We start from the raw sequence: 57671 nt of genomic DNA, 5'->3' as shown, positions 1-57671 counted from the left end.
GTTCGCCAATGGCGCGGATCATCTCCCGGTTCCAGGCAACATAGTCCTGAAATTGCTGATTGAACATCTGCACAAATGGTGCGGAGGCCTGTGCCAACAGCGCTTCATTTGGCATCACTCGCACGATGGTAAACCATTGAAACTCAAGGTTGGCTTTAAGTTTTCTGCAGTGATGGATCAGGAAGCAAAGTAAAGGGTCTGCAATTTCAGCCCGGTCGACGTCGCAGGCTTTAAGCCATTTGCCATAGGTATCGGCAGCCACAGCCACCACCAGATCTGCCTCTGATGGAAAATGATTATAGACAGTACCTCTGGATATCTGACTGGCAGCCACAAGGTGGGAGCGACATAAATCAAACACTTTATGTCCCTGTAGATATCGCTGAGCAACATCGATTAAATAACGTTCTCTTTGTTCCCAACTACTCATATGTGATCAAGCTCAAGTCGAATTAATTTTCGCTCAGGCTCTATCTCTTTCACTGTCCATGCATTTAGGCGATAATTATATCACGTCTAAATTCACTGTTAACTTATGGACAAGATCGCTCTTCTGAGATTTTTTAAAACTGTCACAGATTTAAAGAATATTGATAAGGCTGTAGAGTTATTATCAATATCGAAACATGATGTGGTCGACAGTTTAAAAAAACTGGAATCAAACCTGGGCCACAAGTTATTCGACAATTGTGAAAACAACGAACTGACTTTAACGGCGAAAGGTAATACCCTGCGCAACCTGGCAATCGCTTTGCTGGATTCAGCGCCGTTATCAGACACAAATCGCCGCACCACCATTCGTCTGGGCATGCCAACGGACTATGTCAGTCGTTACCTCGACTCGCTGCTGATGGAGTTTATCCGGGAGTTCACCCAGATAAATCTGAGTATAGATACAGACGTAAGTGGTAACCTGCTTAAGCGCCTGCATCAGGGTGCGTTTGATATGGTGATCGCGACTCACTGGCAAGAGCCTGCCGAGGCTTGCAAACTGTTTGACCGCCGCTTCCTCTGGGTCGCTTCTGCATCAGGCCGCGCACACTTGAACTCGTCGTTGCCTATTGCCCTGTATCCGGAAAACTGCCCTATTCGCGCTCAGGTATTTGCCAATCATAAGCTCGATAAGCCGCCGTTAAACATTGTACTGACAACACCGTCACCACAGGCTTTGTGTGAAGCGGTTGAGAATGATATCGCTGTCGCTCCAATCGCAGAGTTTCGTATCAATGACAAAATGCAGGTGCTGCCAGCTGCAGAGTTTGGCTTGCCGGAACTGCCCCTGTTTAATGAGTCAATTTACCTGTCAGACAACAATGACTCGGAGCAGCTGCAGCAGTTGAAAAAGATCATCAAAGCCAGCACCGAAGGCTTTGGCGGCAAGTAACCCGAAAACAAAAAGCTGGCCACTCAGTGCCAGCTTTTTAGCGGTAAAACCCATTACATCAAACCGGCTTCATTACCATTTCTGCTTGGTTAAATCACAACGAATAGTCTGTCCGCGAATGGCTGGCGTATTCGGATTTTCAGCCGACTCGCACAGGCGGGTGTTGCCATAGTCATTGTGTTCCCTGTTGGCATTACTGCGCGCCCACACTGTCACTATCGCTTTCTCATGAGGCCGGGCCTCACAATCACCATCGATTTCAAATGCATGAATGGTGTTGGCATGAAAATAGGTCAACGGGTCCGTCAGTGGCTCAGATGAGGCCCATGCCGACTGCTCATTGTGATAGTTGGTATCCAGTTCCACTTCCCGAATATCTGTAGTTTCAGACACTGTCTTCACTAAAGAGTTACCTTCCTGCACCGCAAAGGTTTTGAATTGATTGGCACAGGCTGGCTGACGAATAGTGTAGTAAATCTCTGAAATCGCATGATTATGATATGGGTAGAAGGTATCGACCTGCTGCATCACCATGCCCACTTCAGCCCCAACTGGCTCGCCGTTGATGGCATTAATACGCAGCAATCCCCAATGCCCCAGAATCTCAGCGTAAGCATAGCCGCCACGGATATTGTCGAAGTTGCGCTGATTACGCTCACTGTCTGCTGCATACATGGGTACCCAACCCACAGAAGCCCATAGGTTTGGCAACGCATTGGCTGATATATCCCGGGCGAACGTTTTTGGCATCACGATATCGTCTCCGGTCGCCATTTCGGAAAAGTGACGGGCAAATACCTGGCCGTGGATACGGGCATTCTCGCTGGTTTCCACCGAGTCCATATACTCACTGATAGTCGGTCTGTCGATCCACTGAGCCACAGGAGATTGTGCCAACACGCCAGCGTCAGGCATAGTCAGCCAGGACTCGCCTTTGCGGGGAGCGAAACACCTCTTCGCCGCATCCGGATTATTTACGATTTGGTAGATGTGCTTAACCATCTTCTTCATATCCTCATTCTCCATAATGCACATTCTGGAGAATCCGGGAGTCGTAGTTTCATACACTGCGATGTCAGAGTTTAAGCAGTCCGCAGTTGTACTTGTGGTCAGCGCATCAGCATAGGTCTTTAGATAGATCAGGGCTTCATTCCAAAGGGTATCCACCAATTTCTGCTCCTCGGCAGAATATTGGGCGTGGACCTGATCCCGGCACTCAAATACCGGAGATTGCATATCTCCCTGATAGATATTTCCGGCTTCAACGGCCAGGCCGGAAAAAGAAGGTATTGCCATTGCGGCACACAGAATCGTTTTTTTAAGCATAAGTGTCCCCAGGCTGAATGAATCAGCCATACGGAATAGGTCAGAGGTAAAAAGTAAGGCCGCTGTGGGAAGCGGCCTTTGAGGCATTAATCAGCCTTTGAACTTTTCATATTTGAAGGTGTGGCAGTCGAGACACAGAGGTTGATAGGTCTCAGGCTTCTGGTGTTCAGAGTGACACTCGATACAGGGTAACTCTTTACCATAGTGCAGGTTGTTATGTGGGTTCTGCCACTCTTCATCACCACCGCGCTTGGTAGCGTCAGCCAGGTCATCTACATCATGACACTGCAGACAGGATTGATCAGAAGGGAAAGATTTCAGGCCCTGATCGTGACAATCCTTACACTTGAATCCATCGTGCCAGGGTTTGATATCTTTGGCATATGCCCCTGTGCTGGCGCTGAGAACGATTGCCGCCAATGCGAAATATTTAACCAGTTTCATTTGCTTATCCTTTCATCACGTTACGGCCAGCGGTCATACCCATCACCATACATTCAGGGATGGAACAGGAACCCAAACGGGACACACCATGGACACCTCCGGTTACTTCACCGGCAGCATACAAGCCCTTGATGTGCTCACCTGACATGCTGTCCAGCACCTCAGCATTCACGTTGACCTGTACGCCGCCCTGACAGTAGTGAGCTTTGGGCCACAGGCGCACAACCGTGTATGGCGCCTTGATGTACTTGTCTTTGGCCATATCCATGATCTTGCCGAACTGAGGATCTTTGCCCGCCTTCACATAACCGTTGTACTCGGTAATCTGCTCTTCCAGCGCCGTCAGCGGCACATTGAAACGCTCGGCAATCTGTTCCAGAGAGTCGAACTTCCAGCCCACGTTGTACTTGAGAACTTTCTTACAGTTAGGGTGCTGACTGGCGTGCTCATAGCTGGTGATCATGATTGGAGGCAGTGGATTGCCATCCTGGTCACGACATCCCAGTTCAGCGTCCGCACGAGTCTTGCGGTCAGCAATCTCGTTCATAAAACGCTTGCCCGTGGCACAGTGAATGGCCACTGAGTGAGGGAAGTTATAGATGGAGTAGTTGGACACGTAACCGAAACCACCTTCATCAGGTGACGCCCACGGGCCGGATTGGATATGAGCCAGGTGTACCGGGACAGCACCCAGTTTGAACATGGCCAGCATGCCTTCACCGGTTGAACCTTCCACGTTGGTACAGCCCACTTCGTGGTTCAGGGTCGGGTCCTGAGCCATACGCAGCTTGATATTCTGAGCAAAGCCGCCGGTTGCCATAATGACGCCCCGATTAGCCTTAACATTTATCACCTTGCCTGAGTCTTCCCGACCGAAGTAATAGCCTTCACGGATCTTCACACCGACAACTTGGTTGTTGGCATTCAGGATAAAACCTTCAAACTTGGCACGGTTTTGAGTTACCGCGCCCTCTTTACGGGCCATTTTCAACAATGGCTGAGTGATACCGGCACCACAACTCACACTGGTTTGATAGGTGCGCGCAACAGAGTGACCACCCAGTTGTTGCAGGTATGGATGATATTCGGCACCGGCTTCAATGGTCAGCTGCAGCGCTTCGGCAGCATTGGTGGCAACATGGCGCAGCAGAGCTTCATCAGCAATACCACGGCCAGCAGTCAATTGATCCTGAACCATGGTTTCAATGGAATCGTTAACTCCTTCTCTGGCCTGCATAGGAGTATTTGGCGCAGCGAACAGACCACCGTTAATGGCAGAGTTACCCCCAAACATAGACAGTTTTTCAAAGATAACGACATCTTTGGCACCATTGCGTTTGGCTTCAATGGCCGCTGATAATCCAGCAAAACCAGAGCCGATAATCACCACATCGTAGCTCTTATCAAAAGCCACATCTTTGTCGCATACTGTGGCTGAAAACGCAGCGGGTGCAGTTCCCATGGTAATGGCGCCAATACCTGCCATTTTCAGAAAATTACGTCTTTCCATATCATACCTTCATCAATTGAAGCCTCTGGACAGCCATCATTCATACTGCATATTCAGCCTGATGAATTGTTGCTGCCACCGATGCCATCTCAGGTTATTCACCTGAGCCCCATCCATTTATGCTGAAGCAACTCAGCTTATATTTGTCGACACAGTTGAAGCAGGGGGATACGTCAGTCAGACTTTCAATATTCCCCGGGCAATGCGCTATTTGATGACGAAGTGAATAGCGCCTGGCCACTGACAATATGGAGGTCGTTAATTATCAGGCTTTAATCTTGTGTCTGAGAGGATAGTAATCTTGGAATGGCTTCCAATCTGAGAATAAAGCGTAAATACAAAGTAATGAGATTTAATTATTCAAAAATATAAGAACAACATCATGAATCATTAAAACTTGTCTATCGGGCAGGAAAATGGAATGGATTCCAATTTGTCATGATTGGCACTAGAAATTAAAGAAGTGACTTATAAATTAGCGAGGCATAAATAAGCCCGTACTAACCATGAATATAAAAAAAGCGGGCCATAGCCCGCTCTTTCAACATATTCCAAAATTACAGCTTAACCAGTACCCGCCCGGTTACCTGACCACGGATAATCTTGTTGGCGTACTCTTCCACCTGCTCAAGGCTGATGGCATTGCAGGCGTGGGCAAAGAAGCTTTCAGGCAGGATTTCAAGAATGCGCTCCCAGGCTGCCTGACGCTTGGCAAATGGGCAATAAACTGAATCGATACCCTGCAAGCGCACACCGCGCAGAATAAATGGCATCACAGTTGTTGGCAGAGCAAAGCCACCGGCCAGACCGCAAATCGCGGCAACTGAGTCATACTTCATTTGCGACAGCGCAGTTCCCAGGACCTTATTACCCACGGTATCGACCAAACCAGCCCACAGCTGTCTCTCCAATGGACGGGCATCACGATCCAGCTCACTGCGATCCAGCACACTTGAGGCACCCAGTGCTTTAAGCAGCTCACTGTTCTCTTCCACACGACCAGAGCTGGCAACCACTTCATATCCCAGCTTGGCCAACAGAGTCACGGCAACACTGCCTACACCACCACTGGCACCGGTAACCAATACAGGGCCGGACTCTGGCTTCACGCCACCATCCACCAACGCCTGTACACACAGCATGGCCGTCAAACCAGCAGTACCAATCTGCATCGCTTTGGTTTCATCACAGTTGGCAGGCATAGGGACCAGCCAGTCAGCTTTGAAGCGGGCCTTTTCAGCCATACCACCCCAGTGGCCTTCGCCTACACCCCACCCGGTCAGAATCACTTTGTCGCCCGCCTGATATCTCTCGTCAGTGGACTCAATAACAGTACCAGCACAATCAATACCGGGAACCATAGGGAATTGAGTTACTACCGGTGCCTTACCTGTTACCGCCAAACCATCTTTGTAGTTAATGGAAGAGCAGGCAACATCAACCAGCACCTCACCTTGAGGCAGGTCGTCGATTGAAATCTCGGTCAGCTGGGCAATGGTTTTCTTGTCTTCTTGGTTGAGCAGGAGGGCTTTAACCATAATCTGAGTCTCTCGGGTTGGGCGCTTGAGCGCACTGAAAGAAGTCTGATACTCGGCAATGGCTGCTTGAGTATTAGCGATAGCTACAATAAAGCAAAGATACTACAGTCGGAATCAGTTCCAAGCTGTGACAGGCACATAATTTTACGGCCTGGAACCACCCGGCGCAGGGCTGGTGATATAATCTCCCCAACTTACAGCTGTTTAAACGTTCAGACTATGTTTCACATCGCATTATACGAACCAGAAATCGCCCCGAATACCGGCAACATTATGAGACTGTGCGCCAACAACGGTTGTCAGCTTCACCTGATTGAACCCATGGGCTTTGATCTTGAGGAGAAAAAACTGCGACGGGCCGGACTGGATTACCGGGATATGGCCAATGTCACCCGACACGCAAACTTCGAAGCCTTTCTGACCGCTATGATTGGCAAGCGCATTATGGCCTGCACCACCAAGGGCAGCAGACCCCATTCAGAACTGACTTATCAGGAAGGTGATGTCTTGCTGTTTGGCCCTGAGTCCCGTGGGTTACCCATGAATATCATCAACAGTATCCCAGCAGATCAGAGATTGCGGATCCCTATGCTGCCTGACAGCCGCAGCCTGAATCTGTCCAATGCCGTGGCAATTATCAGCTATGAAGCGCTGCGCCAACTCAACTATCCGGGCGCGTTATAAGACGGGTTGTAACTCAATCCCCCGCAGGACCTGGTAATCGGCATAGTCATCATCCAGAAACTGTACCTGTTGCAACCAGCGCCACCCCGAATCCTGAGCATCAAAGACCAGTCTGACCATGGCTGGTCTTTCTGTTACCTGCCCCTGCCCCAACAAGGAAAAGCCCTTGCCCTGACGGTACAGACTGAACTCGCGAACGACAGGCTCTCCCACGCCATTATCCATAATCAGTCGGATATGTGAGCCAACATCACTGAACCACCAGGATTCACTCTTGTCCCCCGCGACAGTGACGGATAAAAACAGCTGCCTGTTATCCTCACTGCATACTCCCTGCATTTGCACCTGTCCGGGCGCCTGGCCGGCATCAGCGGAATAGCCCTGCCAGTGACCTGACAGGGCTTTACACATAGAAAACAGTGGGATTTTTTCTGCAGTGGCTGGCATAGCAACCACAGCCAAAAGAAGAAGTGCCTTAGAAGAGTTCGATATCATCGTCTTGTTCCAGATGCTCATCCCGGTAAAGCGCCAGGGCTTCACTCAGGGGGGTTCCCTGGATAACAAGATCAAACATTTTCTTTTCACATTCAAGAGAGTAATTCATCTTTATCTCTTTCTGGATCGCCTTCCAGGACTGTGGCTTGATACGACGCACTTCGTCGCTCAGAATATCCTCTGCCAGTTCCAGTCCAGTTACAACGTGTTCGAGACGCTGAGACAAACGATCGTAAAATTGGAAGGCGATAACCCCTTCGTTGATTTTTGACTCGAGCACATTACCATGCTGCATAATCTCCTCCGGTGTATCCGGAGTATCCCTCAGGTGTTTATTTACCTCACGCAGATGTCCTGCCATCTCAGTAAAGAGAAGCCCCAGGCCTGTGACATTGTGGTCTCCATCCGTTAATGTCAGCTCTATCTGCGCCATCGACAGCAGCAACAACTTCACTGTCTCGTGTATATGGATCCAATCCACTGTATGAGGGTCAGCACCTTCGATGTGCCCTGCAGTATCCAGGTTACCCTGTCCTAAATCCAAATCTGCCATTATCCGTTCCCTGTCTGCACTTAAATCCTGACTTCAACCAGAGTTCCATCAGGATCATCGGAATTCGATACACATTAAGTGTAGAACACTTGCGACAATGTCACGGATAAGTAGAAAAAAACCTTGTAAAAAGTCGGCATAAGCAAAAATAAAGGGAGCCCGCGGCTCCCTTTATAAACTAACGTATCAGCTATCGGGCAAAGCCGGGCGCAGTCATCTCAACCTGTCTGACGTCACCATGCCTGGCCGCAACAGGAGCGATCTCCGCCGCATTACCAATCAGGACAAACTGCAGATTCTCTCTTGGGAAGTGCTTCTCAATCAGTCGCTTGGCATCATCCAAAGTTAAGCCATTCACGCTGGCTTCAAAGTCATTGATAAAACCTTGATCAAACCCATACAAATACATATCTGCCATCAAGCCCGCCAGCTGACCGCTGGTTTCATACCTGGGCGGAAACTGACCTTTTACATAGGCTTTGGCAGAATCCAGCGTGGCCTGATCTATGCCTTGCTGCCAAAGTTTGTCGTATGTTTTCAATGCCAAATCTATGGTTTCTGCGGTCGTGCCAGTCTGGGTGAAAGTGCTGATAAAGAACAGACCATCATCACGGTATGGCGTAAACCGGGAACCCGCACCATAGGTCAGGCCGGAATTAACCCTTAGCTCATCATTGAGCCAGGAGGTAAAACGCCCTCCCAGAATAGTATTGATAACCTGCAGACCGACAAAATCAGGATCATCACGGCTAATCCCTTTTCCACCAATCACAAATGTGGTTTCTATGGCATCGGGCTTATCCACCAGCAGTACTTTAGCTTTAGTCGGCGCGGGCGCAGGATTCAGCTCCACCTGAGTCGCCATGGAAGTGGTATCCCAATCACCAAACAGTTTTTGCAGATAGGCTTTCATGGACGCCAGCTCAAAGTCTCCGGCAACCGTAATGGCGGTATTTGCCGGCTGATAAAAGTTCTGATGAAAAGCTTTAACCTGTTGATTGGAAATCCCGGCAAGCGATTGACTGTCGCCGGACGTCGGATTGCCATAGGGGTGTTCGCCAAAAAGCTGGGCAGCAAAATAGTTGCCAATAACAGCTCTTGGGCTCTCTTTTACGCGGGTCAGCGAAGCCACTTCCCGCTGCAACAGTTTGTCGAACTCGGCAGAGTCAAAACTGGGCTCGAGCAATACAGCTTTGATCAGTGGCAACATCACCTTGGCATCCCGGGCCATAAAGTCTGCACTGATATAACTTCCCTCTTTGCCTGCATTGGCATTCAGGCTGGCACCCAGGCTGTCCACCAGCAGCTCGGTATCTGCCTTTGACTTGAGACTGTTACCCAACAGCAGACTTTTAGCGGTCAGCGATGCCAAACCAGAGCTTGTGTCCTGAACACTGCCTGCACGCACCACTGCATTGACGGTAATCAAAGGGACTTCATGCTGCGGCATCAACATCAGTGTCAGGCCATTTTTCAACTGAAGCTGCTCATAGGCAGGCATTTGGAAGCCGGACTGGGATGGCTCTGGCTGAGCCTTTGTTGATTGAGTCGCACTGCAGGCGGTTAAGGACAGCGCCAGGGCAACCGATGCCGACATTACGGCTTGTTTCATCATCCTCATTGATCTTGCTCCTCCTCAGCAGCCAGAACACCGACTGTACGGTTGGCACGGGTAAAGTAGCTTTGCGCCACTCGCTGAATATCCTCCGGGGTCACTTTGGCATAGGCATCCGGTGCATTAAACAGCTTGTCATAGCTACCGAAATACAGCTCATAGGTGCCTATGGTATTAGCTTTACCGTTAATGGTTTCCATGGTGCGGTAAAAGTCCATCAACCTCAGATTCTTCACCTTATCCAGTTCTTCCTGGGTCACACCATCCTTTGCCACTGCAGCAACCTGCGCCAACATCGCCTGCTCCAACTTATCGGCACTCACTCCCGGCGCAGCAACACCGAGGAAGTAAAACAGGTTGGGATCAAACGTCTTGGGCATATAGGTATCCGCGCCAAGTGCCAACTGTTCGTTCACCAGCCCCTGGTACAGACGTGAGCTTTTACCCTCGCCCAAAATGGCAGCCAATAGATCCAGCGCATAGTAATCAGGATCTGAAGTCGCTGGCACATGGTAAGCCAGCATCACATTTGGGGTACTGACAGACGCCTTTTTGACAAACACCCGACGCTCACCCTTCTGCCCGGGCTCGACCGTCTTCACTTCTCTGGGGGGCTGCTGAGCGGGAATTGGGGCAAAATACTCGTTCGCCAGCAGTTTGACTTCATCCAGCTTCACGTCACCTGCAATAACCACCACAGCATTATTGGGCGCATAGTAAGTCTTGTGATACTGCTGCAGATCTTCCAGCGTCCAGGCGGCGATATCGGACTCATGACCAATAACAGACCAGGAGTATGGGTGAGCACGGAAGGCGGCACCTTTCACCTCTTCCTGAATCACTCGCCAGTTGGAGTTTTCCAATCCGGTCAGGCGTTCTGAGACCACTACGCCACGTTCGCTTTCCACCATCTCTGCATTAATATCCAGATCGGCAATTCTGTCTGCCTCAAGATCAAAAATGGTTTCCAGAGCTCCCGCCGGAAACCAATTGGTATAAACAGTGATATTTTCCGTGGTGTAGGCGTTGTTGGCACCACCTGCGGCTTCCATGGTGCGGTCAAACATCTTGGGACCATACTTTTCGGCCCCATTAAACATCATATGTTCGAAGAAATGAGAAATACCGGTAATGCCGGGGACTTCGTTTCTGGAGCCCACTTTCCAGAACAGGTACATATTGGCATTGGGGATAGAATCATCCTCCAACACCATAATTTTCATCCCATTATCCAGGGTAAAGCTGGCGATATCCTCAGCAGTGGTCGCCCTGGACTCCCCCATGCCGATGGCCGCAGCCAGAGACAGGCCAATCCATAAAGGTTTCATCGTCGATCCTTGTATATTTGCCATAAGGCATCAATTCCAATGCACCATAAAAAGCCAAGGCGCATTGTTAATCAAGGATAAAATTTAGCCGACTGCTGATTTTTTGTAATCAATGGTGACAGCGGACAGCGCCACCCTAAGTGGCACAAGTAGACAGCAAGGCCCGAGTATCAGGGTTTGTGCAGCAATACCACGTCGGCTCCGATCAGGTCACAGTGCCAACCCTGTCGTTTTGCCAGCCAATGGAATGTTTCGTCGGAATAGAAACAGATATGGGTAACGTCATTTTTGTAATGCCAGCGACTGAAGGCATCAGCATCCAGTACCCGTTTAGTCATTACCGCCAGCGTGCCACCCGGCTTAAGCAGGGTATCCAGCTTATCGATGATGGCTGCCGCATCAGCGATATGCTCTATCACCTCTGTCATGGTGATAAAGTCATACCTGCCCTCAAGCACTTGAGTATCCGGATGATAATAGAGATCGTAATTGGCCATCACAGCGCCATCATCGGCAGCCAGCTGGCTCAGCACCGCGCCCTCACCACAGCCAAAGTCCAGCCCCTGTAAAGCGGACAGGTCCGGACCATAACCTTGCTGCAAACAACTTTTCAGAGGGGTCCAGGTGCGCCGCAAGAATGTCTTGTAACCCTCATCAGCCACTGAGTTGTCGTGCTTGTCGTATTGTGCTTTTTCCGCTTCCGCGTTCAAATGCTGGCTAGGGGGGACACTCACCAAAGCGCACACATTGCAGCGGAAATAGTGACGGCGCTTGTCCTGACAAAAAAGAAAGAGCTGTTCACTGTGACACAGCGGACAGCAATAGGAGGTAGAAGACACAGGGTTCACTGATTATTGATCTGACTTGTCTTCTATTTTACGGTCTTTCGCCGCGGCATCGCGAGCCTGTTGAAGATATTTCTGCTCCCGGGAAGCTCTGGCATCAGCAGCCTGTTGAGCCTTTTCTTTTTGAGCCTGTTCCCAGTCACCTGACTGCTGGCGCTTAAGTACTTTCTGTTCTCTGTCACGGGTATCAGCGGCTGCCTTGCGCGCTTTTTCCAACTGCTGAGCTTCCCACTCAAGGGGACGCTCAGTCTCAGGTGACATTTTCAATTTTGGTTTACGGTCTGCGGCCCACCCTGAGCTCACTGTCATCAGGCTCAAAAAAACTATCATCAATCCCTTGTGCATCTCTTTCCCTCCCATGGATACCATCAAAAATCCGGCAGCTGTCACCACTGCACCTTTGCTGCCAGAATGACACAAAGTCTCTCGCCGACAAAGGCCCCGAGAACAGATATCCCTGCTGAAAACGTACGCCTTTCTTTAGCAGTGCATCGGATTGCTCCTGAGTCTCCACCCCTTCGGCGATAATCTCCAAATCCAGTGCCTGCCCCATCTGCAGGTACGCATCCAACACCTGACTGCGGTTGCCGGGCAGCAACAGAGTATCGACAAATAACTTATCTATTTTCATGATGTCGATATGCAGTTCCTGCAAATAGGAAGCACCTCCATAACCTGTTCCTGCATCATCCAGCTCAATGCAAATGCCGAGCTTACGCAGCCTGTCGATGGATGCCTGCGCCCGTTTAAGCTGAGTCAAAGGCAGTCGCTCAGTGATCTCCAGCGCTATTTGGCTGCAGGGATAGCCCTCTTTGGCCCAGCGCTCCATATCGTCTGCCAACACATCTGTTTCCAGGTGCTTTGGCACCAGATTCACGCTGCAGCGAAAGTTTCTTGCCTGTGACAGAATAGACGTTAAATCCCGCGGGATCTGCTGCAGCATGCTGCGGGTCACCTGGGTAATCAACTCGCTTTGTTCCAGCTCATTGATAAAGCGGCCGGGCTGCTCAACAGTCCCATCATCTTTTACCCAACGGATCAGGGCTTCGGCCCCGACAATTTCCATAGTGGAAACATCCACAACCGGCTGGTAAAACGCCACCAACTCCTGCTTGCGTACCGCCTGATAAAGGCGATACCCCATGCTCAAGCGCGCTTTGCCCACCAGACGAATTAAGTAACCACAAAGCCAGAACAGCAATACATAGATAGGCAAAAACAGCAGTGCCAACTCCAATGCCCTGTCGTAGACCCGCTTTCCGGCAATCGCCGAGGTCAGGTGTACCGGATACCTTTCACTCTCTGTCTTGATGTTTTCTATCGCCCGCCCCTTGTAATCCCCAATGGTCAGCACCGAGTCACCGTTGTTCAGCTTCACTTCGACCCGGCGGCAATTGCGCTTGTCATCTTCAAAGAAGGTGAACTTCTCCGGCTTGATCAGGCGTACCGAGCTGATCTTTTCATCACCCAGATATCCGACAAACAGGTTATATCGCTCTTCCCCTTCTCTCTGGTATTTTGCCATAGCAAGCAATACCCGCTCTTCGTTGTTTGCCAGCAGGGGCTTGATTCTCAGTCCAGCTTCGACATTGAACTCAACTGAGCCAAACATAGAACAGTAATGCCAGGCTTCACCTTCAAGCCTGCGAACCAGAAACAAACCGCTGTTGAGATGATCATAGAAAAAATCTCTCAGCAAAATCTGTCCGTCCATATCACACTTCTGATACGGCAGATGATCGAGCTCTTTCACGCTGCTGACAGCCTCATCCAGCCTGTGCTCTATGTACTGCATGGCAGATTTGGCATCTGCCTCTACTTCATTAAGGATTTGGTAGTAAGCGAATCCAAACAGAAACAGTAAAGACAGGGAAAATGCCAGAATCATGGCAAAAGTGGATTTAATGCGGGCGACAGACAAGTGAAGTACCAGAATAAAACAGAAACAACTGCGGGAGCGCCTTTATACAGCTGATAAACAAAAATCTCAAAGGTGCTGATTAAAACCGCGATCAAGATAGGCGAACAACCAAAAACACAGAACAATAAGTACGTCTTCAATCTAAAAAACAGGGGTTTTAGCAAGTCTTATCCGAAGCATGGTTTTGCAAGCAGTCCAAACCTGGGATAGATAACTTAACCTCTGAAAAAATAACAAAAAATCAGGAAGTAACATTGAGTCTGGCAGTAAAAGCGTTTACCTTTTACCCAGTTCTCAAGGAAGCTATCCAGAAATGCATCATTTTTGATGCAATAACATATTGATGGAAAAGTAATAAATGTCTCAATGGTCCCAACAACTGCACTCCCTTTGCGCCGAAAGTCTGGCCATTGAGCAACAGCTGGCGAGCATTCGCGCCGTTCCTGAGAAACAACCTTTTGCGCTGCTCGATGGCGACAGTTTTATCGGCGCCAACCAGGCTTGTCTGGATTTCTTCCAGCTCAGCTGGCATCAGCTGAGTCTTCACTCTCTGTCCACTCTTTCCCCCGGACGTCAGCACTCGGGGGTATCCAGTAAAGATGCCGCCCGGGATGCCATCTATCGCGCCATGGACGGTGATAAAGTGCATATGGAATGGCTGCTCCGAGATGGCGACCATGAAAAACCCACCCGATTGACGCTATGGCCCTGCATTCTAAAACAGCATCCTGTGATCCTGCTGGTAATCACCCCGATCGAGCGCAGACGTCAACAAAGAGATCCCATTGAGCATGGTTTCAAACAGCTGCCGCCGGATGTCCTGTCCAGCGTACTGGAGCACAGTGAGGAAGCCATCTACATCACAGGCGAAGACAATCGCATTCTGGCAGCCAATATGGCGATGTCCCGCACCTGTGGTTACAGCTGCGAGCAGCTGATTGGCCAACAGCCAGACTTCCTCAACGCCGACAGCTATACCTCAGATGTAGAACAGGAGTTTCAACAGGCGCTGGCCGCCCGGGGAAGTTGGCAGGGAGAGTTACAGAAAAAGCGTGCCGATGGCTCGATTTACCCGGTCCAACTATCAACCAGCCGGATAGATTCTCTGGATGGCCGAATTTATCTGATTACTCGCTTCAGCGATATCAGCGCCCGCAAACAGCAGCAACAAAGGCTAACTGAGCAGGCAATGTCCGATGCCCTGACCGGCCTACCCAACCGCTATCAGCTTACCAAACTGCTGAACCAGGCGCTGGAAAGACACAGGCAGGACCCTTCTAAGTTTGGCGCCTTGATGTTTATGGATCTCAATGGGTTCAAAAACATTAACGACAGTTTCGGCCATGGCGTCGGCGATCGGGTGCTGCAGCTTGTCGCTGCCCGCCTGGAAGCCCACTGTATTGGGGAAGCTGAGATAGCACGTCTTGGGGGCGATGAATTTACCCTGCTTTTGGAAGACTGCCGTGATCATAAGCAGGTGGAAACGGTGGCCCGTGAAGTACTGGGGCTGTTTGATGTCCCCTTTGAGTTGGAAGGACAAAAATTCTTCCTCGGCACCAGTATAGGCATTGCCCTGTTTCCGGAGCACAGCGACCAGGCAGCTCAGCTTATCTCGCTGGCCGATACCGCCATGTACAGTGCCAAGAAGCACAGATCTCATATTCAGTTCTACAGCGCCGACATGCAGCAGGAAGCGGAGCGTAAGATTAAATTTATCAACAACCTGCGCCATGCCATGGGCCTGCGCCAGTTCTCGCTCGCTTATCAGGGAATTGTGGATCTGGACACGGGCCATGTTATCGCGGCAGAAGCTCTGTTGCGCTGGCAAAAAGATGAACACACTTTACTGGATGCCCGGGATTTTCTTCCTCAATTGGAAGAGACGGGCATGATAGTCAAAGTGGGACAATGGGTACTGGAGCAAGCTTGCCGACAGGCTGCCAAATGGCGGGAAACATCAGGCAAGCCACTGAATATCTCAGTCAATATATCGCCACTGCAATTGGAGCACCCTGATTTTGTGGACATGGTCAGTCATGCTTTGGCAAAGGCGAATCTGCCAGCAGAATCACTGATTCTGGAGATCACTGAATCCACTCTGCTGCGACAGCCTTTACAGGCCAAAGGCGTACTGGTTCAACTGAGGGAGATGGGGGTTCATATCGCCATTGACGACTTTGGCACTGGATTATCATCGCTGAGCCGATTGGGCAGCTTGCCTATCGACAGCCTGAAAATAGATGCAGAGTTTGCCCAACAGCTGGGTGATCCCCAGGGGCAGAAACTGTTCGCTGCCGTGGTGCAGCTCGCCCGGGCGTTGGACATCATCTATATCGCCGAAGGGGTCGAAAGCCATGAGCAACAAAGCCTGCTGCAAACAATGGGTGGCGGCTATGGACAGGGTTATCTGTTTGGCGAACCTATGGATGCCGGGGCATTCAGCAGTCGCTTCCTTCACTCCTGATATTTTCAATCACGGTAACGTTGCCTGACCGCTTCAGGCATTGCAGCCAGCTGGCGCTCCACCAAGGCATCAAAAGCCCGGAATAAAGGCTGAACGTCCAGTCCGGGCTCAAGTTCCGCCAGGGCATAAGCCGTTGCCTCCAGCGTCGATAAACTATCAGGCCGCTTTGCCTTGCGAATACGGTAACGTCCCTGATAATTCTCCCCCAGATGCACAGCCTGCAACTCAGCTAACCAGGGGTTAAGCTTGTAGATCTTCAGCGCTTTGCGCCAGGTGCCATCAATCACTACCAGATTCACAGGGTTAACTGAACTGGCCTTACTGTCGGCCATAGCGGCGAGCTCAATACTGGCATAGGCCGGGTAAAGCACCAGAGTATTCTCCCTGTCCTGCAATAGCCGATCTCTGACCGCACTGAAGTCCTGCTCTGTCTCCCCCACGACCAACTCACAATCAGTCAAGACCCGACTCAACAACCTGACACTGTTCTTGGCATGGGCAACTTCGCTGGGATGCTGCAAAACTACCACCCGGGTGTCACTCTGCATTGGCAGTATGGCTTGGCACAGGCAGGCATTCAGCGGGTAATCACAGTGGGGACAATGGGGACGTTTTGACATATCTAAATAACTTGCCTGACTTTAACACTTAAGCATTATATCAATCATTTGGACTATTGCTGTCGCCCTTAACCAAGGTAGTCTGGCTGGCGCTGGAATATTTGGACTCCAGCTAAAGGAAAAACAACAAGAAAGGATGCAAAATGAAGTATTTATCTCCAATTGCCGTAAGCTTGGCATTGGCCATTATTGGCTGCTCTGCACAAGCTCAGGAATTTAAACACCAAGCGAGCATCGGGTTCGGATACACAGATCTGAATGGCAGCAGTTCAGACATGTTCAGTGTTAATTACAGCTACCATTTAGATAAAGTCAGTACTGACTCGCCATTCGCACTCAATACCTTTTTGGCCCAGTCATCCCAGCTTGATGTCGCTTATATGACCTCTGGTTCAAACTCAAATTCAGCCTTTATAGGCGGCACCTGGGTCAGCGACAGCAACTGGTTTGTAAGAGGCGGGTATAACGCCTCCCTGGATCACTTTGGCGATATGGGAACTGCCAATATGAGCCTAGGATATTACCTGAGCACGACTACAGAGATTGCTTTCAACTACAGTAGGTCTGACGTGGATAACGGTAGTTCTTGGAACGAATCCAACTATGAGGTCGTTAGATGGGGAGCTCACGCCAGAAGCTGGTTTGAGTTGCCCACCACCCAAGGCATAGACGCGGGTTTCGAATATGAGAGATTTGAGTACGACCACCAATATAATGGCAATCGCTCTTCAAGCGAGTATGACTCATTATCCACCTATGCAGACTGGTATCTGACAAAGTCCCTTTCTGTCGGTCTCAACGCCGCCTACCTCAATCCGGACCAAGGCAACTCAGATAGTGCTTATATTGCTTCTGTTGATTACTGGCTGCCGCTGGGCAACACCTTTTCTCTGCAATCAGGTGCGAATGTAAACCTGAACTCGGATAATGATGTTTGGAGTCTATATGTTGCTCTGACTTCGCGTTTCTAGAGCATTAACTCCTACAGAAAGGCCTGCAAATGCAGGCCTTTCTTTTACTTGTGGGTTTTACGGGGCAACCGGCTCTCTGTGCCAACGCGCAAATCGCTCAAGTCGCATTACGGTCAGCAATAAGGCACTCAGCAGAGTCATCATACCGCCCACAGCAACCGGAGCAGGCAAACCGGTTTGCTGCAGCAGCGCAGTCAGCAAAGCTGCACCACTCATCTGGAAAAAGCCCAACATGGCCGCGGCAGTACCCGCACGGTCGCCAAAAGGTGCCAGCGCCATGGACGTCGCCGGCCCCAGCAGCAGGGCAAAACCGATACACAGCAGAATCATCGGCAACATATAGGCTATGGCGCCCGCCATCCCTGCCACTACGCCCAGTCGGTAAAGTACCAACTCAGCCAATCCCGCCACCAGGATCAGGGCCAGCGCCAGAATCACTGTGGGTCGGTTGCCTAATCTACGGATCACAATTGGGGCACCAAAACAGGCAGCGATATTAAAAGCAGCATTAAGGGCAAACAGACCACTGAATGTCAGCTCATCAATACCCAACTCACCAATCAACCACATAGGTGAATAGGACACATAGCTGAGAATGGCACCCATGCCTGCCATGCAGGTAATGGCATAAAACATAAAGTGACTGTTACTGAGTACCGGCTTATAGCGTCCCCAGCGATACAAAGGCGAGCTTGTATCTGTGGACGCCGGACGGGTTTCAGCAAACTTGAATGACACAATAAACAGCATCAGCAAACCGTATCCGGCCATAAACAGGAAGTTGGACCGCCAGCCAAACTGCAGCGCCAGCAAGCCCCCCAGAGTAGGAGCCAGCGCAGGGATCACGCAAATCGCCCCGTTCAGGTAGCTGTAAATACGGGCACTTTCACTGGTGTTGTAGCAATCCCGTACCGCGCTGAAAACCACGATGGATGCACTGCAGGCGGCCAATCCCTGTAGTACCCGGGCCAGCTGCAGCAAAGAGAACTCCAGGGCGAACACAGCCAACAGACTGGATAAGATGTAGAAACACAAGCCACCCAGCACCACTGGGCGGCGGCCAAACTTATCCGCCATCGGTCCAATCACTATCTGGCCAATACCCATGGCCGCAAGAAACAGCACCAGAGTGGACTGCACATCACTGTCAGACACATTAAACTCCGCCGCCATTGCAGGCATGGAAGGCAGATAAATATCAATTGCCAGAGGGCTGAGCAGCACAATTGACATTAAAAGTGGTAACAATCCGGGTCTCATCGGGTTCTCGTAACGATTAGTTTATTGGAATAGGAGTATTTTAGTTGCGACAAGGTATGAACAGAAATGATATATATTCCTAAATAAAAATTCCTCAGAGGAATATCTGTGAAACTGGACAACCTTGCCAGAGTCGATCTCAACCTGTTGGTGGTACTCCAGGTTCTGCTGGAAGAGCAAAGCGTCACCCGGGCTGCCCGGCGTTTACACCTGACCCAATCCGCTCTGAGCAAAAATCTCACCCGCTTGCGTGAGATGCTTGGCGATCCCCTGTTTCAGCGTACAGCCCGTGGACTCAAGCCTACCGCCCACGCGTTACAGATTGCCGAACGCCTGCCCGGTACGCTGGAAAAGTTATACGAATTGACTCAGCCACCCGGATTTGTACCCGCCTCCAGCGAGCGTCAGTTCTCATTGGCCATGGTAGAGAGCACCTATGAGACATTGGTTCCTCAGTTTATTGGCCCCCTGCTGAAGGCCGCACCCAATATCCGCCTTAACAGCTATGTGTGGACTGAAAACTCCATGCAGGATCTGGTATTGGGACAACTGGACTTTGCCATTGCTGGGCGGGATCTGCACCCACACTCCCGCTTTAAAGTGGAGAATCTGGCGGAAGGGATAGAGCACGAAACCCTGTTTACCGACAAACAGGTGTGTCTGGTCAGAGAGGGGCACCCGGCACTGCAGGCACAGGCGGCAGGATACTGGGATCTGGATTATTATCTGAGCCAGTCACATGTGCAGGTAAGGTGCGAAGGTAATGAATGGTGGGCACTGGATTATCACCTGGCCAAGTCCAACCAGAGACGCCACCTGAGTGCCACAGTGCCGGATTTCTATGGCGCTGTAAGTATTTGTGCCCACAGCGATCTGGTGTTTACCCTGCCCTCCAGCTTTGCCCGCCATGCCTGCAAGCTATACCCGCTGGTACTGTTGCCCTTGCCCATAGACTTTATTCCACTGGCCTATGTACTGCTGTGGCATAGCCGAAATAACAGTGACCCAGGCCATCAATGGCTGAAACAAACCATCCTGGCCAAGGTAGATCAAGTGGTGAACAGCGATCTGGTCAGTTCAGATTTGCCTGAATCAGACTGATAACTCTATCCACCAGCCAGTCCAGGTTGGCATCCCGGACACCCTTTTGTCTTACCAGAAACAGGGTTGAACAGGGGAACTTATCCAGCATCCTGCGGGTTTCCCTGTGAGCCAACTGGCAGGAGTGCAGCAGAGGGATTTCTGAAAACTTGTCGTAAAGCGAACTGTAAGAGGTCAACGCCAGCGCATCACTGTTAATCAGATAATCAATCAGGGAGGCGACATTGCGTATGGTTATCTCAGTATGAAGAGGGATCCCCTCTCCCAGACAGAACCGCTGGAAGGCACTGGCTCTCTCTTCAGGCTTACCAAATTCAGTATAGACAAAAGGGTATTCGGCAATGCGTTCAAAGCTGATATCTGAGTCAAGAATGCTGTGCCCTTCCCGGGACAACACATACAGGTTTTCCATCGACTTGATGGGAATGACTTCCAGCTTATCGCTATAGGCCTGCAGCTGCTCCTGAGAATAGTGGCAGGAAACCGCAAAGCTAAGGTTGCCGTTCAGTACCTCATTGATGGAGTTACCGTTCCAAAGTTCCAGAGAGATGCCTATGGGGTGCTCTTTGTCATGCACCAAATTGATCAGGGAACGCATCATGGTACAGCTGATCGCATCAGGAATCGCGATAGGGTAATCCTGCCTGGACTTGATGATATTGGGATCCAGTCGATTGAAAGCCTTGGCAGTATCGATAATATTTCGGGCGATTGGATAAAGCTGATCGGCAAACTCATTCGGGTGCATACCATACCTTTGCCGAACAAACAGCTCATTACCAAAGGTATCTCTAAGCTGTTTTAAGCAACGACTAATTTTAGGCGCTGGAATTCTTAACGCTTTAGATGTCATGGTTGCCGACTTATTTTCATAAAGTAAAACTAAAATACTCAAACTGAGTAAATCAATTTTCTCAATATCGATTTCTTTACCAAGCATTTCTCTATTCCTTGAACCTCTCTCCCTTTTTATGAATTCTAATCAACAATCCAACCAAAGCAACAGATATCGAAAAATATTCAGCACCACAACAACTTACTAATAAAGCCTTTATCACTATACACTTAGCGCAAGTATTCTCGGTTCTGCAATTCTGGTTTCAGTCTTATATATTCCACAAATAACTCAATAGTATTCCGTAAATCTTAGGCCGTGCATTGTCATAAATAACAATATATTGGGGATCATGATTTTGAGATAAAGAATACTGATAATATTTAATTTCTGATATTTATATTTACGAGTGACTCGTACCAGGATGGAGGAAATTATTATGAGCACATCAGTAATAGCCAGCTATGCATTTATGTATTTCGTACTTTTTTTGATTGTGCCATTTGTCACTATATCATTTGTATTGACCTGCATTAAGTTCTTTAAAAAGGATATGAGTATCAATGATGGCCAAATCAATATAATAAATAAGCCTCAGTTCTGTAATAAACAGGTACTGAACTACATTCACGACCTGAACGGTGTATCCAGCGGCAAGTATGACGTGCTGTACGGTCTGAAGATGGATGACCTGGTAGAAGTGCAGGATAACGATGACCTAAAGTCAGTGCTGCATAACTGCACCATTGATTATGTAGTCATCGACCATGACTCATCTGAAATTAAGCTTGTGATTACCGATGAGCAGGATTTGGAAAGAAACTCATTCCTGCAGAATGTATTTACCAAGTTCAATATTAATCACATTCAGATACGCAAGGACTCTCCCTGTGATTTAACTGCAATTCGCACAGCTTTAGCTGCCTGACCGACTCCGCAGAGGGACTGAAGATGTCTAGATTACCTTTGTTAGTCGCCTTGGTCAGCCTGCTTTCCTGGCTGCCGGTTCAGGCAAAAGAGTCCAGCTCTGCGGCAATGTCAGAGATCCATAAAAGCCCCTGCATGAAGTGCCACAAACGCAACGGCACCATGCAGGGAATACATGGGAACTCAGACCTCACTGTCAGTTGCGTAGATTGTCATGGTGAAAAGCAGGGACACCCAAGAAAAGCGTCAGATCTTGTGGTGTTCAATGCTGCCACCCCCGCCGAAACTCAGGTTAAGCCCTGTATTGAGTGCCACGACCCACAAGCTCTTGGAACCCTGGAGTGGACCCACAATGTGCACTCCAACAAGGTCAGTTGCAGTCAGTGTCACCAATTGCACCCGACGGAAGATCCCATGGTGAGCGTAACTCAGGCAGACAGAGCCGCAATGTGTCAGCAGTGTCACCAAAGCAAACAGGATTGAGTCATGGACAAGAGCAAACGATTCTTTTTAAAAGGGGCGGGTGCATTGCTGGCAGGGATGAGTGCCTATCAGGCAACCAGAGCCAGTGAACACAGTAGCCCGGCGTCTCAGCGTAAATATGCCCTGTTGCACGATGAAAACAGATGTATAGGTTGCGACGCCTGTACCCAGGCATGTCGTGAAGTAAACCAGGTACCGGAAGGGGTCAGCAGGCTGGAGATCGTTCGTACCGGCCCCCACGGAGAATATCCCAACCAGACTTACCACTTCGAGCGCCAAAGCTGCCAGCACTGTGAAAACGCACCTTGCGTTAATGTGTGTCCAACCGGCGCCGCATACAAAGATCCACAAACAGGCATTATCAAGGTTGATGAGTGGAAATGTGTAGGCTGTCTGTACTGCATCGCCGCCTGCCCATACAAGGTGCGCTTTATTCACCCGGTGACCAGGGCCGCAGACAAGTGTGACTTCTGTGAGCAAACCCGATTGTCAAAAGGGGAACTGCCCGCCTGCGTCACCTCTTGCCCAACCCAGGCACTGGTGTTCGGTGACCTGCTGGATACCCAGTCGGGTGTTTACCAACTGGTTCGCACCCAGCCGGTATCAAGAGATAAAGAGTCACTGGGAACCTCTCCCAAACTCTTCAAGATACGTGCAGCCAAAGGGGAGGTAATCCTATGAACCCGTTCCACTTTGACGGACTGGTGTGGCACTGGCCCATTGCTATCTACCTGTTCCTTGCTGGCATGTCAGCCGGGGCTATCTTCTTCGCCATTCTGCTCAGATATTTTTGTCTGGGGCAGGATGCCTGGAAATCCAACTTTGTCAGAGCCGCCTGTTTAATCGCACCTCTGGCTATCTGGGCGGGCCTGGGCATTCTGGTGATAGACCTGACCAAACCCTTCGACTTCTGGAAAATCCTGGTGTTCTACAACCCGCTGTCAGTCATGTCTCTCGGGGTGATGGTACTCATGGTGTTCCAGGTCTTTATGTTTGCCTGGTTGGCACTGCTGTTTGCCCGTCCACTGACAAGGTTAACGGCATCCCGCATGCCTTTTATCGGCAAGTTTCTGGCCTGGTTAAAGCCTCATGAAGCCAGCATTACAGGTCTGACAATGATCCTGTCACTGTCTCTGGGTGCCTATACCGGCTTCCTGTTGTCGGCACTGCCGGGCTATCCGCTGCTCAATAATCCTGTGCTGCCTGTACTCTTCCTGATGTCAGGTCTCTCTTCAGGTGCCGCAGGTGCATTGCTGCTGGGAGTATTGATGAAAGGACGTCCTGACAGCAAAGAGGTGAAGTTTATTCACAAGATAGAGATCCCGCTGATCCTGATTGAACTACTGGTGATCTTTACCTTCTTCGCCGGTCTGGTGCTCAGTGGTGGTGCCAAGCTTGAAGCCGCTGGCAACGCACTGGGTCAGGGATTCTGGGGGTGGATATTCTGGGGTGGCATCATTGGTTTGGGTCTGTCACTGCCGCTGGCGATGAACCTGTTTATGACCGCCTCTGCTCAACGTCGATTCAGCTATGTGGCGTTTACCGCCAGTATGAGCCTGCTGGGCGTATTGCTGCTGCGTAACTTCATTCTTTACACAGGCCAGATGACCATGCTGTAAAACCGCACCTTTTAAGCCGCTGCCGATTTATGGGTAGCGGCTTTTTTCGTTTAAATGTTTCAGCCTGTACGTTTGGTTACAGAAATAAACTATTCTTCACTCGATCTGGGAAATCACCCGGTGCAAACTGACCCTGAATACAAGAAAGAGGTTAACTATGTACCGACTGCAAATGACTCAATTGACTGGTGTGCAACGACTGCTGGCCGTGTTGGTTGCCGGAGCGGCACTGTTTGTAGCCATTATCGCCCTGCCTGTCCTGCTGGCGATTGGCGCAATTGCCCTGCTGGCGCTGATGATTACAGGCCGACTGGCGATTTCAAGAATGAAACGCCGCTATGAGCAACAGGAGCATACTGCGCAGTGGGAAACCTCCCAGGACTATGTCCGTACCGGCTTTATGGACAAAGACAGTTTTAAGCCCAAGCCTCACGTAGGCCAGACCTATGATAATGGTCAGTACTGACCTCAACCGAATAAACGACAAAGGCCTGAGTCATCACTCAGGCCTTTGTTTTAACATCAGATAGAATCAAGCCAACAGCTCTCTGGCTCTTTGCAACGCTTTAATCTCTGCTTTATCTGAGGTCAATGGCAGCACCTTATCAATTTGCTGCTGCAGCGATGTCCGCAGCGGCGCAACAATCTCTGCCTCCTGCTCATTGGCCCTGTCTTTGGCCAGTGCCAGCAAGGCTGCCGCTCCTACCACATCAATTCTACCCAGTACGCCATCCGCCAGCGCCGTACTCAGCTCAAGCATGGCCGGTACACTGTGGCCATAGCGAATCACCTGGCGCAGATAATCCTCTGCTCTGGACAGGTCACTGCCAAAAGCACTGTCATCATTCAACATGTGACGGGCGCGCTCCAGCATGGCATCAAGGTGCCCATGTTCAGCCGCCTCGGCAAACCAGTATTCGCTGGACTCCAAATCCCGCTGACAACCCTCGCCGTTGGCCAGCATCAATGCCAGATGGTACTGGGCATTGGCGAATCCCTCCCGGGCAGCCTTACAGATCCAGTAGTGGGCTTTGGACAAATCACCACGCTGATACCAAAGCACCCCAAGGTTGGACATGGCCTCGTTATTGCCAGTCTCAGCTGCTTGCTGCAACAGAGATTCCGCCCTGACATCATCCTGACCATGACAATCGCTGCCCACCAGATAGAAGTAACCCAGCAGTGCCAGAGCCGCTTCAACACCCTGCTCTGCCGCCTCAGCGATGGACTGCTCACCGGCGCAGGGATCCGGCGCCGAAGTGTAACCATGAAGCAGCGCCACACCATGTTCAAACAGGGCTTCGGGCACAGTGTCTGCGGCCAGTGAGAACCAATGAGCGGCCTTGGCAAAACTCTTGTCTGAGAACTTCAGCGGCACCACATCAGCGCTGTCGGCCAGCGCCTGTTCCTGCTCCAGCTCCATCAGGGCACGGGATTTAAGTGACACGCCAAGCAGATACTGGGCCTTGGGGTCATCCTCCATCACAGCGCGGTAGCAAAGCTCCCTGGCAGACAAAGTCGAAGTGGCATCGAACTCATACTCAGGAGCAGGCTTGCGATGCCATTTATAGTGCAGGTGTTCCAACAGTGACAGGCAATCCCGTATCGCTTTAGCGGCCAGGGTTTGCAGCTGCTCACGGGTCAGGTGGTACTTTTCCGGGTGGGCACCACGGTTACCATGGCCCCGCAGTTTATGCAGGGCTCTGGCTGTGGGTACGTCGATCAGACGGGACTGATTCAGTTGCTCGATTCTGTCGTAAAGATTGGGGCTGTCGAAGCTGACCTTGTCCCCGACCAACCGCTCTGCCAGCTTATGGGCAAAGGTGCGTATATGCAGCAGCGCCTGGGTCGGCACATCGCCGACATAACCCTTGGCTTCTTCATAATCCGGGGCCAGCTCCGGCACCAAACTTCGGACAAAATCAGCATCCTTCATGTCCGCTCTCCTTACTCACCGGCGTGTTGCGCGCGGGTCACCATATACAAGCGGAACAAAGCGATATTCACAAACAGGCCAACAAAGGCCAGCAGGGTATCCATAATCAACTGAGGCACCAGACCAGCCTGCGCCACTACTGCACTCAGAGTGCCACCCACCAGCGACAGTGGGATATACATCATCAACACCAGCATGGTTTTCATGGCAATCGGGCCACTGAAGGTAAAGCTGCTCTTAATCGCGCCCAGTGGTGTAAGCTTTTCAGTCACCACCATAAAGTTCACATAAGCCAGACGGGCGAACAGATACACACTGATAGGCAAGCCGATAATCCATAAGCCACCAAAAGCAGCCCCCAGCATCACAGGCGCAATAATCGCCATACCTGAGAACACACCCGCCAGCAGCAGAGTCGGCACAAACTGCAGGCTGCCGAACAGCACCTGGTTATTGGTAGGTTCATGACCCTGAGAGCGCCAGTCCAGAAACGCGGTCAGCGCGGCGATCAGCCAGGAGAAGATCAACAGCAGAACCATCAGGGTAACCATATGCATACTGCTGAATTCCGGATTGTTTTGATCCAGCGCCAGCATTTGCTTCCCCAGCCATAACTGCAGACCCACCTGCAGCAGCAACAGCGGGCCGGTCAAAATGGCCAGCTGACGCAGATGATTACGGAAAAAGTACAGGGCTTCACTGAAAATGGCAGACAACGACATGGCCTTCCCAAAGAGTTAATAGAAAATCAAACAATAATGGCGCTAAGAATACCCAAATCCCCCCAAGTTTGGAAAGCCGATGTCTGGCTTAATAAGGTAACAAGGGGTTTTAGTTTCGCAGCGAGATTAGCATCTGTAGCCTGAAGCGCGCCTTAAGATACAACCAGAAAACTATGCAACAGATTTGTAAATCAGGCTATTATGGTGCTCATTTTGAATCGAGACAGAGGCAGTCACTATGAAATCTCCCCTGACATGCAGTATTTTGCTGCTCAGCGCACTTACCCTTCCTGCCCATGCTGGTTGGTTTGATGACCTGTTCGGTGGCGGTGAAGAACAAAAAACGGAGCAGACCCAACCCGCAACTCAAGCGCTGGCAGATAACCCACTGGTCAGTGAAGCCATGGGCCAGCTTGGCCTGAATCAGAAACAGGCTGAAGGTGGTCTGGGGACTTTGCTGAATGTCGCCAAATCTTCCCTCGACAGCGGCCAGTTCTCGGAGCTCACCAAGGATATTCCAGGCGCAGATCTGCTGATGGCCGCTGCGCCATTGCTGGAACAGAACGAAGGCATGTCGGGCTTGCTGTCCAAGGCTGGCGATCTGGGACAATCCCTGCAGGGCGGCGCTATGGTGTATGACGCCTTTGAAAAGCTGGGCATCTCCAAAGATCTGGCCATGCCTATGGTTAACCTGCTGAAGCAATATCTGCAGCAAAATTCAGGCAACGAAGCCGTTGATCTGCTGAGTCAGGGTCTGAACAGCTTCCTGTAACTCCAGGCAGCTCAAACACCTTTCAAAGGGGCGCTTATCGCCCCTTTGTTGTTTCTGCGACACCCTTATTCCAAATTAAACTGCTTTCATCTCAGGCGCCTGACAGATATCCATATGCTGTCAGCAGCATTAAGATTTGCTAGGCTTTAAGAAAGCTTTCTCTGATATAAGTGGTGGATATGATTGCCAAGCTGAAACAGTTTCTGAACGCCCATATGCACGCAGAAACGCCCGAGGAAAAGCAACGAAACCTGGATCTGGCCGCCGCCAGCATGCTGCTGGAAGTTGTCTATGCCGACGAGGTGTTATCTCCCGAAGAGGAGCAATTGTTGCCCAAAGTGATGCAGGAAACCCTGGGCCTGAGCCCCGAAGACAGCCGGGATCTGCTGATGACAGCCAAGACCCGACAGAATGAAGCCACTTCTCTCTATGAGTTCACCAATGAGGTGAACGACGCCTTCACACTGGATCAGAAGCAAAACCTGGTACTGGCGATGTGGCAACTTGCCTACGCAGATGGTCAACTGTGCCAGTATGAAGATCAGATTATCCGCCGTATGTCAGAACTGCTCTATCTCAAACATTCCGAGTTAATACAGCTGAGAAACCGCGCCATGGAGATGCGCTAACGAAAGAAGCCGGCAATTGCCGGCTTCTTTAATTCAATCATTGGCATCAGGCCAACATCTTGCCCATTTCATAGCCCTGGCCACGGATCTCCTCCAGGGTACCGGCAAGCTCAGACATCTGCAGTCGTAAACCGGCATCGGCAGCCTTCTGTGACATCCAGCAGGACTTATCTGTGTCACACACCTCATCCCAACCGGCAATTAACGCTTTGGATGTGTGCAGCAAGCCCGCGAGTGAAGAGTAAGGACGGGAGCGCTTGGGCTCGTACTGGAATCGAATACCATCCACCAACTGCAACGGGAACTTCCAGTTCTCTGCCAACAGCGCCCCCAACTGCGCCGAATCGTATCCCAGTACTCTCTCTTCGGCCTGGGCCTTTTCCATCCCCCGGGCAATCTCATCTTTAATTTCCAGCACCTTGTCTGGTGCCACTACGGCAATCAGCATATCGCCAATGCTGTGCAAAATTGCGCAGGTAAAGGCAGCATCTGGTTCGACACCATCGACGTTTCTGGCCATGGCCTGACAATGAACTGCTACCTCAAAGGTGTGGCCCCAGAACTCGCCAATATCAAAGCCCTCAATCTCCGGCATGGCCCCCACCACCGCCGAGGCAATCACCAGGGTTCTGAGCTTTTGCATCCCCAAACGGATAACAGCTTCATCCAGACTCCCCACCTCCCGGCTGCGGCCGAAGTAAGCCGAGTTGGCCATCCTCAAAACACGGGCGGTAACCAGTTGGTCCTGCGACACTTTCTCGGCAATTCCCTTAATAGTGGCGGACTCATCATTAACTGCATCCAAGAGCTCACTAATCGCTTTGGGGAGACGTGGCAGGTCATCAATTCTTTCAAGCAGTGCCGCAGATCCCATAATTCTTTCTCCTTTTTATCCTCTATAAAAAATATAGACGAGGAGATAACGACCTGCTGTTTTTAAGTCAGGGAAAACAGGTGGGATCAGGTCAGATCGACGCAATATTGGTCTTGCTCCGCCCCCTTAAGTGCAGCGCCAGAGCTACGCCAATAGTGATCACCACGCCATACATCATGTCCCCGGCCAGACTCCAGGCCATCAGCAAACAAAAGCCCAGCGCCAACACCACTGGCGTCAGATATCCCCGGGGCAACAGCCGCACGGCGGCGATCATTGCCGACATATAGATGATCACAAACACGCCATTGACCCACACCACCAAAGACTCGAGATCGATATGCCACCAATGCACAGCCGCAGTCACCAGCGCCGACAGGGACAGCAATATTGCCATCGCCAGCGCGGGGACCTCATGTCGATTCCTTTGCTTGAGCAGGGCAGGAAGCACGCCCTGCTCACTAAAGCTGGCAATCAGCCTGGAGGTTCCGGCACAGTAAACATTGACCGTAGCCAGGCTGCTGGCCAAGCCGAGTATGCAGATAATCCATTGACCAAAACCTCCCAGCAGACTTTGCAAAATTCCCACCATTGCCAGGGATTCGTCATTGGGATAGGCCAGGACCAGCCAGGTACAGGCCAGATAAAGCCCCCCCACCAGCACAGTGCCGCCGATCATGGCCAGCTTCATATCCTCTCTGGGGGATTTAAACTCTGCCGCAAGGTGGGTCATGGCTTCCAACCCCAGGAAACTCCAGAAAGCGATCGCCAGCGCCGCCATCACACCACCGCCGCCAAAGTCGGCAAGCCCGGAAGGGGTCATTTGAGTTTGTGACTCCATGGCGCCAGACATCACCAACATAAACAGCACCACGGCGACCATCGCCAGCGTCAGGGCCATTTGAAACTTTGCCGACAATTGCAATCCAGGCCAGTTAAGGGCGAACAAAAGCACAATGGCAGCCAGTTGAATATACAAAGGCGAGTTGCCCTCAAAGGCATGCAGAGCATGGATAAACTCATACCCCATCAGCAGGGCGGCGGGCATTCCAAGCGGGACGACCAGCAAAAAGATCAGTCCTATGGTGCGCCCTGCTGTGGCACCAAAAGCCTGCTCCACAAAATAGGCGGGGCCACCAGCATGGGGGTAGCGTCCCGCCAGTGCGGCAAACACAATGGCAACCGGAATTATCGCCAGCGTCAGCAGCAGCCATGCTATCAGCGCCTGTTCACCAGCCGCGGCAGCGGTCAATTGGGGCAAAATAAACACTCCGGTTCCAAGCAATGTTGTCGCCAACAGGCTGGCTCCCTGCCAGCGTCCAATCGTTGCGCTCATCTCACCCCCACGCGTTACAAACTGGCAACAGTATACGGAGTTCACCAGACGCAAACTGCCGGAATTCCCCTCACTTTGACGGAAACAAAGCTATACAGGCGCTGTTTTGTCGGAGTCGGGCAACCCGAATTTTCTGACGCAGTTCAAATTTCACGCAAAAGCCTGCTGAAACCAGCAAAAAAACTGTGGTGTGATTTTGCACAACAGACCTAGTATTCGGTTGGTTGCATTGCATTGCATTTTCACCCAACAACATAAAGCACCAAACAGGTGCACTAACAACCAGGGACTACCTGGGAGGAAACATGAAACGAAAAAAACACGCCCACGAGCATGAAGAAGCAGAAATCGACATGACCCCCATGCTCGATATTGTATTTATCATGCTGATCTTCTTTATCGTGACCACCTCCTTTGTTAAACCAACAGGGATTGAATACAACACCCCGGAGAACAACACGCCTACCAATTCCAAGAAGAGTGACAATATCCTGATCACTGTTGAGAACAGTGGCCTGATTAGAATCGGCGACCGCCTGGTGGATGTGGAACGGGTCACCCCCAACGTGCAGCAAAGATTGGCTGAAGCGCCCGAGGCAGCCGTTCTGATCCAGGCAGAAAAAGAAGCCCGCCATGGTCTGGTGGTCAAGGTGATGGATCAGGTTAAAACGGCTGGTGTGGAAAAGATCTCGGTAACGGAGAAAGGCAAAAGTTAGTGTTTCCTTAATCAGTTAAGTGAGTAATTGCATCTATATCAGCACTGACTATAGGATAGCCGGATGGATAAATTCGATCAGGCAATTATCGCCGCTCTCAAGCAGGACGCCCGCCAAAGCATGTCGGCACTGGCGCAACAGGTTAATCTCAGTCGCAGCGCAGTGACCGACAGGCTCAAAAAACTGGAGCAATCAGGAGTTATTCGCGGCTATCAGGTGCTGCTGAGTGAATCCCAGAAAACCGGTGTCGCTGCCTACTTTGAAGTTCATCATCGCAGCCGTCGCTGCAAAGATCTGGTCACCCTGTTCAACCAATTTCCCGAAATCATCACCTGTCACGGTATCAGTGGCGAAATGGACTTTCTGGTGCACCTTAAAGCTGACTCCATGCAGCGCTTGCATGAGATACGCGAGCAAATTGATGCCCATGACGATGTCACCCGGATCCGCACCCATATCGTCATGAGTGAATGGATAAATGGTCGATGTGGCTGATATGAGCCCACTGAGCCAAATCATCCCGCCACCAACAAAGCCAACCGGGCTTGATAAACCTGGACTGTGGCAACACACAGAACTCAAGCTGACCACAGCCTTGCCTTCGGACTTTCGGCAGCTGATACAAACCTATGGTTCCGGCACGCTGGGAGACTTTCTGTGGATATGGAATCCGTTTACGCCAGAGTTTATTGAAGAGCAGCAAAGATTCCTGCAGGCGGAGACATCGCTTCGACAAGCATTGCCAGCGCAAGCTGCTTACTCTCTGTTTCCTCACTCACCCGGCTTTCTCCCCTGCGCCAGTGATGACAACGGCAATTACTATGGCTGGCTCACCGAGGGCCAGCCGGATACCTGGCCAACTATGACCTGTGAAGTGCGAGGTTCAGGCTTCCAGCTGCACAGACTCAGCTTTAGCGATTACCTTGTTGCCCTGTTCAAAGGTGACATTCCAGCCCTGGCCAGCGACTGGCCGAAGGCAGAACACAGAGTGTTTGAGTCCAGCTGACCCTAAAGTGTCTTATCCCGGATTTGCCTCAGATAATTAAACACTGTCGTCCGGGCCAGCCCCAGCACTCCCGCAACATATCGGGTCATATTCTTGCCCTTGAACGCTCCGGTTTCATCAAGGCTGATCACCAGTTCACGTTTCTGATCACGGGTAAGGTTGTGCAGGGCGAGCTGACGCTCTGCCAGCCAATTACTGATAAACTGATTGACCCGTTCCTGCCAATCATCCCTGAACAGCTTTTCAGGCTGGGCGTCATGGGTATGTTGCTTCAAAAACAGATCCAGAATATCCCGCGCATGTTGAAAACTCGACAGATCAACATTGATGCACAACAAGGCCCGTGCAGAACCCGAATCGTCCCTCAACACCACACTGATTGAACGGATTGATTTGCCTTCCGGGCTGACCTTTTCATAGGGGCCCAGCACAGTCTCTTCAGAATCAAAGCTGATGCCGTCCAGCCCGGAGTCCACACCCGGCCTGCGGTGAGAAGCATTGCCTGCAATATAGAGAACCTGATTTTCATTCAAATCGTGTAATACCACCTCGGCATACCCGGGCATCAGCAAACTGACTGCATCGGCAATCCCCTGATAACGCTGTAACAGTGTGAAATGATCCATCTTTACCCTTTTACAGAGAGCCTTTCCAAGACCCATCCTGTCGCTTCAAATATTCCCGATAAACCAGAGACGCGATAATAATGTCCTGCACCGCGACACCGGTGAAGTCTGCAATGCTAATCCCATCACCAACACGTTCTCCACTGGCCAGGAACTCACCGAACTCCCTGACCTCCTCCGCCTGAGCCTTTGCCAGGTATTGAAACTCTCCATGCTCCAGCGACTGACTCATGCTGTCGGCAAGCAACAGCTTTGCGGACTGTACAACAGTTTCACTTAACTCACGCTTTCCCGGTGAGTCGGCTCCCACCGCATTAATATGCACATTGGGCTTTAACCAATCCAGCGCCACTATCGGCTCCTCACTGGGGGTCGCTGTCACGATCAGATCTGACTGTCGGCACAAAGCCTCAGCGGAGCAATGCCTGACGACCTGAATCCCCTCAGCCGCGAGCTTGCTCGCCAGGGTTTCAACCCGGTCGGGACTGCGGGAATATATCTGCACCTGCTTCAAGCCGAGGGCACGACAATGATACAGCGCCTGATAATAGCCCTGAGTCCCGGTACCAATAACCCCAAGCACTTTGGCATCAGGCGCGACCTCCTTCGCCAGCATGGCAGCGGCTGCCGCGGTTCTCAGTTCGGTCAGCAAGCCTCTGTCTTCCAGCAATGCCACCATTTGTCCGGTGGCGGCATCCATTACCATTATGCAGCCATAGCTGGATGGTAACCCACGTAAATGGTTGTCATAACAGCCGGAAGCCAGCTTGATAACAACCCACTCCCCAAGTTCCGCCCGGCCAAACTTAAGGTGCAGCTCCCCGGCGGGCAGTTTAAGGTAGCCAACTGGAGCAATGTCATAAAAGCCAAGGGAGAAGTCGATAAACCCTTGTTTGAGCGCTGCCATTAACGCCTGTGGTGCCGGTGTAGAAGCGGTGATGTCTGAGTAAGGTACAAGCCTCATTGTTTGCTGACCTCCTCAGCGGCGGCGAATGTCTCGTCGGTTATATTGCCGCCACACAACAACACCACCACGTTTTTACCCTTGAGCTTGGGCGCATCTTTAATCACGGCAGCCAACGACGCGGCCGCAGAGCCTTCGACATAGATGCCATGTTGCCGCCACACACTCATCATGGCTCTGGCAATTTCAATTTCCGATACGGTTTGACACTCATCGATAAGACGCTGGCACAGAGGCAAAGTGATGCTGTCACTGTCCAGTCCCCCGGCAGTGCCATCAGACAGTGTTGGCTGCTCATCAACCTCAATCACCTTTCCGGCTTTCATGCAGGTCAGCATCACAGGCGAGTTCTCCGCCCAAACCCCTGTCATCTTTACCTCTGGCTTAAGGTGTTTGATATTGGCAGCAATACCAGAGATTAAACCGCCACCGCCGACACTGACGTAGATGCAATCCACCCCGGGTAATTGCTCTGCAATCTCGCAGCCCAGGGTGCCCTGGCCGCTAATCACATCAAGGTCATTGTAAGGACTGATATAGACCATAGAGCCACCGCCAGACACAGATCGCGCCGTTTGCTCTGCCACTTCTGTTCCGCCTGCAACCCGGATAAGCCTGGCTCCCCTGGCCTCAATTTTCTCAGCCTTCACCTCACTGACACTGTCAGGTACATAGATGGTGATCGGCACACCCATGGCCTTGGCGGCAGCGGCCGTCCCAATACCATGATTTCCCGAACTGGCCGTCACCACTTCAGCGTGTGGATCCCGCGCCACCAGCCTGGTGATAGCACTGGTCGCCCCGCGGATTTTGAAGCTCCCTGTGTTTTGCAGGTTCTCACACTTGAAGTACAGGTTGCAGCCCAGCTGCTCAGATAAGAGTTTGCTGTGCAGCAAAGGCGTTTGTATTACTCCAGACTCAAGGTAAAAGCCCTCGCTAATCAAGCTTTGAGTTCTGCTCACTATCTCTGTTATGTCATCAGTCAACACCATGCACCTCAACTTGAACTTAAATGTCAAAATGAACCATAAAGTACAAATTAAACTATAGTGTATTTTTTAAACAATCCAGAGGGTGGATCCGGGCACATCTGAGCAATGCCGCATTAGCTAATGAAATAAAAAGAAAAGTTGTGGTGGATAGATTTTTTCGATTGAGAGCCAGATGGCCTTTTTCTGTGGGTGGCAGCCTGGAAAGCTGCCAGCGGGGTATCAAATAACTTGAGTGACGACAAGTATTAGCAGCATTCAGCCTGCTTAAGGCGCTGCAGAATACTGCAGTCCTGAATTTTGTGGTGCTCACAGGTGATTAATGCCGTAAGTGACGCCTCCAGTTTGGCCAGCTCCCTTTGGGTTTGCTGAATCTTCGCCAACTGCTCAGCGATAATATCATCCACCACAGAGCAGCAACCCTGTGGCTGCTTTTGCACCTCCACCAGCTTGCGAATATCACTCAGGGCAATATTCAACGAGCGACACCTGCGGATAAAAATCAAGGTATCCACATCCTGCTGACCATAGTAGCGATAACCATTGGCACTTCTTTTGGCCTCAGGCAACAAACCTTCCTGCTCGTAATAGCGAATCGTTTTTGTAGGGACCTGGGTAACTGCTGCCAGTTCGCTAATTTTCATCTTGACCTTCCAGTGGCTGTAAGCTTTAGCCTGCATCCTATCATTTACCCATTATTCAACACTATAGGTCACATCAAGATGGCTAAATTCTCTCCCGCAACCCTGCTGTTACTGTCTTTGGGCAGTGTTTCAGTTGCCGCCGACGCACTCGCCCATGACCGCTCAAACAAGGCGCATGCAAGCTCAGAGCACCAGGCCCACACAGATAAAGATAAACATGGTCAAGACGATGAGCATGGCCACAAGGATGAACATGGCCATGGCGATGAGCACGGCCATCAGGATGAACATGGACACGGCGACGAGCATGGGCATGACCATGACATGGAGCGCATTGTGGTGCACTCCACCCGTTTTGGCCGGATTGTTGATGACCAACCCATGAGGGTTGAAGCCATTGTGCGTGAGGAGATCGAAGAGAAGGCCGCCATGCGTCCGGGCAACATCTCCATGCTGCTGGCTGAAACCGGTGGCGTAAGAGTACAAACCACATCACCTGCTCTGGGCAGTGCCAATGTGCGCCTGCAGGGCTTGTATGGTCGCTATACCCAGCTGCTGGCCGACGGTCTGCCGCTTTATGGTAACCAGGCTTCATCCCTTGGACTGTTGCAGATCCCACCCACAGATCTTGGCCAGGTGGAAGTGATTAAGGGTTCCGCTTCATCACTCTATGGCGGTTCAGCACTGGGCGGCGTCATTAACCTGATCTCCCGCAAGCCAGGAGATGAGGCGGCTGGTGAACTGCTGCTCAACGCCACCACAGAGAACGGCCAGGACATTACTGCCTACGCTGAAACCCCGATTACAGACAATCTCAAAGGGTCTGTCACTGCCGGTGCACACTATCAGAGCATGGAAGATCTGGACGCTGATGGCTGGGCCGATCTGCCTGAATATGAGCGCTATACACTGCGCCCGAGAATGTTCTACGAAGGTGATGCAGGCGACACCCTGTATGTGACTGCAGGCTTTATGACCGAGAACCGTCAGGGCGGCACTCTGGAAGGCCATACCGTCGCTGACGGAAATCCCTTCGTACAAATTCAGGATTCAGAGCGGGTCGATGGCGGTCTGGTTTATACCCGTCCGGTTGGAGAAACCCTGACTTTCAATACCCGCGCCTCTGCCATGGTGCAGGACCACTTCCACGCCTATGGCGTCGATCAGGACAACGACAAGCACAGCAACTACCTGCTGGAAACCAGCCTGTCAGGTTACCTGGATAACCTGGACTGGGTGCTGGGTGCGGCTTACCAGTCAGAACGCTACGAGTCAGACAACTATTCAAGCTTTGACTACACCTATGAAGTGCCCGGTGTGTTCGCCGTAGTCGACTACCATGTCACTGATGACCTGATTGCCTCGGTCAGCAGCCGCTTCGACGATCACAGCGAATATGGCACACAGGTCAGTCCAAGACTGTCCATGCTCTATCGCGCCGATGAGTTCACGGTTCGTGGCTCCTGGGGTCAGGGCTACTATGCACCAACGCCATTTGTAGAAGAGATTGAAGCTGCCGGTCTGTCCCGACTTGAACCTCTGGGTGACCTGAAGGAAGAGACCGCGGAAACCGCGTCGCTGGACTTCACCTATCGTCTGGGTGATCTGGAAACCAACCTGACTCTGTTTGGCTCAGATATCCACAATGCCACCCAGTTGGAAGCATTCTCCTCCACCGACAATGGCCCTCTGGATCGTGTGCGTCTGGTTAATGCCCGGGGCGAAAGTCAGATCCGTGGCTCTGAAGTGTTGCTCAGATACTATCTGGGTGATGTGAAGCTGACCGCCAGCTACCTGTATCTGGATGCCACCGAACAGGCGGACAGCACAGGTCAGCGTCAGCAAATGGCCCTCACCCCTGAGCATTCCGCCGGCTTTGTCGCCATGTGGGAACAGCACGGTAACTTCCGCGCCGGTTTTGAGGCTTATTACACAGGAACTCAACGCCTCAATGACAACCCATACATGGACAAATCCGAGCCTTACTGGCACCTGGGTTTGATGGGGGAAATCACCACAGGCCGTTTCAGCTGGTTTATCAACCTGGAGAACCTGCTGAACATCAAACAAAGCGACACCCACCCGTTGCTGTTGCCTGAGAGAGCTCCTTCCGGTCAGTGGACTACGGATATGTGGTCCCGCAACGATGGCTTTATTGCCAACGCCGGAGTAAGAATCAAGTTCTAAGACTGAACCTGTATTTCAACCAGAAAAATGCCCCGCCAGTCGGGGCATTTTTTGTTATCAGCTTCTATTCTGCAGCCCATTTTGATACCGCTGAAGATATCGCCTAATCATCCTCATAAGTCATCACGCCGGGCAGTCAGAAACGCTCGCTCGCTTTCTACCTGGGTCAGCGCCAGCGCCTGGTTATAGGCTTTAATTGCCTCCCCCCTCAGCGAGGGAGACCTGGTAACATCGCTTTGGTGCAGTCGGTTTAGCAAGTCAGCTCTGGCGGCATGAAAAGGCTGATAGCCAGCCAGTGAATACGTCAGGGAAGCAAGGGCATCAAGACCGGCTTGCGGCCCTTCAACCCAGGAGGTTGCCAGTGCCAGATTCAGCCTGATCACATCATTGGCCTGGCAGCTCAACAGTAACCGGTACAGAACACAGATCTGCTGCCAGTCAGTGGACTCAAAATCTGTCGCCTCACCATGTAATGCCGCTATCGCCGCCTGCAACTGAAACGGCCCCGGTTTCTTCAGCGCCAGTACCTGTTCAAGACGATAGGAACTGTCAGCAATCACCTGGCGATCCCACAGGCTTCTGTCCTGCTCAGCCAGTGGAATATAGACGCCATCGTCCGATTGTCGGCTGTGCCTGCGAGCATGGGTCAGCGCCATCAGACAGTTCAGACCAACCACTTCAGTTTCATTGGGGCACAGCTGCCCCATAAGCTCACCCAGGAAGATCGCCTCTTCGCACAAATCCATACGAAGCTGCTGCTCACCACTGCTGCAGGCATATCCCTCATTGAAGATCAGGTAAATCACCTGCAGTACAGAGGCCAGACGTGCAGGCCAGTCTTCCGGCCCCGGCAGGCCATAACGGATACCGGATTGCCTGACTTTGCGCTTGGCTCGGCTGAGTCTTTGCCCCAGAGTGGCGGGCTTATCCAGAAAGGCTCTGGCAATCTCTTCCGTCGACAGGCCAGCGATCAATTTCAATGTCAGCGCGACCCGGGATTTCTCTTCGAGGGCAGGGTGACAGCAGATAAAGATCAGCTTCAAACGTTGGTCCGGCAGCCTGTCCAAACCGGTCACAGAGGTAAGGTCTGCGTCAGTGACGTCAGTCTCTGCCATATAAGACAACTGAGCCGAAATGCCCTGAAAATGTTGCTCCCGCCGCAGCACATCGATCGCTTTGCGTCTGGCCACCTGCAGCAGCCAGGTGGCGGGCTTCGCCGGAACCTGTTGTTGCCATGTCTGCAGAGCCTGGGCTTTGGCGTCCTGCAACGCTTCTTCGCACAACCCCAGGTTGCCAAACTGCGCCATCATGGTTGCCAGCATTCGGCCCCGGTCGGCCCGGATAAGATGCTCCAGCAAGCCGACAACAGAGCCGTTATTGGACGGGTTTTCCGTCACCTATCAGTACTCGGCAACCGGCCGCACTTCGACAGTTCCGTAACGGGCGGAGGGGATTTTGGCCGCCAATCTCAATGCTTCATCCAGATCTTTGCATTCCAGCAGATAGAAGCCGCCCAGCTGCTCCTTGGTCTCGGCAAATGGCCCATCCACCAACTCAGTCTGGCCATTGCGAACCCGAATGGAAGTCGCAGTGTCATTCCCCTGCAAGCCTTCACCGGCAACAAAAGCACCACAGGCAGAGTACTCCTCACTCAGCTGCATATACTCCTCCAGCAGGCTGTCAAACTCAGGCGTGCCGTAGACGGGCTCAGCCTCAGGGGCTGCATAGATCAGTGCCACAAATTTCATAGTGTTCTCCATTAGCTGTTTATCTTTGATAGCACAGCCACAGGCAAATGAATAACCGGGCTGTACCTCTAAGACGAATGGCACCTGGGGATTTCGACATGGGGATAAAAATATTTCTGTACAACCGAAAGCTCCAACACCAAACAGATCAGAATCGGCATGGCTCTGAGTCAAAACTGATAACTCAATCCGGCGTAAATCATACGTGGTGCACCGGGCTGGATCTGTTCCCGGCCATATCGTAACTGACTTTGCAGCGCGTACTGCTTGTCTGTCAGATTACTCACTCTGGCATGCAAACTGAGCTGACTGTTCAGCTCATAGTTCAGCTTCAGGTTGGCTATGGTATAGCCCTCATAACGGCGACTGTTCTCATTATCCATCCAGTAATCACCTATGCTCTGCACTTCAGCCATCACATTGAGTCCCTGCCAATGCTGGCTCTGGTAGTACAATCTGATATTAGCCACATAGTCGGGAGCCATGGGTAAGCTATTGCCGGACAAATCTTTCGCTCTGGACAGCCCAGTCTTACCATCCACCCGTCCCTGGTCTTGAATATAATGGTCAAACTCATGTTTTGAGCGGCTGTATGCCAGACTCAATTCAAACGCCTCAGACAATTGCCATTTCGCGCCCAGCTCAATCCCTTTGTGCACCACGCTGGCGGCATTGACCCGATAAGATGCACCAAAATCGTCATAGGCAGTGACAATCGCATCATCCACATCCATGTAGTAAACCGCAGCTTCCAGGCTCAGAGATTGCAGGTTCATCTTGTAGCCCAACTCATAGGTATTGGAGATCTCTTCACTGATATGTTCCAGTTGGGCACTGGTGTCCCGGGTTTTCAAATGGTAGAGCTCACCTGCGGTGGGAATGCGAATGGCCCGGGCGATTCGGGTATAGATGCTGGCATCCTGTCCCACAAGATAATTCAGTGCGGCCTTGGGGCTGAAGTGACTGAAGCTGTCACTCCGACTGGCCAGAGAGCGATTACCGAATCCGTCGTTATCGTAAGGTTTTAGATAGTTATCAAACTCATACCTATAGTGATCGTATCGGCCACCCAGGTTATAACTCAGTTTTTCAGTCAACTCCCCGGACAGCTGCAAATAGGGAGAAACCGCCTCCAGCGTCGTCTGGTCATGGTAAAACACATGACCGGCAGGATAAGTCGCAGCGCCCCTTCCCTCAGTGGTAATGGTCAAAGGCTGAAACGAGTAGCTGTCGCCCTTACTGTGTTCCAGGTCCATACCCGCGATTAACTCACTGCCGCCAAAAACAGTGAACTGACTCAGGGCCAACAAGCCAAAACTGGTGACGCTGGACTCAACTTCAGGCAGGTTGTTTTGCCAGGTCGCCGTGTAATCATTGGTCCGATATCTGGCATAGGGTATTAACGAGTAATAGTGCTCGCCCAGATCGTAACTCCACTCAGTTGCCAACCTCACATAACGGCTTTTACGCCGCGGATCACTTTGCTCCACTTTGGCTGATAACCCTGATTGCGTTGGGTCTTGCCGAAACTGTTTCTCGGTCAAAGAGGCATTCATTTGCTGATCGAGATCTGAGGCAATTAACGTCGTCTTTAATGACTGTTGCTGACCCAATTGCCACTCATGCAGTACATTGACTTCAGCCTTGTTCACCTCTGCGTGCTGCCGCCAGCCATCATTGTGCAGGTAAGCGGCCGACGCCCTAATCCCCTGACCGTCGTGAGTCCCAGACGAATAGCTTCCCCTGCCCCTGATATAACCATGCTCTCCAGCCATGAGTGCCGCCTCACCGGCGGCCTCATCACCCACCTCAGGAGAGATAACATTTACAGTCGCCGCCACAGCACCTGAGCCATAAAGCGATGTACCGGCACCTTTTATCACCTCAAGCCGGGACAAGGCACTGTTGGCACTGCTCCACCACAGAGCGTTGTGGTTAAAAAAGCCCGCCGACTGCAGGGGGATATTGTCCTGCAAATACAGGGTGTAGCCTGCGTAATTAATCGGCATGCGAATGGCGGCATTGTGTCCCTGTCCACCAGAGAGTTGATTGACCAATACACCAGACAATGACTGTAACGATTCCGACAGATGCTGAGGCTTGTCTCTGGCAAGTACCTCACTGCTCACATGGGCAATACTCAAGGGCAGCTCGGTATCCAGTTTTTCACTGCGACTGGCGGTCACCGTCATCCTTTCAATCTGCTTGTCCCCATCGTCTGCCTGACAGGTCACTGCCACAGGCACCATTGCCACAGCGATCAGGGTCAATCCTGTTTTCATTATTGTTCTCCTGAAGTGAGTTGTTGTAACTGCGCTTCACCCGCAGCCAAATCGCGCCGTCTGACACGGCGATAACTACGCTTGAAATAGAGCACCAGCCCCAGTGAGGCCGTGCCAAGAATGGTGAGAATAATCAGTGTGATGAACAGATCTCTGGGGACCTTTCCGAGATCATTGAGGAAGTGATATTTGTGTAACGCCGAGAAGTGAATCGATCTGTACTTATCCGCCTGATCTGCCAGCTGCGCCACGTATCCAGTGTGAGTTTCAATTGCCACCAGTTGGCCGCTGTCGCCATACGCCATTTGTTGAACTGGCAAGCGCTTCAGAATAAAAGGATAGGAGCCCCCAAAGTGGGTAACCGTCTTTTGGCTGGATGGAGACCTGGCAACTCCCAGTTTGCTGTACCCCAGAAAAGCAGCATAGTCAGCATCAGTTCGCTGTGCTTGTTCAGGCCGCCAGTAGCCAAGGGTTAATACCTTGTCTTGCCCGGGTTTAGGAGTCGAAGCTTGCTCCATATAACGCCAGAATTGCAGCCATAACTGCCCATCCCATTGCACCAGATTAAAGTTATCCGCCTGCAACGACAGCATGGTCTGCAGTGGGTCAAAATCCAGCTCAGATACAGATAGTTCATTCCCCGGGCTAATACCGAAATGTTCGTCCCTGGACTGCTTGGACACCAGAGTATGCAAACCACTGGTAGCGAATCCCAACAGGCTCAAGCAAATAATCATGCCGCTGACACGATGAAACTGACTGATAGAAGGTTTACCCCGGCCTGATGACAATCTGCGCCACAGACCGCTGTAAAGCAGTAACCCTGTTAACGCCAGCAGCAATATCCCGGAGATCATCACTCCCAGCACCACAAGCCGCACGGGCGAATGCATCTCGCCGATAAAACTCAGGTTGTGCAGGGTTCGAAACCAGAATGACAGTGACTCCCGCGTCGGCGTACTGAGTGTCGAAATACGGCTGCCGTGAGTGTCTATGTAGAAGATGGTGCCGGAGGATTTTGCAATTCGATATACGGGCAGTATCCGGTTAATCGCCGGGTACTCTGGCGTGAAGTTCCGGATCAGGCTCATCGCCGTGGTGCTTGAGCCATCAAGCCGATTAACCAGCTCCGCTGCATATTCAGCATCAGCAACTTTGCCAACACCCTGCTGCTCAGCAAAACGCTCTGTCCCATCCTCCACCGCAAAATATCTCAGCTGATAGTTTGGGTTAGGGGCAGCGATTCGGTCAGAATCAGCCTGAGATTCACCGTCCTGAATTCTTACCTGATAATGAGGCGCTCCCTGAAACATCACCAGCTTTACGCTGCTGAATCGCTCAATCCCATGGGTATTGAGCACATAAGCCAGAGAGGTGCGCCGCGGCAGAAAACCGAGTTCGGCAAACTGTTCGGTGGCTAACTGCAACCTTGGCGGCTTAAAAAAATGGCCCATCAATGGGTGCAACAAGCCACTAAATGCCCAAATAAAAAGTGGCAGCGTCATCCACAGTGCCAGCGTTTTATGCCAGCCCATTAACCTTTTGGTCATCGAAGACTCTTATTAGCTATCCCTAAAGTTGCTAAGAGTATATTGGGTGGCTTTTGCGTTGGGATGTGACAAATTGTCGCACTTGGTTAACTGATTGTAACCGCGCTAAGTCGACTCAATCGGCGATGGCAGTGACTGAGAAATTCCCCCTAAAGTAGGGCAATAATCCCTGCCGCTCAGAGATATGCTGGGAGTACTCGGTTCAGGGGAGCAAACTATGAAACCCGCCACCACTTTTTACTGTCTTACCGCAGCCTGTACAGTCTTACTCGGCAGTCTGTCCAGCCAGGCGGCTGACACCAGCGATCTCGCCTACAGCGAACAGATCCACAGTGATAAACGCATGAAGTGTTTATACGGCTACTTTGCCGAGAAGACCGGCGACCATGAGTCAGCCGTTGCCATATTGCAGGACTGCATAGACAGGTGGAACGATGTGTACTCCATGCTGCTGTTAGCGCAAATCCATGACCTTGGCGTCTATCTGCCTGCCAACCCGCAAAAGTCCACCGCCCTGATGCGCCGCGGCGCCCTGCTTCAGGATGAAGCGGGCTACGCCTCCCTCGCCCGCTATCACTATGGCAAAGCGCTCTACACAGGTTATGGCACTGATGTTGATAAGCCTGCGGGGATTAAATACCTCAGACTTGCCGCCAATGAGGGGGTCACAGAGGCCTGCCAGTTTTTGGCCTCAGTTGGCGAAGCCTGCAGCCATTGATTGGCCAAGCTTCGCTTGGCGGAACGTCGTGGAGCAAATACATCCTTGTATAACGGCCAGTTCGCCCTCCATGGCTCTCGCTCATGAGCTTGTCGCATTCGCGGCACTCGCCGCCCCACACCCGACCAAGAGGGGCTCAACAGCTGCAAACGACATCCATGTCTAACTGCCAGCTCGAAATCCCTTTCTTGCGCTAATGAGCTTATTTGCCGGAGGCAAATATTCGCCCTCTTGGATCTCCCCTGCCGCCCCAACCGAAGTTGTCATCCATCGTAAAATGGCTTCAATGTACGCAACCGCCACCGATTCCACGAAGTATGTCCATATACTTCCTACCCAGTTCGGCAGTCCTTGCCTCTCGCTCGTAAGCTTATCGCTGCGCGATACTCTCCCCTGTATCAGCGGTGGCTGCCCCGTCATCCATGACGGGACTTGCTATTGAAGTCATTTCCCTCCGGCAACTTCGGACGGGAGCATGGAGTAGTCGGTAGCTCCTCTGCTTATCTTCCGCATATTCTGTAAAGGGTTAGGAAGGCAAATGCTGAGTTAGTCTGCTGTTGTTGAGATTGGCGATACGGTGCAAAAAACCGATTCGTCTTGCTCGTTACAGCTCATCTGATAAGTGCTTTGAATGGGGCCGGTATGATGAGGCTGAGCAATACTCACTCCAGACCTGAACGCGGCATCGATAAACTTATCAATACCCGCTTGCCTCTGCCTGGTGAAGCGGAGTTCCCCATAGGTATAGTAGCCAGCTGCGTCCATCGGGATGGTATTGTTATCCGCGTCTCGGGTCGCCACGAATGAGAGTTTAAAATCGCGGCGGCTGCTCCCCTCTGCAATGTCAGTATAAGAATAGGAGCCATCGGTAAAATTTACCTTGGCGTTAAAAACGATAGCAGGCCTGATACCGGTAATCATGCCAGCCAGCGCGGTTGCCTCATCGAAGGTCTCACCCAGGCCTTTGCTTTCATAAAAGTAATCGGACAGGTCATTCACCTTATAACTAGCCCCCACCAGTTCATACAGACTGGCAGCAAGCGTTTCAGGCACTACTGCGGCTTCAATGGCTTGTCTGATTTCACTGATTTTTTCAAAGGATTCATTGAAGTAAGAGACCTCAGCAGAGGACAGGGATTGCGGCAGGATCTGGGTACCGTTTTTTGCGTACTTCCGAAGCACACCCGCTGAATAATTGAAGATATAAAAGTCAGCCGCTCTAACAATCTCATATTGGTCAGCAAAATCTCTCACCCGAGATTCAAACTGGCTGTCACTGACACAGGTATTGCACACATCCCGATAAGCCACCGCATTCGCAGCGCCTGAGGCGCAACCCAATAAAACCGAAACACCAAGTCCCTTCCACAACATGTTGTCATCCTTAACAAACCAAAAGTCCCCGCATGCTAACAACCCCCCAGCACAGACACAATGAAACCCAGGCCAGCGTAGCAAGTTGTCACAGTTTGGTTGGTGCGAACCCACAACGGCAGGGAAACTCGGCCTCACACTCAGCATGTTTCGACTTAATTTCACTACACAGCCAGTGGATAAAAACGAAAAAACGAACCCCGAAGAAGAACAGTTCGACAACCCGCGACATAACCAGAATTTACAACCAAAACAACAAGATGTAAGACATCTCTTACAGACCATGCCAAACCAGATTGGTAAATTAAGTCCCCAAAACTTGAACACACCTTGCTTACCGGAGCCAAACCGACGGGCGGTAGCATGTCTGCACAAAGTTAAATAAATAGTCCATCCTATTAGCCTGAGACTGCTAATTACTAGCACTTAGCAGAGCATGCTAATAGTGAACGACAAAACTTTCAAAGCTAACAACATGACTTCTTATTAAAGTCAATTAGTTCGTCAATAATTATACAATTCATATCTATAGATTTTAAAAAAGGAGTTTTAAGTTGCAAGCCGATAAGATTATGGAAGGCCCAATAAAGAAGTCAACGACATCTGTATTTGACACAATAAACAAAAAAGCTGAGGCCTTAGACATATTCAACAGATATGAGAAAGCTAACAACAGTTATGTTAAAGCCCAAGTAGAAAATATCCAAATACTTGGTATGTCTGAACCAGTAAAGCTTGCAGACATATATTCAACCACAATGATTTCGACATCAATCCATCGTAGACTATACAGTACAGAATGGGCTGAACTTGACTCTCAAAAGAGAAATAAAAAGATTGGAAAATATAAATCAACAACTCGTGCAGATGACTTTATTGAAAAAGAAAATAGAATTGTAGTTCTGGCAGGACCAGGTGCTGGAAAGACTACCCTAATGAAATATACAGCCCTATCATATATTGACAACGAGACTTTTGAAAAGTCCAACTTTAAAACAAAAAAGACTCCGTTCTTTATATCGCTTCCTGAACTTGCTGATACCGAACTATCTGTTATTGAATTTATTTCAGAAAGAATAAAAATAAAAACTCACGAGTATGCAATCGAATACGTAAAACGAAAACTAAATAAAGGTGAGGCAATTGTTCTATTTGATTCACTTGATGAAGTATCAAATGAGCATCGAGACAGAATATTCAAAATAATCGAAGATTTTTCAAAGTGCTATGAAACAACAAAGATAATTGTTACATGCCGAGTAGCTGATTACAACAGAACTATAGAGGGTTTTTTTGAGATAGAAATAGCTCGATTAACAGAAAAGGCTATTAATAAAATAATTAGAGCTTGGTTTAAAGGCAGTCCTAAAAAGGCAAGAGAGTTAATAGGGCATTTGTCTGTGGACAAAGATGTATACTCTTTAACAGAGACACCTCTTTTACTGAGCCTTCTTTGTATTCAATACGCTAATGACCTGAACATTCCAAATAGAAAAACAGAGTTGTACAGTCGCTGTGTTGATGCACTTATACGGCTGTGGGATACAAGTAGGGGATTCAGACGAGCTACCGCCTTCTCGGCACTAACAGATGATAGAAAAGAAAAGCTTTTTTCCGACGTTGCTTATAAATTTCTATGTCGAAAAGAAGGAAAATATATTTTCCATGAAAAAGAGTTAACACTAGTAATTTCAGACTTCATCCAAAAATATGCGATGGAAAGAACGCTTGCAAAAGAGATCATTAATGAAATAGAGTCCCATCACGGAATAATAGAAAAATTTAGTGCAGAGTCATATTCTTTTAGTCATGTATCTTTCCAAGAATACTTTGCTGCAATGGCAGTCGTTGCAAAAAGAAAAGAGTTAGATTTTGTAAAAGAAAATCTAACCAATTTAAAAGCTGCATCGATAATTATCTTTATGGTTTCATTGATGGACGACCCTTCACCAATATTGAAGCTATTAATGCAACGTTCGGATCTAAGTGGAATAACAAACTATCCAGCAATGAGCAAAAGGACCGAGCTGTTAAGCTTGCTTTATAGATGCATGAACTCAGGTGTATGTATAGAGCCAGAGCTAAGAAATAAAATATATGTCCACATTGCATATTCTCAAATTGAGATATCTAAGATTTACAGCAAAGCTACCACTTATCCAATTGCAAAGTTGGAGGGAGATGGAGTAAGACATATGTTCTTCTATATAGGGAAAACAAGAAAGACTTTAAGTGCAGCATTGCTATCATATAGAAAGTTATCAAATGAGATACTTCTATCCCCAAACATGTCCTATTCTGATGTTGCATTCGCGATAATAGACAAATACAAAGTTAATAATGAGCCTAATTCGAAGATAATAGAAACATCAGTAAAAACTTGTCTGCTGGTGCCATTAGTAGGTGCCAACCCAAAGAGAGTACTCAAAAAACTTCAGGAATTAAATGTAACTAATAAAGAGGATTCGTTACTTGCTAAAATAGGTGAAGATAATATGAAAACAATAGTAGACAGCTATATAGATAATGCACAATAGTATTTTGCATAGTATGTATTAGCTAACTTTAGATATTGTTTTTTAGAATGAAGCCGCGATAGTCGAATCAGGGGCGAGTATCGCGAAGCGATGTGCTTACGAGCGCGAGGCAGGATAGCCGAGCTGGAGGGGATTGCAGGGACGCAAATCGAGCGTTTATCGCGACAGACAATTTTCAGCATAAGACCGAGGAGTTGTCAGCGGCGGTTGGGGCGGCAAGGGAGATCCTAGAGGGCGAATATTTGCCTCTGGCAAATAGGCTCATGAGCGCAAGAAAGGGATTTCGAGCTGGCAGTTAGACATGGATGTCGTTTGCAGCTGTTGCTCCCCTATTGCTCGAGTGTGGAGCGAAGCTCCACAACTCTCAAACCGGGTGTAAGCACGGCCGCGTCAGCGGCCACCACTCAAACGTGAATAACCTTATCACTCCCCAGGGTAAACTGACTCAGTTCCACCAGAGTGCTGATTTGGGCACCTTCAATCAAACGACTCTCATCCACACCACGCATCTGGCAGCAAGTTTTGCACAGGTGCACTTCAACACCCTGCGCCATCAAGATCTCCAACATCTGACCTATGTGATAGCTCAAGTCCGGGGTGTTTTGACCGCTTAACGCCGCCACTACCGCATCAGACATTAAGAACAACCGTTGCTTAATCGGGCTATCAGCATGCTCCTGCAACGCCAGCGCAATACGCAGCGCGTTATAGGTTTTCTCACTGCCATAGGGACTATCGTGAAGCACAGTCAAAATCGTCGTCATGATTCTTTCTCGAATGAAGCCAAATGAATCGCAAAGATTACTCCTCAGCAATGACATCCACCAGCCCACAATCGCCGATTGATCTTGATAACCCCGACAACGACGAAACACTAAACGAGGGGAACACACCAGTCCCCGTCCGAAGTTGCCGGAGGGGATTGGATGCAATAGCAAACGTCATCATGGATGATGACTTAGGCGTCGCTGAGCCAGGGATGGTGAATCGACGTCGGTTGCGTCAATTGCGTGCAATGCACGATGGATTACAACTTCGGTTGGGGTGGCAAGGGAGATCCAAGAGGGAATTGCTGTTGATCCCCTCTTGGTCGGGTGTGGGGCGAAGCTCCACGACTCTAAACCGGGTGTGGGCCGGAAACCCACGACGTACAGTCGCGTCAGCGACAAGCCCGGCAGGGCTAAACTTGTCCCGCAGGGACCATGTGACCAAAGGTCACACCTCCATTTGCGAAGCCAGAAACATCAAACCATGTTTCTCGACTGACTTCGTCTCTGAATATACAAACCTTCCAGCTGCTCACTGAACTTAATCATCTGCTCACGCTGCAGTGCAGCGGCATCATCCAGCGACTCTATGGCCGTATCCACAGCGATACGTTTGGCCAGTGCCAGAATCAGTTGCTCAGCCTGACTCAGACCACCGGATTGCACCTCTTTGATAAACAGCAGGCGGAAGCAGTCATGGAATACAGAGATCAGAGTGTTGTTACTGAGGACGAATTTATCCGAATTTTCCGGGTCTTTAGCAAACCGAACGTCATCGGCCTGATAACTCATGCCGGCAATCAGATTGCAAACCGTGGTCAGTGAGGTAGCACCGCCAAACAGCTGCGCCACTTCCTGTTTTTGTGCCAGCACCAGCGCCAGCTGATGGGCAAACTCAGCCTTACTCCACTGATCGCCCAGGGCGTTAATCACACTCATACATTACTTCCTCAAACTGTCCGGCTCGATAAAAGCGATCTGCCACGAAGCGCTGCGCTTCACCAAGTTCACGAAGTGGAAAAGCGTAAGATGATTTGGCTTTTCTCTGTGACCTCAGCGCCCTCTGTGGTTCAGGCTTTTCCCGTTTGTTAAAACAATTTGCCACGAAGCACTCACTTCGTTCGCTACACCGAGGACACGAAGGAAAAAGCATGAGAAGAGAAGATTTTTGAGCTTTCGCTTTTCTTCGTGCCCTTCGTGTCCTCTGTGGCTCAAATGCTTTTTAGTCTTTTCACGGGTCAGTGCATTGTGTCGCTTTTGTGGCTGATCAACTCTGCTTCCAGTTGTGATTGCAGGCTTTGCAGATAGTTCAGGGTCAGAGGTGCCAGCGCACGGTAAAAGTCTGTTTTGGCATTGGCAGCCAGCAACTCGATACATTTGGGCGCAAATGGCATCAGGTATTCCCGCAGCAGGCGTGCCATCCAGGCGGTACTGAAGGCGACATCGTCATAAGCTTCCATCACAGCCGGGATCGCGCCCTCTTCAGTTGCCAACGCATTGGCCAGCACAGCCAACATCAACCCCAGATGATCCATCGGCTCGTTACGGGTCGAGTCCAGCTCCAGCCCAGAGTCTTTGTAGAAGGCCACCAGCGCCTGAGTGCTGACATCGTTAAGCAGACCAGTTTCACACAGGTAGACACTGCCCCAGGGCGGACACAGCGGCACACCCGGGCCAACAAACAGACGGGTGTAATCCATCTGCAGGGCTTCGATAGCCTGCTCATCATGTGGGTTTGCGCTGGCAGCATCCATCAGCTCACAGGCCTGCATCGCTTCTGGCGAACTGTCGCCCAGAGGCCACTGCTCGGCGAAAGGAATTTCAGCCACCATTTCCAGCAACTCTTCACCCGGCGGCTCGAACCACAGGTTATGAAGGATTTGGGCCATGGCCTGCAGTTCAACGCGATCGATATTGGTCATCTTAATTACTCTTTGAAGGGGCTTGCCTAATCGCCCAATTTCCACATCGAAAGTACTCATTTATAAAACATAAACTCCGTGCTTTCGATTCGAACTTGAACGATTATTCGTCGCCCGCGTAACCGTCAGGTATGGTGCGAACCTGAAACAAAAGAAGGTGCATTATGCACCTTCCCTGGATAAAACGAATACGAACTGTATGCGCTTTTTGTATCTAAGTCGCGTCCTCAGGGGGAATTCAATGCTGTTGAGACAAGGCCATTAACCGCTCCTGCGTGAATGGCATTCACCACTTCCATGTGGCTTGCGAGTCGACGAACGTCATAGTGGGCCTATGACGAGTCGGCTCAACACAGTATCAAGTGCAGTGAAACCCTCTGAAATTACACTTCAGCTGGGTTGAGGATGCTACCTTCTACCAGATTCAGCTTAGGCTCGCTGCCTACTGGCCATGGCTCACCGTAGCAGATACCAATGGTTTCTTTCACCGGACGACCGTGACGGTTGGCCTTGATAATCAGGTTTGGCTTGGTGATCTCAGGTGATGGCAGCGGTGCAATATGACCGTCGCCTTTACCATATTTGGCCTGCAATTTATCCATGGTGTCGAAGTCCAGAGCACGCAGTGGGCAGGACTCAACACAGATAGGCTGACGACCCACGGCCAGACGCTCGAAACAACCGTCACACTTGGTCATGACCTTGCGCTCAGGGTCCAGCTGCGGCGCGTCGTATGGGCAGGCACAGGCACAGCTTTCGCAGCCGATACACAGTTCTTGGTTTACGTGCACCAGACCATCTTCTTTACGCTTGTGCATAGCGCCGGTTGGGCAGTACTTCACACAGGCAGGCTCATTACAGTGGTTACAGCCGATAGACATGTAGTAAGCGAATACGTCCTGCTCGAAAGTACCATCTTCGTTGGTCTTCCACTCACCGCCGCCGTACTCGTACACGCGACGCCACAGCACGCCTTTCATGGCGGAGATGCCCTTAGCACCTTCATCTTTGCCACCTTCGCCCTGGCCGCGCTGAGAGCCGACCATGCGGTCTTTACAGGCTACGTGGCAGGTCTTACAACCGGTACACTTGGTGGTGTCGAGGTAAAAACCATATTGAACTTCAGGTTTCATGGATTATGCCTCCTTCTTAGCGGCAATCTGAACACGGTTGGTGTGTTGTGGGTTACCTTTCACAATCGGTGTCGGGTGGTACTTGGTCAGCACGTTGATAGCACCGTTCACATCCACAGGACGACCTTTGTGGTCTTTGTCTTCACCCGGCTTGTACCAGCGACCTTCACCCATGGCGACCACGCCCGGCGCGATACGTGGCGTGATACGTACCGGCAACTCTGTCATACCGCGGTCGTTCCACACGCGAACAGTTTCGCCTGAGGTCAGGTTGCGGGATGCTGCGTCCATTGGGTTCATCCATACCGCGTCTTCAACCGCTTCACGCAGCCATGGCACGTTGTCGTAGCTTGAGTGCACACGACCCTTGGTGTGGTAACCAATCAGCTGCAGCGGGAACTCAGCCGCAGTTTCTTTATCTTCATAACCATCCCAGGTAACCACGTACTGTGGCAGCGGGGTGATCTTGTAGCGATCGGCCATTTGCTCTGCGCTGAAACGCTGACGCTCCTGCGCAGTCCAGTAGTCCTGCAGCTGCCAGTTGGCACGCTTGTCAGCCATAGCCAGTGAGTAGATCTCAATCTTGCCGGACGGGGTCTTCACGCCGTAGGCGTCTGGTTTGCCTTCGACCCAGTCTTTCAGCACGATAAAGCTTTCCGGCATGTACTTGCGGAACACGCCCTGCTTGGTGGCTTCATCATAGGTGGCTGGCAGACCGATATCCGGGTTATTGGCACGGGTCTGGGCGTACAGCTCGTTGTTCCAGTCAGCGACAGTCTTGCCTTCGGTGTAGTCATCGCAGTTCATGGCCTTGGCCAGACCTGAGCAGATGTCGTACATGTTTTTGGCTTCGCCCAGTGGCTTAACGCCTGTGCTCATCATGGTCATGTAACCCATTTGACCAGACGCATAGGAGTCGCCGGCCAGGTCGTCAGACTCAAGCCAGGTTGCCGCAGGCAGAATGTAGTCGGCGTAACGGGCGGATGGGGTCATCCAGCAGTCACACACTACGATCAGCTCACACTTGCTGGTGTCAGACAAAATGGCTGTGGTGCCGTTGATGTCTGAGTGCTGGTTAACGATGGCGTTACCAGACACGTTGATGATCGCCTTGATGTTGGAATCCAGCTTGTCTGCACCCTTAAGGTTATGGGTGTAAGGCGTGAACTCCTTGCCGCGCTCAATCGCTTCAGAGAAGGTGAATACCGGGATAGTGGCCTTAACCGCGTTGTCACCGATATCGATACCGGCTACGCCCAGACCATAGTTCATTGGCATGCCGCCGGTGTTTACACCCGGCTGACCCAGCTTACCGGTCAGAATAGACAGCATGTAAAGGGCACGTACTGCCTGGTCACCGTTGGCGTGACGGCTGACACCGGCACCAATGCTGATGTAAGGCGCCTTGGCGTTCATGATGGCGTTCGCCAGTTCACGAATTTGCGCCGCCGTGATACCACAGCGAGCTGCTGCCCAATCAGGGGTGCGTTCCAGACCTGTGTAGGTACCCAGAATGTAATCTTTGTAGTTCTCTTTGGGATCGATAAGCGCCGCGTAACGCTGCTGCTCGGTATCATCAGATGCTGCCCACTCCGCCTTGAAGCTTTCCAGTGAGGCAAAGTCATAACCCAGACAGTGCTTGTCCAGGAAGGCTTTGGAGTTGGCATCAATCCAGCCGGAGGTAATCATCTCGTGGGCAACCGCTTCTGCCAGGGCCGCATCGGTACCCGGACGGATTGGCATCCACTTGTGCTCTTTACCCAGCATGGAATCGGTGTAACGGGTATCAACCATGTACACCTTGATATCGCCTGGGTGGTTTTTCAGTGCCTGCACGAAGTCATAGCCTTCGCCGCTGCCGCTCATACGCATTTCGTTCGGGTTGAAAGCAACACCGATAAACAGGTCAGCGTTGGCGATTTCAGCCAGACGGGAGCCATAGTATGCGTGGCCAGCATCACCGAAGGTAGCTTCGGCAGCTGAGTACAGCTGTGCCCAGGAGTAGTCCCAGTGGTGATCCAGGTAACCGCCGGTTTTGTTCAGCAGACGCTGCCACACCTGATAACCGGCAAAGCCGTAGTAAGCGCCACTGCGGTAGTGGAAATAGGTAGACGCAGGGCCATGCTCAGCACGGATCTGGCTCAGCTTCTCACCCACTTCTTTGTATGCCTGCTCCCAGCTGATGGCCACGAACTGGTCAACTTCACCGGTACGGGTGGCACCGATACGCTTCATTGGGGTGCGCAGACGGTCCGGTGCATAGGTACGCTGGCGCAGTGAGCGACCACGGGTACAGCAACGGATCTGATGGTTGTCGCCGTACTGATCTGAAGTCTCATGATCAGTTTCGATGCGGGTGATCACCCCATCACGGCTGAATACTTTGATTGGACAGTTAGAGCCACAGTTCACCAGACAGGCGGACCAGTTCTGCACTTCTTCACCTGTAGGCTGCAGTGGCTTGGTGAACACCTTCTCTTTGGCGCTTGGGGTACAGGCACTCACAGTGGCAGCACAGCCCATGGCTGCACTCATTTTCAAGAAACTTCTGCGTTCCAATTTACTTATCCTCTTAGGACGACATCTTCGAAGGGGCCCGGCGGTGCAAACTCTGATGCTGCGCTCACTGTGCCAGCCCTGGGGAGAGGTATTTGTCTTCAGCAAGCTTCCGCAGTGCTCCTGCCTGTCCCGAGCCTCGCTCCAGGGAGACGGCAGAAACAGAAAATGCAGTGGACAAATTTGATGGCGAGTCATTGGCACACCCCGACAATTTCAGGTGCACACCATGCTCATTCCCTGGCCTTTCTCTCTTGTTGTGCCACGACTCAGCGGTGGCGAATCATTCAACATAGGTATTCTAAAAGAGGGATTTGCCGAAACTGGATTTGTTATATTTCGTGAGTGAAATATTGAGGGGAATCACACATAACACGTTGATTTGCGGATGAGATCACACAAATTATGTGACCTGAGCCAAACCGGACAACAATTGCAAATCAATGAATTATTTAGCTTTTTAGCTGGCGCTCAAATTTAGCGCGGCGACAGGTTAAATAACTGAGATCCAAATGTAACAAACAACGTGAAAAACCGGCCTCACTGAATGTGATCCGGTTCAAGATTCCCAATTAAGTTCTGCGCTAAAGCTCACTAAACGCAAATCGTTATCAGGTAGATAGGTTGTGGTTCAACTGCTGCAGCGAATATCGATTCCCCGCAGCAATTGATGAGTATCAGCGAAACAGTCGGGCGCTGACAGGCACCACGTTAAAGTCGTTGGCCAGCTGCTTGAGGAAGTCCTCTGCCAGCAGTGCCACACCAAAGTAAAACTCAGTCTGGGCATGCTCTGCCGCCAGCTCCAGACAACGGCCTGACCAGGGCAACAGATGCTTGCCCAGCAGCAACTGTACAAACTGCTTCAGCTCTTCGTTGGTACGTTCCTGCTCAAGACGACCCAGAGTCGAATCCAGTACCGCAAAAAAGAATCCAATATGATCCACTGGCTGGCGGTTAGCCATCTGCAACTCAACACCATGAACCTTGTAGTAGTCCATCAACGCCACTGTGCTGCGGTCATTCAGCAGTTGCTCTTCGCCCAGATACACAGAGCCTTGAGGGATCGCCTTGGGTTCACCCGGGCCAAAGAACAGCTGACCATAGTCCAGCTGCAGCTCGGTCAACTGGCTGTCATCCCACTGCTGCAGGAAGTGGCTCAGCGCCTCACGTCCCACACGGTTGCCGTCACGACCCTGGCCTTCACTCGCAAAAGTGGGCCAGCTTGCTGCCACATCGTTGTGAATAAAGTCGTGGATCATCTCTGCCTCAGGGTAATGGCTGAGCAGATGGTAAAGAATGCGGGCGATGCCCTGATACTCTTCAAACGGCAGGTTGGTAAAAGGTGTTTTCATTTATCGTTCAACTAAATCACTTGAGCCAGGCTGGCTATCCCAAAAACGTCTGCCACAAACGGTTTTAGGATAACAAACAGTTAGTAAGAGACGCTTCCTTAAAAGCCAAACGTCTCTTATACCTGTCATCCCCCGCGACTGCAGGGGACGACATCACAGAATTACACTTCTGATGGGTTCAGCACCTTACCTGAGCGACCACCATTGATGTTGGCCTTGATGATCAGGTTAGGTGAGGTGATACCTTCGCTTGGCAGTGGCGCGATATGGGCGTCGCCTTTGCCATACTTCTCTTCCAGTACTTCCATCTTGTCGAAGTCCAGTGCGCGCAGCGGGCAGGATTCAACACATACAGGCTTGCGACCCTGGGCCAGACGCTCATAGCAACCGTCACACTTGGTCATTACCTTGCGCTCACGGTCGATCTGAGGCGCATCGTAAGGACAGGCGCGGGCACAGCTTTCACAGCCGATACACAGATCTTCAGCCACATGTACCAGACCATCTTCACGGCGCTTGTGCATAGCGCCGGTAGGACAGGCCTTAACACACACTGGCTCAGAGCAGTGGTTACAACCTACAGACATGTAGTAAGCGAATACGTCGTTCTGGAACACCTTGGTGCTTGGGTTCATAGAGCAGCTGCCGCCGCCATACTCGTACACACGACGCCAGGTTACGCCCTGCAGGCTTGGTACGCCGCCATTTTCAGGGTTGTGGTTACCACGGATAAGATCGGCCTGACGATCCTTACAGGAAACGTGACAAGCCTTACAGCCGGTGCACTTGGTGGTATCAACGTAGAAACCGTATTGAGTTGGTTGAGTCATTTACAAGTGCTCCCTTAAGCTTTGCGGATCTGAACACGGATAGTCAGCTGTGGGTTACCTTTGGCAACCGGGCTTGGCTGGTAACGGGTCAGGGTATTTACTGCACCACCAACATCAATCACCTTACCGGTAGCTCCTGTGCGACCTTTGGCATCGGCCAAATACCAGGCGCCCTGCCCCAGAGCTACAACGTTTGGTGCCACACGTGGCGTAATCTTCACAGGCACTTCGATAGAACCACGCTCGTTGTACACTTCAACCATGTCACCAGAGCTCAACCCTTTTTCATCAGCATCGACCTGGTTCATCCACAGTGCATCTTCAACCGCTTCACGCAGCCATGGCACGTTGTGATAACTGGAGTGAGTACGGCCCTTTGTGTGGTAAGTCGCCAGCTGCAGCGGGTAGTCAGTTGCAGTGTCTTTATCTTCGTAGCCATCCCAGGTCACTGTGTACTGAGGAATGGCAGTGATGGTGTCACCTTTAACGCCGGTCACATCTTCCTGAGTCCAGTACTTAGCACGCCATGCCAGCTCGGAAGAAGCGATCTCAATTTTACCGGTTGGGGTAGCCAATTTATTGCCGACAGGATCATTCACAAAGTCCTGCAATGCCACATGACGGTTCAACATATCTTTGCGGAATACACCAATCTGCTGGGCTTCTTTGTAAGTTGCCGGGAATGCAGGTTGTACACCGTTATTGGCCGTCATTTTCACAGTTTCTTTATACAGGTAGTCCAGCCAAGCTTCTTCAGTGACATGCTCACCACGGAACTCATTACCCACACCCATCTCATCAGCGATCAAGGCTGCGATCTCATACATGGACTTACATTCCCACATAGGCTCTACAGCAGCAGACATGGCCGTCAGGTAACCCAGAGAACCGGCAGCGTATGAGTTATCTACCAGATCGTTGGATTCAAGCCAGCTGGTATCAGGCAGGATGATGTCAGCGAACTTGGCCCCCGGAGTCATCCAGCAGTCACAGGACACAACAAACAGATCCTGAGCATCACGCAGAATTTGAGCCGTGTTGTTAATCTCGGCGTGCTGATTCAACAAAGAGCTGTCAGATGCAGAGAAGATAAATTTAATGTTGGCACCCAGAGGAGCATCCAAACCGTCAGTGCCACGAACGCCGTGGGTGCGGGCAGTCATGGTTTCGCCATGATTGATTGCTTCTGACCAGGTGAAGAAGGAGATGGATTCTTTAACTGGATTATCCCCAGTCGGGATACCAGCACGGCCCATACCTGTCATACGAGGCAATTCACCGTTGGAAGCACCTTCAATACCCAGCTTACCTGTCAGCACAGACAGCATATACAGGGCACGCATACTCTGCTCACCGTTAGCCTGACGGTTTACACCAGCACCGACTACGATGTATGGAGCTTTTGCCCCCATTAGCTCGTCAGCAATTTCCTTAATAGTGTCGGCCGCAATCCCAGTGATCTTTTCAGCCCATTCAGGAGTGCGCTGAATGCTGTAGATCCCCTGGCCCAAGATGTAATCTCGGTAGTTTTCTTCAGGATTCAAAGCTTCAGAATATTCGCGCAAATGCTCACTCTTA

The 57671-nt window shown here is 50.9% G+C and carries 54 protein-coding genes (2 of these 54 running past the window's edge); 18 read left to right on the top strand and 36 right to left on the bottom strand.

The genetic code is table 11. The features are described 5' to 3' along the window. A protein-coding gene (locus tag L2725_RS16075) for a TetR/AcrR family transcriptional regulator (protein ID WP_249249854.1) crosses the window boundary here: on the bottom strand, positions 1–430 show its 5' portion. Its footprint begins 203 nt before the window's first position; the window shows 430 of its 633 coding nt (coding positions 1–430); the start codon lies at positions 428–430; its stop codon lies beyond the left edge, outside the window. Positions 431–535: 105 nt separating this feature from the next. Between L2725_RS16075 and L2725_RS16070 the strand changes: the two genes are divergently transcribed. Next, positions 536–1384 carry a LysR family transcriptional regulator gene (locus L2725_RS16070; protein ID WP_249249853.1) on the top strand — a complete coding sequence of 283 codons (849 nt, stop codon included), beginning with the start codon at positions 536–538 and terminating at the stop codon, positions 1382–1384. 72 nt (positions 1385–1456) lie between these two features. Here L2725_RS16070 and dddY read toward each other — a convergent pair whose 3' ends face one another. From dddY to L2725_RS16050, 4 genes are all read right to left on the bottom strand, one after another. Beyond that, the gene (gene dddY, locus L2725_RS16065) at positions 1457–2710 is read right to left on the bottom strand and encodes a dimethylsulfoniopropionate lyase DddY (protein ID WP_249249852.1); all 1254 of its coding nucleotides are present in this window, start codon (positions 2708–2710) and stop codon (positions 1457–1459) included. A gap of 90 nt (positions 2711–2800) precedes the next feature. After that, positions 2801–3154 (bottom strand): cytochrome c3 family protein, encoded by a 354-nt coding sequence (locus L2725_RS16060; protein ID WP_115136383.1) that lies wholly within the window; start codon positions 3152–3154, stop codon positions 2801–2803. Between the two features lie 4 nt (positions 3155–3158). After that, on the bottom strand, positions 3159–4664 hold the full coding sequence (gene ardA / locus L2725_RS16055; protein ID WP_249249851.1) for an acrylate reductase flavoprotein subunit ArdA: 1506 nt from the start codon (positions 4662–4664) through the stop codon (positions 3159–3161). A 557-nt stretch (positions 4665–5221) separates the two neighbouring features. After that, positions 5222–6202, bottom strand: a complete 981-nt coding sequence (locus L2725_RS16050; RefSeq protein WP_249249850.1) for an MDR family oxidoreductase — start codon at positions 6200–6202, stop codon at positions 5222–5224. A 219-nt stretch (positions 6203–6421) separates the two neighbouring features. Between L2725_RS16050 and trmL the strand changes: the two genes are divergently transcribed. Further along, entirely contained in the window at positions 6422–6886 is a 465-nt protein-coding gene (gene trmL, locus L2725_RS16045; RefSeq protein ID WP_248936980.1) for a tRNA (uridine(34)/cytosine(34)/5-carboxymethylaminomethyluridine(34)-2'-O)-methyltransferase TrmL, read from the top strand. On the opposite strand, the gene L2725_RS16040 is transcribed toward trmL, so the two are convergent. The 7 genes from L2725_RS16040 to L2725_RS16010 all read right to left on the bottom strand — a co-directional run bounded on the left by L2725_RS16040 (position 6881) and on the right by L2725_RS16010 (position 13643). Next, the gene (locus L2725_RS16040) at positions 6881–7333 is read right to left on the bottom strand and encodes a hypothetical protein (protein ID WP_249249849.1); all 453 of its coding nucleotides are present in this window, start codon (positions 7331–7333) and stop codon (positions 6881–6883) included. The two genes, trmL and L2725_RS16040, sit on opposite strands and share 6 nt — an antisense overlap. Positions 7334–7361: 28 nt before the next feature. Further along, positions 7362–7934, bottom strand: a complete 573-nt coding sequence (locus L2725_RS16035; protein ID WP_249249848.1) for a hypothetical protein — start codon at positions 7932–7934, stop codon at positions 7362–7364. A 190-nt stretch (positions 7935–8124) separates the two neighbouring features. Continuing rightward, complete coding sequence (locus tag L2725_RS16030; RefSeq protein WP_249249847.1) at positions 8125–9555, bottom strand: M16 family metallopeptidase; 1431 nt, start codon at positions 9553–9555, stop codon at positions 8125–8127. Beyond that, on the bottom strand, positions 9552–10877 hold the full coding sequence (locus L2725_RS16025; RefSeq protein ID WP_249249846.1) for a M16 family metallopeptidase: 1326 nt from the start codon (positions 10875–10877) through the stop codon (positions 9552–9554). Before L2725_RS16025 ends, L2725_RS16030 begins: the two co-directional genes overlap by 4 nt. 170 nt (positions 10878–11047) lie before the next feature. Next, positions 11048–11716 carry a class I SAM-dependent methyltransferase gene (locus L2725_RS16020; RefSeq protein ID WP_249249845.1) on the bottom strand — a complete coding sequence of 223 codons (669 nt, stop codon included), beginning with the start codon at positions 11714–11716 and terminating at the stop codon, positions 11048–11050. Positions 11717–11728: 12 nt separating this feature from the next. Continuing rightward, positions 11729–11983, bottom strand: coding sequence for a hypothetical protein (locus L2725_RS16015; protein WP_249249844.1), 255 nt, complete (start codon positions 11981–11983; stop codon positions 11729–11731). A gap of 13 nt (positions 11984–11996) precedes the next feature. Then, positions 11997–13643 carry an EAL domain-containing protein gene (locus tag L2725_RS16010; RefSeq protein WP_249249843.1) on the bottom strand — a complete coding sequence of 549 codons (1647 nt, stop codon included), beginning with the start codon at positions 13641–13643 and terminating at the stop codon, positions 11997–11999. 358 nt (positions 13644–14001) lie between these two features. Between L2725_RS16010 and L2725_RS16005 the strand changes: the two genes are divergently transcribed. Further along, positions 14002–16107 carry a putative bifunctional diguanylate cyclase/phosphodiesterase gene (locus L2725_RS16005; protein WP_249249842.1) on the top strand — a complete coding sequence of 702 codons (2106 nt, stop codon included), beginning with the start codon at positions 14002–14004 and terminating at the stop codon, positions 16105–16107. 5 nt (positions 16108–16112) lie between these two features. On the opposite strand, the gene L2725_RS16000 is transcribed toward L2725_RS16005, so the two are convergent. After that, a complete protein-coding gene (locus L2725_RS16000) occupies positions 16113–16727 on the bottom strand; it encodes a tRNA-uridine aminocarboxypropyltransferase (RefSeq protein WP_249249841.1) in 615 nt (204 codons plus the stop codon). A gap of 143 nt (positions 16728–16870) precedes the next feature. Here L2725_RS16000 and L2725_RS15995 point away from each other — a divergent pair, with 143 nt between their 5' ends. Beyond that, positions 16871–17698, top strand: coding sequence for a hypothetical protein (locus L2725_RS15995; RefSeq protein WP_249249840.1), 828 nt, complete (start codon positions 16871–16873; stop codon positions 17696–17698). 57 nt (positions 17699–17755) lie between these two features. On the opposite strand, the gene L2725_RS15990 is transcribed toward L2725_RS15995, so the two are convergent. Continuing rightward, the gene (locus L2725_RS15990) at positions 17756–18958 is read right to left on the bottom strand and encodes a multidrug effflux MFS transporter (RefSeq protein ID WP_249249839.1); all 1203 of its coding nucleotides are present in this window, start codon (positions 18956–18958) and stop codon (positions 17756–17758) included. Between the two features lie 108 nt (positions 18959–19066). Between L2725_RS15990 and L2725_RS15985 the strand changes: the two genes are divergently transcribed. Further along, positions 19067–20059: a LysR substrate-binding domain-containing protein gene (locus L2725_RS15985; RefSeq protein WP_115136394.1), complete on the top strand. Its 993-nt coding sequence runs from the start codon at positions 19067–19069 to the stop codon at positions 20057–20059. Here the strand turns inward: L2725_RS15985 and L2725_RS15980 are convergent. Further along, positions 20031–20999 carry a LysR family transcriptional regulator gene (locus tag L2725_RS15980; RefSeq protein ID WP_249249838.1) on the bottom strand — a complete coding sequence of 323 codons (969 nt, stop codon included), beginning with the start codon at positions 20997–20999 and terminating at the stop codon, positions 20031–20033. The genes L2725_RS15985 and L2725_RS15980 overlap by 29 nt on opposite strands. Positions 21000–21333: 334 nt before the next feature. Between L2725_RS15980 and L2725_RS15975 the strand changes: the two genes are divergently transcribed. The 5 genes from L2725_RS15975 (at position 21334) to L2725_RS15955 (ending at position 24389) form a co-directional block, all read left to right on the top strand. After that, positions 21334–21822 carry a hypothetical protein gene (locus tag L2725_RS15975; RefSeq protein ID WP_115136396.1) on the top strand — a complete coding sequence of 163 codons (489 nt, stop codon included), beginning with the start codon at positions 21334–21336 and terminating at the stop codon, positions 21820–21822. Between the two features lie 23 nt (positions 21823–21845). Continuing rightward, positions 21846–22304 (top strand): cytochrome c3 family protein, encoded by a 459-nt coding sequence (locus tag L2725_RS15970; protein ID WP_249249837.1) that lies wholly within the window; start codon positions 21846–21848, stop codon positions 22302–22304. A 3-nt stretch (positions 22305–22307) separates the two neighbouring features. Further along, positions 22308–22985, top strand: a complete 678-nt coding sequence (locus tag L2725_RS15965; RefSeq protein WP_283164326.1) for a 4Fe-4S dicluster domain-containing protein — start codon at positions 22308–22310, stop codon at positions 22983–22985. Continuing rightward, positions 22982–23923, top strand: coding sequence for a cytochrome c nitrite reductase subunit NrfD (nrfD, locus tag L2725_RS15960; protein ID WP_115136399.1), 942 nt, complete (start codon positions 22982–22984; stop codon positions 23921–23923). Before L2725_RS15965 ends, nrfD begins: the two co-directional genes overlap by 4 nt. A gap of 157 nt (positions 23924–24080) precedes the next feature. Beyond that, entirely contained in the window at positions 24081–24389 is a 309-nt protein-coding gene (locus L2725_RS15955; protein ID WP_249249836.1) for a hypothetical protein, read from the top strand. Between the two features lie 66 nt (positions 24390–24455). Here L2725_RS15955 and L2725_RS15950 read toward each other — a convergent pair whose 3' ends face one another. Next, a complete protein-coding gene (locus tag L2725_RS15950) occupies positions 24456–25859 on the bottom strand; it encodes a DUF4145 domain-containing protein (RefSeq protein WP_249249835.1) in 1404 nt (467 codons plus the stop codon). 11 nt (positions 25860–25870) lie between these two features. After that, positions 25871–26581, bottom strand: coding sequence for a hypothetical protein (locus L2725_RS15945; protein ID WP_248936964.1), 711 nt, complete (start codon positions 26579–26581; stop codon positions 25871–25873). 238 nt (positions 26582–26819) lie between these two features. Here L2725_RS15945 and L2725_RS15940 point away from each other — a divergent pair, with 238 nt between their 5' ends. After that, a complete protein-coding gene (locus L2725_RS15940) occupies positions 26820–27353 on the top strand; it encodes a DUF2780 domain-containing protein (protein WP_249249834.1) in 534 nt (177 codons plus the stop codon). Positions 27354–27532: 179 nt separating this feature from the next. Beyond that, the gene (locus L2725_RS15935; RefSeq protein ID WP_249249833.1) at positions 27533–27982 is read left to right on the top strand and encodes a tellurite resistance TerB family protein; all 450 of its coding nucleotides are present in this window, start codon (positions 27533–27535) and stop codon (positions 27980–27982) included. A gap of 46 nt (positions 27983–28028) precedes the next feature. Here the strand turns inward: L2725_RS15935 and L2725_RS15930 are convergent, their stop codons facing one another. Further along, a complete protein-coding gene (locus tag L2725_RS15930; protein ID WP_249249832.1) occupies positions 28029–28856 on the bottom strand; it encodes an HDOD domain-containing protein in 828 nt (275 codons plus the stop codon). A gap of 91 nt (positions 28857–28947) precedes the next feature. Further along, the gene (gene yjeH / locus L2725_RS15925) at positions 28948–30192 is read right to left on the bottom strand and encodes an L-methionine/branched-chain amino acid transporter (RefSeq protein WP_249249831.1); all 1245 of its coding nucleotides are present in this window, start codon (positions 30190–30192) and stop codon (positions 28948–28950) included. A 305-nt stretch (positions 30193–30497) separates the two neighbouring features. Here yjeH and L2725_RS15920 point away from each other — a divergent pair, with 305 nt between their 5' ends. From L2725_RS15920 to L2725_RS15910, 3 genes are all read left to right on the top strand, one after another. Beyond that, entirely contained in the window at positions 30498–30908 is a 411-nt protein-coding gene (locus L2725_RS15920) for an ExbD/TolR family protein (protein WP_249249830.1), read from the top strand. 63 nt (positions 30909–30971) lie between these two features. Beyond that, positions 30972–31403, top strand: a complete 432-nt coding sequence (locus L2725_RS15915; RefSeq protein WP_115136408.1) for an Lrp/AsnC family transcriptional regulator — start codon at positions 30972–30974, stop codon at positions 31401–31403. A 1-nt stretch (position 31404) separates the two neighbouring features. Further along, positions 31405–31914, top strand: a complete 510-nt coding sequence (locus tag L2725_RS15910) for an SMI1/KNR4 family protein (protein ID WP_249249829.1) — start codon at positions 31405–31407, stop codon at positions 31912–31914. Positions 31915–31916: 2 nt separating this feature from the next. Here the strand turns inward: L2725_RS15910 and L2725_RS15905 are convergent, their stop codons facing one another. The 4 genes from L2725_RS15905 to L2725_RS15890 all read right to left on the bottom strand — a co-directional run bounded on the left by L2725_RS15905 (position 31917) and on the right by L2725_RS15890 (position 35137). Further along, positions 31917–32540 (bottom strand): helix-turn-helix transcriptional regulator, encoded by a 624-nt coding sequence (locus L2725_RS15905; protein WP_249249827.1) that lies wholly within the window; start codon positions 32538–32540, stop codon positions 31917–31919. 10 nt (positions 32541–32550) lie between these two features. Continuing rightward, positions 32551–33504, bottom strand: a complete 954-nt coding sequence (locus tag L2725_RS15900) for an ornithine cyclodeaminase family protein (RefSeq protein ID WP_249249826.1) — start codon at positions 33502–33504, stop codon at positions 32551–32553. After that, on the bottom strand, positions 33501–34466 hold the full coding sequence (locus L2725_RS15895; protein ID WP_249249825.1) for a pyridoxal-phosphate dependent enzyme: 966 nt from the start codon (positions 34464–34466) through the stop codon (positions 33501–33503). The genes L2725_RS15900 and L2725_RS15895 overlap by 4 nt, the downstream gene beginning before the upstream one ends. A 275-nt stretch (positions 34467–34741) precedes the next feature. After that, the gene (locus tag L2725_RS15890) at positions 34742–35137 is read right to left on the bottom strand and encodes a MerR family transcriptional regulator (RefSeq protein ID WP_249249824.1); all 396 of its coding nucleotides are present in this window, start codon (positions 35135–35137) and stop codon (positions 34742–34744) included. 78 nt (positions 35138–35215) lie between these two features. On the opposite strand from L2725_RS15890, the gene L2725_RS15885 reads away from it, so the two are divergent. Next, positions 35216–37324, top strand: a complete 2109-nt coding sequence (locus tag L2725_RS15885; protein WP_249249823.1) for a TonB-dependent receptor plug domain-containing protein — start codon at positions 35216–35218, stop codon at positions 37322–37324. 113 nt (positions 37325–37437) lie between these two features. Here L2725_RS15885 and L2725_RS15880 read toward each other — a convergent pair whose 3' ends face one another. The 4 genes from L2725_RS15880 to L2725_RS15865 form a co-directional block, all read right to left on the bottom strand. Further along, entirely contained in the window at positions 37438–38721 is a 1284-nt protein-coding gene (locus tag L2725_RS15880; RefSeq protein WP_249249822.1) for an RNA polymerase sigma factor, read from the bottom strand. Positions 38722–38724: 3 nt separating this feature from the next. Next, on the bottom strand, positions 38725–39072 hold the full coding sequence (locus L2725_RS15875) for a YciI family protein (protein ID WP_249249821.1): 348 nt from the start codon (positions 39070–39072) through the stop codon (positions 38725–38727). Between the two features lie 170 nt (positions 39073–39242). Continuing rightward, a complete protein-coding gene (locus L2725_RS15870; RefSeq protein WP_249249820.1) occupies positions 39243–41354 on the bottom strand; it encodes a TonB-dependent receptor in 2112 nt (703 codons plus the stop codon). Beyond that, positions 41354–42904, bottom strand: a complete 1551-nt coding sequence (locus L2725_RS15865) for a PepSY domain-containing protein (RefSeq protein ID WP_249249819.1) — start codon at positions 42902–42904, stop codon at positions 41354–41356. The genes L2725_RS15870 and L2725_RS15865 overlap by 1 nt, the downstream gene beginning before the upstream one ends. A 217-nt stretch (positions 42905–43121) precedes the next feature. On the opposite strand from L2725_RS15865, the gene L2725_RS15860 reads away from it, so the two are divergent. Next, on the top strand, positions 43122–43622 hold the full coding sequence (locus L2725_RS15860) for an SEL1-like repeat protein (protein ID WP_249249818.1): 501 nt from the start codon (positions 43122–43124) through the stop codon (positions 43620–43622). Positions 43623–44168: 546 nt separating this feature from the next. Here the strand turns inward: L2725_RS15860 and L2725_RS15855 are convergent. After that, a complete protein-coding gene (locus tag L2725_RS15855; RefSeq protein ID WP_249249817.1) occupies positions 44169–44876 on the bottom strand; it encodes a hypothetical protein in 708 nt (235 codons plus the stop codon). 674 nt (positions 44877–45550) lie between these two features. Here L2725_RS15855 and L2725_RS15850 point away from each other — a divergent pair. Next, complete coding sequence (locus tag L2725_RS15850; protein ID WP_249249815.1) at positions 45551–47533, top strand: NACHT domain-containing protein; 1983 nt, start codon at positions 45551–45553, stop codon at positions 47531–47533. A gap of 404 nt (positions 47534–47937) precedes the next feature. Here L2725_RS15850 and L2725_RS15845 read toward each other — a convergent pair whose 3' ends face one another. From L2725_RS15845 to L2725_RS15810, 8 genes are all read right to left on the bottom strand, one after another. Next, entirely contained in the window at positions 47938–48297 is a 360-nt protein-coding gene (locus L2725_RS15845; protein WP_249249814.1) for a DsrE/DsrF/TusD sulfur relay family protein, read from the bottom strand. Between the two features lie 480 nt (positions 48298–48777). Next, positions 48778–49239 (bottom strand): hypothetical protein, encoded by a 462-nt coding sequence (locus tag L2725_RS15840; RefSeq protein ID WP_249249813.1) that lies wholly within the window; start codon positions 49237–49239, stop codon positions 48778–48780. Positions 49240–49538: 299 nt separating this feature from the next. After that, on the bottom strand, positions 49539–50222 hold the full coding sequence (locus L2725_RS15835) for a TorD/DmsD family molecular chaperone (RefSeq protein WP_249249812.1): 684 nt from the start codon (positions 50220–50222) through the stop codon (positions 49539–49541). A 383-nt stretch (positions 50223–50605) separates the two neighbouring features. After that, complete coding sequence (locus L2725_RS15830; protein WP_249249811.1) at positions 50606–51355, bottom strand: 4Fe-4S dicluster domain-containing protein; 750 nt, start codon at positions 51353–51355, stop codon at positions 50606–50608. A 3-nt stretch (positions 51356–51358) separates the two neighbouring features. Next, positions 51359–53914, bottom strand: a complete 2556-nt coding sequence (locus L2725_RS15825; protein WP_249249810.1) for a DMSO/selenate family reductase complex A subunit — start codon at positions 53912–53914, stop codon at positions 51359–51361. 674 nt (positions 53915–54588) lie between these two features. Then, positions 54589–55263, bottom strand: coding sequence for a TorD/DmsD family molecular chaperone (locus L2725_RS15820; protein ID WP_249249809.1), 675 nt, complete (start codon positions 55261–55263; stop codon positions 54589–54591). 161 nt (positions 55264–55424) lie between these two features. Then, positions 55425–56093, bottom strand: a complete 669-nt coding sequence (locus L2725_RS15815) for a 4Fe-4S dicluster domain-containing protein (protein ID WP_115136434.1) — start codon at positions 56091–56093, stop codon at positions 55425–55427. Between the two features lie 14 nt (positions 56094–56107). Continuing rightward, positions 56108–57671: the 3' portion of a DMSO/selenate family reductase complex A subunit gene (locus L2725_RS15810; protein WP_249249808.1), read on the bottom strand. 986 nt of this gene lie beyond the right edge of the window; 1564 of the gene's 2550 nt are visible here — the last part of the coding sequence; its start codon lies off the right edge, out of view; its stop codon occupies positions 56108–56110.

The organism is Shewanella corallii, assembly GCF_023349125.1.
GTDB lineage: Bacteria > Pseudomonadota > Gammaproteobacteria > Enterobacterales > Shewanellaceae > Shewanella > Shewanella corallii.
The sequence above is the reverse complement of the archived record's forward strand: the minus strand, read 5'-3'. Positions and strand labels throughout refer to the sequence as shown.

Coding starts and splice junctions, on each gene's coding strand:
- L2725_RS15815 (WP_115136434.1), bottom strand. CDS start 56,093: ATGACTCAACCAACTCAATACGGTTTCTACGTTGATACCACCAAGTGC.
- L2725_RS15975 (WP_115136396.1), top strand. CDS start 21,334: ATGAGCACATCAGTAATAGCCAGCTATGCATTTATGTATTTCGTACTT.
- L2725_RS15870 (WP_249249820.1), bottom strand. CDS start 41,354: ATGAAAACAGGATTGACCCTGATCGCTGTGGCAATGGTGCCTGTGGCA.
- L2725_RS15865 (WP_249249819.1), bottom strand. CDS start 42,904: ATGACCAAAAGGTTAATGGGCTGGCATAAAACGCTGGCACTGTGGATG.
- L2725_RS15915 (WP_115136408.1), top strand. CDS start 30,972: ATGGATAAATTCGATCAGGCAATTATCGCCGCTCTCAAGCAGGACGCC.
- L2725_RS15995 (WP_249249840.1), top strand. CDS start 16,871: ATGAAGTATTTATCTCCAATTGCCGTAAGCTTGGCATTGGCCATTATT.
- L2725_RS15875 (WP_249249821.1), bottom strand. CDS start 39,072: ATGAAATTTGTGGCACTGATCTATGCAGCCCCTGAGGCTGAGCCCGTC.
- L2725_RS16025 (WP_249249846.1), bottom strand. CDS start 10,877: ATGAAACCTTTATGGATTGGCCTGTCTCTGGCTGCGGCCATCGGCATG.
- yjeH (WP_249249831.1), bottom strand. CDS start 30,192: ATGAGCGCAACGATTGGACGCTGGCAGGGAGCCAGCCTGTTGGCGACA.
- L2725_RS15890 (WP_249249824.1), bottom strand. CDS start 35,137: ATGAAAATTAGCGAACTGGCAGCAGTTACCCAGGTCCCTACAAAAACG.
- L2725_RS15955 (WP_249249836.1), top strand. CDS start 24,081: ATGTACCGACTGCAAATGACTCAATTGACTGGTGTGCAACGACTGCTG.
- L2725_RS15980 (WP_249249838.1), bottom strand. CDS start 20,999: ATGCTTGGTAAAGAAATCGATATTGAGAAAATTGATTTACTCAGTTTG.
- L2725_RS15950 (WP_249249835.1), bottom strand. CDS start 25,859: ATGAAGGATGCTGATTTTGTCCGAAGTTTGGTGCCGGAGCTGGCCCCG.
- L2725_RS15905 (WP_249249827.1), bottom strand. CDS start 32,540: ATGGATCATTTCACACTGTTACAGCGTTATCAGGGGATTGCCGATGCA.
- L2725_RS15945 (WP_248936964.1), bottom strand. CDS start 26,581: ATGTCGTTGTCTGCCATTTTCAGTGAAGCCCTGTACTTTTTCCGTAAT.
- L2725_RS15885 (WP_249249823.1), top strand. CDS start 35,216: ATGGCTAAATTCTCTCCCGCAACCCTGCTGTTACTGTCTTTGGGCAGT.
- L2725_RS16035 (WP_249249848.1), bottom strand. CDS start 7,934: ATGGCAGATTTGGATTTAGGACAGGGTAACCTGGATACTGCAGGGCAC.
- L2725_RS15930 (WP_249249832.1), bottom strand. CDS start 28,856: ATGGGATCTGCGGCACTGCTTGAAAGAATTGATGACCTGCCACGTCTC.
- L2725_RS15860 (WP_249249818.1), top strand. CDS start 43,122: ATGAAACCCGCCACCACTTTTTACTGTCTTACCGCAGCCTGTACAGTC.
- L2725_RS15940 (WP_249249834.1), top strand. CDS start 26,820: ATGAAATCTCCCCTGACATGCAGTATTTTGCTGCTCAGCGCACTTACC.
- L2725_RS16000 (WP_249249841.1), bottom strand. CDS start 16,727: ATGTCAAAACGTCCCCATTGTCCCCACTGTGATTACCCGCTGAATGCC.
- L2725_RS15920 (WP_249249830.1), top strand. CDS start 30,498: ATGAAACGAAAAAAACACGCCCACGAGCATGAAGAAGCAGAAATCGAC.
- L2725_RS15835 (WP_249249812.1), bottom strand. CDS start 50,222: ATGACCAATATCGATCGCGTTGAACTGCAGGCCATGGCCCAAATCCTT.
- L2725_RS15845 (WP_249249814.1), bottom strand. CDS start 48,297: ATGACGACGATTTTGACTGTGCTTCACGATAGTCCCTATGGCAGTGAG.
- L2725_RS16050 (WP_249249850.1), bottom strand. CDS start 6,202: ATGGTTAAAGCCCTCCTGCTCAACCAAGAAGACAAGAAAACCATTGCC.
- L2725_RS16060 (WP_115136383.1), bottom strand. CDS start 3,154: ATGAAACTGGTTAAATATTTCGCATTGGCGGCAATCGTTCTCAGCGCC.
- L2725_RS16015 (WP_249249844.1), bottom strand. CDS start 11,983: ATGTCACCTGAGACTGAGCGTCCCCTTGAGTGGGAAGCTCAGCAGTTG.
- L2725_RS15935 (WP_249249833.1), top strand. CDS start 27,533: ATGATTGCCAAGCTGAAACAGTTTCTGAACGCCCATATGCACGCAGAA.
- L2725_RS16005 (WP_249249842.1), top strand. CDS start 14,002: ATGTCTCAATGGTCCCAACAACTGCACTCCCTTTGCGCCGAAAGTCTG.
- L2725_RS15830 (WP_249249811.1), bottom strand. CDS start 51,355: ATGAAACCTGAAGTTCAATATGGTTTTTACCTCGACACCACCAAGTGT.
- L2725_RS15900 (WP_249249826.1), bottom strand. CDS start 33,504: ATGAGGCTTGTACCTTACTCAGACATCACCGCTTCTACACCGGCACCA.
- L2725_RS16030 (WP_249249847.1), bottom strand. CDS start 9,555: ATGAGGATGATGAAACAAGCCGTAATGTCGGCATCGGTTGCCCTGGCG.
- L2725_RS15970 (WP_249249837.1), top strand. CDS start 21,846: ATGTCTAGATTACCTTTGTTAGTCGCCTTGGTCAGCCTGCTTTCCTGG.
- L2725_RS15840 (WP_249249813.1), bottom strand. CDS start 49,239: ATGAGTGTGATTAACGCCCTGGGCGATCAGTGGAGTAAGGCTGAGTTT.
- L2725_RS15820 (WP_249249809.1), bottom strand. CDS start 55,263: ATGAAAACACCTTTTACCAACCTGCCGTTTGAAGAGTATCAGGGCATC.
- dddY (WP_249249852.1), bottom strand. CDS start 2,710: ATGCTTAAAAAAACGATTCTGTGTGCCGCAATGGCAATACCTTCTTTT.
- L2725_RS15965 (WP_283164326.1), top strand. CDS start 22,308: ATGGACAAGAGCAAACGATTCTTTTTAAAAGGGGCGGGTGCATTGCTG.
- trmL (WP_248936980.1), top strand. CDS start 6,422: ATGTTTCACATCGCATTATACGAACCAGAAATCGCCCCGAATACCGGC.
- L2725_RS15990 (WP_249249839.1), bottom strand. CDS start 18,958: ATGAGACCCGGATTGTTACCACTTTTAATGTCAATTGTGCTGCTCAGC.
- L2725_RS16070 (WP_249249853.1), top strand. CDS start 536: ATGGACAAGATCGCTCTTCTGAGATTTTTTAAAACTGTCACAGATTTA.
- L2725_RS16040 (WP_249249849.1), bottom strand. CDS start 7,333: ATGCCAGCCACTGCAGAAAAAATCCCACTGTTTTCTATGTGTAAAGCC.
- ardA (WP_249249851.1), bottom strand. CDS start 4,664: ATGGAAAGACGTAATTTTCTGAAAATGGCAGGTATTGGCGCCATTACC.
- nrfD (WP_115136399.1), top strand. CDS start 22,982: ATGAACCCGTTCCACTTTGACGGACTGGTGTGGCACTGGCCCATTGCT.
- L2725_RS15910 (WP_249249829.1), top strand. CDS start 31,405: ATGAGCCCACTGAGCCAAATCATCCCGCCACCAACAAAGCCAACCGGG.